The 57,671-nt window shown below is 60.4% G+C and carries 49 protein-coding genes (2 of these 49 cut by a window edge); 13 read left to right on the top strand and 36 right to left on the bottom strand.

Annotation, left to right across the window (positions count from 1 at the left end; translation table 11 throughout):
- The 4 genes in view from nagA to nagE are tightly spaced (at most 30 nt apart) and all read left to right on the top strand, a layout consistent with a single transcriptional unit that may run on beyond the window.
- A protein-coding gene (gene nagA, locus GIW79_RS00805) for an N-acetylglucosamine-6-phosphate deacetylase (RefSeq protein WP_054898909.1) crosses the window boundary here: on the top strand, positions 1-125 show its end. It extends 982 nt beyond the left edge of the window; only the last 125 of its 1,107 coding nucleotides appear in the window; its start codon lies off the left edge, out of view; it ends in the stop codon at positions 123-125.
- On the top strand, positions 106-1,128 hold the full coding sequence (locus tag GIW79_RS00800; protein ID WP_087149524.1) for an SIS domain-containing protein: 1,023 nt from the start codon (positions 106-108) through the stop codon (positions 1,126-1,128). The genes nagA and GIW79_RS00800 overlap by 20 nt, the downstream gene beginning before the upstream one ends.
- A gap of 30 nt (positions 1,129-1,158) precedes the next feature.
- Positions 1,159-3,672 carry a phosphoenolpyruvate--protein phosphotransferase gene (gene ptsP / locus GIW79_RS00795; protein ID WP_236452689.1) on the top strand — a complete coding sequence of 838 codons (2,514 nt, stop codon included), beginning with the start codon at positions 1,159-1,161 and terminating at the stop codon, positions 3,670-3,672.
- Between the two features lie 26 nt (positions 3,673-3,698).
- Positions 3,699-5,396, top strand: coding sequence for an N-acetylglucosamine-specific PTS transporter subunit IIBC (nagE, locus tag GIW79_RS00790; protein WP_054918304.1), 1,698 nt, complete (start codon positions 3,699-3,701; stop codon positions 5,394-5,396).
- Positions 5,397-5,701: 305 nt separating this feature from the next.
- Here the strand turns inward: nagE and GIW79_RS00785 are convergent, their stop codons facing one another.
- The 3 genes from GIW79_RS00785 to purL all read right to left on the bottom strand — a co-directional run bounded on the left by GIW79_RS00785 (position 5,702) and on the right by purL (position 10,517).
- Positions 5,702-5,995 carry a DUF6124 family protein gene (locus GIW79_RS00785; RefSeq protein ID WP_229999976.1) on the bottom strand — a complete coding sequence of 98 codons (294 nt, stop codon included), beginning with the start codon at positions 5,993-5,995 and terminating at the stop codon, positions 5,702-5,704.
- A gap of 309 nt (positions 5,996-6,304) precedes the next feature.
- Positions 6,305-6,616 carry a hypothetical protein gene (locus GIW79_RS00780; RefSeq protein ID WP_054897795.1) on the bottom strand — a complete coding sequence of 104 codons (312 nt, stop codon included), beginning with the start codon at positions 6,614-6,616 and terminating at the stop codon, positions 6,305-6,307.
- A gap of 4 nt (positions 6,617-6,620) precedes the next feature.
- Positions 6,621-10,517, bottom strand: coding sequence for a phosphoribosylformylglycinamidine synthase (purL, locus tag GIW79_RS00775; RefSeq protein WP_034128004.1), 3,897 nt, complete (start codon positions 10,515-10,517; stop codon positions 6,621-6,623).
- Between the two features lie 286 nt (positions 10,518-10,803).
- Here purL and mltF point away from each other — a divergent pair, with 286 nt between their 5' ends.
- On the top strand, positions 10,804-12,264 hold the full coding sequence (mltF, locus tag GIW79_RS00770; RefSeq protein ID WP_054897797.1) for a membrane-bound lytic murein transglycosylase MltF: 1,461 nt from the start codon (positions 10,804-10,806) through the stop codon (positions 12,262-12,264).
- A 136-nt stretch (positions 12,265-12,400) separates the two neighbouring features.
- Here mltF and GIW79_RS00765 read toward each other — a convergent pair whose 3' ends face one another.
- The 5 genes from GIW79_RS00765 to treP form a co-directional block, all read right to left on the bottom strand.
- The gene (locus GIW79_RS00765) at positions 12,401-12,679 is read right to left on the bottom strand and encodes a PTS transporter subunit EIIB (protein ID WP_057975070.1); all 279 of its coding nucleotides are present in this window, start codon (positions 12,677-12,679) and stop codon (positions 12,401-12,403) included.
- Between the two features lie 2 nt (positions 12,680-12,681).
- The gene (ptsP, locus tag GIW79_RS00760; protein WP_236453796.1) at positions 12,682-15,216 is read right to left on the bottom strand and encodes a phosphoenolpyruvate--protein phosphotransferase; all 2,535 of its coding nucleotides are present in this window, start codon (positions 15,214-15,216) and stop codon (positions 12,682-12,684) included.
- A gap of 209 nt (positions 15,217-15,425) precedes the next feature.
- Positions 15,426-16,646 (bottom strand): maltoporin, encoded by a 1,221-nt coding sequence (locus tag GIW79_RS00755; protein WP_054897800.1) that lies wholly within the window; start codon positions 16,644-16,646, stop codon positions 15,426-15,428.
- A gap of 166 nt (positions 16,647-16,812) precedes the next feature.
- Positions 16,813-18,459, bottom strand: a complete 1,647-nt coding sequence (gene treC, locus GIW79_RS00750) for an alpha,alpha-phosphotrehalase (RefSeq protein ID WP_054897801.1) — start codon at positions 18,457-18,459, stop codon at positions 16,813-16,815.
- A 122-nt stretch (positions 18,460-18,581) separates the two neighbouring features.
- Positions 18,582-20,024, bottom strand: a complete 1,443-nt coding sequence (treP, locus tag GIW79_RS00745) for a PTS system trehalose-specific EIIBC component (RefSeq protein WP_034128010.1) — start codon at positions 20,022-20,024, stop codon at positions 18,582-18,584.
- Between the two features lie 254 nt (positions 20,025-20,278).
- Between treP and treR the strand changes: the two genes are divergently transcribed.
- The gene (treR, locus tag GIW79_RS00740) at positions 20,279-20,983 is read left to right on the top strand and encodes a trehalose operon repressor (RefSeq protein ID WP_054918297.1); all 705 of its coding nucleotides are present in this window, start codon (positions 20,279-20,281) and stop codon (positions 20,981-20,983) included.
- A 129-nt stretch (positions 20,984-21,112) separates the two neighbouring features.
- Positions 21,113-21,424 carry a hypothetical protein gene (locus GIW79_RS00735; protein ID WP_054897803.1) on the top strand — a complete coding sequence of 104 codons (312 nt, stop codon included), beginning with the start codon at positions 21,113-21,115 and terminating at the stop codon, positions 21,422-21,424.
- Between the two features lie 141 nt (positions 21,425-21,565).
- Here GIW79_RS00735 and guaA read toward each other — a convergent pair whose 3' ends face one another.
- From guaA to GIW79_RS00715, 4 genes are all read right to left on the bottom strand, one after another.
- Positions 21,566-23,143, bottom strand: a complete 1,578-nt coding sequence (gene guaA, locus GIW79_RS00730) for a glutamine-hydrolyzing GMP synthase (protein WP_014719806.1) — start codon at positions 23,141-23,143, stop codon at positions 21,566-21,568.
- Between the two features lie 80 nt (positions 23,144-23,223).
- Positions 23,224-24,693, bottom strand: coding sequence for an IMP dehydrogenase (guaB, locus tag GIW79_RS00725; protein ID WP_034128014.1), 1,470 nt, complete (start codon positions 24,691-24,693; stop codon positions 23,224-23,226).
- 271 nt (positions 24,694-24,964) lie between these two features.
- A complete protein-coding gene (locus GIW79_RS00720; RefSeq protein WP_005791157.1) occupies positions 24,965-25,513 on the bottom strand; it encodes a hypothetical protein in 549 nt (182 codons plus the stop codon).
- A 137-nt stretch (positions 25,514-25,650) separates the two neighbouring features.
- Complete coding sequence (locus GIW79_RS00715) at positions 25,651-26,418, bottom strand: sulfite exporter TauE/SafE family protein (protein WP_236453793.1); 768 nt, start codon at positions 26,416-26,418, stop codon at positions 25,651-25,653.
- A 100-nt stretch (positions 26,419-26,518) separates the two neighbouring features.
- Between GIW79_RS00715 and GIW79_RS00710 the strand changes: the two genes are divergently transcribed.
- From GIW79_RS00710 to GIW79_RS00695, 4 genes are all read left to right on the top strand, one after another.
- Complete coding sequence (locus GIW79_RS00710; protein WP_054897805.1) at positions 26,519-27,409, top strand: LysR family transcriptional regulator; 891 nt, start codon at positions 26,519-26,521, stop codon at positions 27,407-27,409.
- Positions 27,410-27,419: 10 nt separating this feature from the next.
- The gene (gene xseA, locus GIW79_RS00705; RefSeq protein ID WP_127881008.1) at positions 27,420-28,799 is read left to right on the top strand and encodes an exodeoxyribonuclease VII large subunit; all 1,380 of its coding nucleotides are present in this window, start codon (positions 27,420-27,422) and stop codon (positions 28,797-28,799) included.
- A gap of 3 nt (positions 28,800-28,802) precedes the next feature.
- On the top strand, positions 28,803-29,624 hold the full coding sequence (locus tag GIW79_RS00700; protein WP_057975063.1) for a M23 family metallopeptidase: 822 nt from the start codon (positions 28,803-28,805) through the stop codon (positions 29,622-29,624).
- A gap of 471 nt (positions 29,625-30,095) precedes the next feature.
- Positions 30,096-33,968: a membrane-targeted effector domain-containing toxin gene (locus GIW79_RS00695; RefSeq protein ID WP_236477355.1), complete on the top strand. Its 3,873-nt coding sequence runs from the start codon at positions 30,096-30,098 to the stop codon at positions 33,966-33,968.
- 133 nt (positions 33,969-34,101) lie between these two features.
- On the opposite strand, the gene GIW79_RS00690 is transcribed toward GIW79_RS00695, so the two are convergent.
- On the bottom strand, positions 34,102-34,323 hold the full coding sequence (locus GIW79_RS00690; protein ID WP_229999534.1) for a hypothetical protein: 222 nt from the start codon (positions 34,321-34,323) through the stop codon (positions 34,102-34,104).
- Positions 34,324-34,366: 43 nt separating this feature from the next.
- Between GIW79_RS00690 and leuA the strand changes: the two genes are divergently transcribed.
- Positions 34,367-36,046 carry a 2-isopropylmalate synthase gene (gene leuA / locus GIW79_RS00685; protein WP_014719812.1) on the top strand — a complete coding sequence of 560 codons (1,680 nt, stop codon included), beginning with the start codon at positions 34,367-34,369 and terminating at the stop codon, positions 36,044-36,046.
- A gap of 167 nt (positions 36,047-36,213) precedes the next feature.
- Here the strand turns inward: leuA and GIW79_RS00680 are convergent, their stop codons facing one another.
- The 21 genes from GIW79_RS00680 to trmJ all read right to left on the bottom strand — a co-directional run bounded on the left by GIW79_RS00680 (position 36,214) and on the right by trmJ (position 55,160).
- Positions 36,214-37,005 (bottom strand): amidohydrolase, encoded by a 792-nt coding sequence (locus GIW79_RS00680; RefSeq protein ID WP_054922036.1) that lies wholly within the window; start codon positions 37,003-37,005, stop codon positions 36,214-36,216.
- Positions 36,993-38,141: a pyridoxal phosphate-dependent aminotransferase gene (locus GIW79_RS00675; protein ID WP_054897811.1), complete on the bottom strand. Its 1,149-nt coding sequence runs from the start codon at positions 38,139-38,141 to the stop codon at positions 36,993-36,995. The genes GIW79_RS00680 and GIW79_RS00675 overlap by 13 nt, the downstream gene beginning before the upstream one ends.
- Positions 38,142-38,276: 135 nt before the next feature.
- Positions 38,277-39,746 carry a ribosome biogenesis GTPase Der gene (der, locus tag GIW79_RS00670; RefSeq protein ID WP_016977675.1) on the bottom strand — a complete coding sequence of 490 codons (1,470 nt, stop codon included), beginning with the start codon at positions 39,744-39,746 and terminating at the stop codon, positions 38,277-38,279.
- A gap of 264 nt (positions 39,747-40,010) precedes the next feature.
- Complete coding sequence (bamB, locus tag GIW79_RS00665; protein ID WP_054897812.1) at positions 40,011-41,162, bottom strand: outer membrane protein assembly factor BamB; 1,152 nt, start codon at positions 41,160-41,162, stop codon at positions 40,011-40,013.
- A complete protein-coding gene (locus GIW79_RS00660) occupies positions 41,155-41,796 on the bottom strand; it encodes a YfgM family protein (protein WP_003194010.1) in 642 nt (213 codons plus the stop codon). Before GIW79_RS00660 ends, bamB begins: the two co-directional genes overlap by 8 nt.
- A 41-nt stretch (positions 41,797-41,837) precedes the next feature.
- The gene (hisS, locus tag GIW79_RS00655) at positions 41,838-43,127 is read right to left on the bottom strand and encodes a histidine--tRNA ligase (protein WP_034128022.1); all 1,290 of its coding nucleotides are present in this window, start codon (positions 43,125-43,127) and stop codon (positions 41,838-41,840) included.
- A gap of 23 nt (positions 43,128-43,150) precedes the next feature.
- Positions 43,151-44,260: a flavodoxin-dependent (E)-4-hydroxy-3-methylbut-2-enyl-diphosphate synthase gene (ispG, locus tag GIW79_RS00650; protein ID WP_003175952.1), complete on the bottom strand. Its 1,110-nt coding sequence runs from the start codon at positions 44,258-44,260 to the stop codon at positions 43,151-43,153.
- Between the two features lie 2 nt (positions 44,261-44,262).
- Positions 44,263-45,249, bottom strand: coding sequence for a RodZ domain-containing protein (locus GIW79_RS00645; RefSeq protein WP_236453787.1), 987 nt, complete (start codon positions 45,247-45,249; stop codon positions 44,263-44,265).
- Positions 45,249-46,007 (bottom strand): type IV pilus biogenesis/stability protein PilW, encoded by a 759-nt coding sequence (gene pilW, locus GIW79_RS00640; RefSeq protein WP_236453784.1) that lies wholly within the window; start codon positions 46,005-46,007, stop codon positions 45,249-45,251. The genes GIW79_RS00645 and pilW overlap by 1 nt, the downstream gene beginning before the upstream one ends.
- A gap of 12 nt (positions 46,008-46,019) precedes the next feature.
- Complete coding sequence (gene rlmN, locus GIW79_RS00635; RefSeq protein WP_003194014.1) at positions 46,020-47,168, bottom strand: 23S rRNA (adenine(2503)-C(2))-methyltransferase RlmN; 1,149 nt, start codon at positions 47,166-47,168, stop codon at positions 46,020-46,022.
- Between the two features lie 29 nt (positions 47,169-47,197).
- Positions 47,198-47,623, bottom strand: a complete 426-nt coding sequence (gene ndk, locus GIW79_RS00630) for a nucleoside-diphosphate kinase (protein WP_003175956.1) — start codon at positions 47,621-47,623, stop codon at positions 47,198-47,200.
- Between the two features lie 92 nt (positions 47,624-47,715).
- Complete coding sequence (gene iscX / locus GIW79_RS00625; protein WP_034128025.1) at positions 47,716-47,916, bottom strand: Fe-S cluster assembly protein IscX; 201 nt, start codon at positions 47,914-47,916, stop codon at positions 47,716-47,718.
- Positions 47,917-47,930: 14 nt separating this feature from the next.
- Positions 47,931-48,272: an ISC system 2Fe-2S type ferredoxin gene (gene fdx, locus GIW79_RS00620; RefSeq protein ID WP_200584136.1), complete on the bottom strand. Its 342-nt coding sequence runs from the start codon at positions 48,270-48,272 to the stop codon at positions 47,931-47,933.
- Between the two features lie 3 nt (positions 48,273-48,275).
- Complete coding sequence (hscA, locus tag GIW79_RS00615; protein ID WP_034128026.1) at positions 48,276-50,138, bottom strand: Fe-S protein assembly chaperone HscA; 1,863 nt, start codon at positions 50,136-50,138, stop codon at positions 48,276-48,278.
- Positions 50,139-50,189: 51 nt separating this feature from the next.
- Positions 50,190-50,711 carry a co-chaperone HscB gene (gene hscB / locus GIW79_RS00610; protein ID WP_034128027.1) on the bottom strand — a complete coding sequence of 174 codons (522 nt, stop codon included), beginning with the start codon at positions 50,709-50,711 and terminating at the stop codon, positions 50,190-50,192.
- Positions 50,712-50,719: 8 nt separating this feature from the next.
- Positions 50,720-51,043 carry an iron-sulfur cluster assembly protein IscA gene (gene iscA / locus GIW79_RS00605; protein ID WP_003209680.1) on the bottom strand — a complete coding sequence of 108 codons (324 nt, stop codon included), beginning with the start codon at positions 51,041-51,043 and terminating at the stop codon, positions 50,720-50,722.
- 28 nt (positions 51,044-51,071) lie between these two features.
- Entirely contained in the window at positions 51,072-51,458 is a 387-nt protein-coding gene (gene iscU / locus GIW79_RS00600) for a Fe-S cluster assembly scaffold IscU (RefSeq protein WP_003175965.1), read from the bottom strand.
- 99 nt (positions 51,459-51,557) lie between these two features.
- Entirely contained in the window at positions 51,558-52,772 is a 1,215-nt protein-coding gene (locus GIW79_RS00595) for an IscS subfamily cysteine desulfurase (RefSeq protein WP_003194019.1), read from the bottom strand.
- A 50-nt stretch (positions 52,773-52,822) separates the two neighbouring features.
- The gene (iscR, locus tag GIW79_RS00590; protein ID WP_003194020.1) at positions 52,823-53,314 is read right to left on the bottom strand and encodes a Fe-S cluster assembly transcriptional regulator IscR; all 492 of its coding nucleotides are present in this window, start codon (positions 53,312-53,314) and stop codon (positions 52,823-52,825) included.
- 287 nt (positions 53,315-53,601) lie between these two features.
- Entirely contained in the window at positions 53,602-54,387 is a 786-nt protein-coding gene (cysE, locus tag GIW79_RS00585) for a serine O-acetyltransferase (protein ID WP_236453781.1), read from the bottom strand.
- Positions 54,388-54,389: 2 nt separating this feature from the next.
- Positions 54,390-55,160, bottom strand: a complete 771-nt coding sequence (gene trmJ / locus GIW79_RS00580; protein ID WP_034128029.1) for a tRNA (cytosine(32)/uridine(32)-2'-O)-methyltransferase TrmJ — start codon at positions 55,158-55,160, stop codon at positions 54,390-54,392.
- A gap of 145 nt (positions 55,161-55,305) precedes the next feature.
- Here trmJ and suhB point away from each other — a divergent pair, with 145 nt between their 5' ends.
- Positions 55,306-56,121: a type III secretion system regulator SuhB gene (suhB, locus tag GIW79_RS00575; protein ID WP_005791195.1), complete on the top strand. Its 816-nt coding sequence runs from the start codon at positions 55,306-55,308 to the stop codon at positions 56,119-56,121.
- 206 nt (positions 56,122-56,327) lie between these two features.
- Here suhB and GIW79_RS00570 read toward each other — a convergent pair whose 3' ends face one another.
- Together GIW79_RS00570 and secF are read right to left on the bottom strand one after the other, a co-directional pair.
- On the bottom strand, positions 56,328-56,870 hold the full coding sequence (locus tag GIW79_RS00570) for a glycine zipper 2TM domain-containing protein (RefSeq protein ID WP_003194023.1): 543 nt from the start codon (positions 56,868-56,870) through the stop codon (positions 56,328-56,330).
- A gap of 123 nt (positions 56,871-56,993) precedes the next feature.
- A protein-coding gene (gene secF, locus GIW79_RS00565) for a protein translocase subunit SecF (RefSeq protein ID WP_003194024.1) crosses the window boundary here: on the bottom strand, positions 56,994-57,671 show its 3' portion. The gene runs 237 nt beyond the window's last position; only the last 678 of its 915 coding nucleotides appear in the window; its start codon lies off the right edge, out of view; its stop codon occupies positions 56,994-56,996.

The raw sequence follows: 57,671 nt of genomic DNA, 5'->3' as shown, positions 1-57,671 counted from the left end.
TGGGCCTGGAAGAACGCGGCCGCCTGCAACCGGGCAGCTTTGCCGACTGCGTGCGCCTGGACCGCTCCCTGACACTCACCGACGTAATGGTCGAAGGAGACACCATTGACTTCAAAAATGCTTGAAGAGGCCCTGGCCTCCTGCGACGCCGTCGCGGCCCAACTGCAGCGCCTGGACCCGATGCTGGAAGAAGTCGCCGGCCGCCTGCGCCGCCAGCCGCCGCAAGTGGCGATGACCATCGCCCGCGGCAGCTCCGACCACGCCGCCAGTTACTTCGCCTACCTGGCCATGCAACACGTGGGCATTCCGGTGGCGTCGCTGCCGATGTCGGTGGTGACCCTGTTGCAGGCGCCGATGAAAGTCAGCGGCCAGGTAGCGTTTGGTTTCTCCCAATCGGGGCAGAGCCCGGACCTGGTCAACAGTCTGCGCTTGTTGCGCAAGCGTGGTGCCTTGAGCATCTCCCTGGTCAATGCCGAAGACTCACCGCTGGAAGCCGCCTGTGAATTTCATGTGCCGCTGTGCGCCGGGCCGGAACTCAGCGTGGCCGCCACCAAGAGTTTTATCGCCACCCTGAGCGCCAGTGCACAGTTGATCGGCCACTGGAATCAAGAAGCCGACTTGCTGCAAGCCTGCCAGGCCCTGCCCGAGGGACTGCGTGACGCCGCCAGACAGGATTGGCGCCTGGCCGTCGACGCCCTCAAAGGCAGCCAGCGCTTGATGGTGATCGGCCGAGGCGCCGGGTTTGCCATCGCCCAGGAAGCCGCGCTCAAGCTCAAGGAAACCTCGGCGATCCAGGCCGAAGCCTTCAGCAGCGCCGAAGTGCGCCACGGGCCGATGGCCTTGATCGACGAGAACTACCCCCTACTGGTGTTCGCCCCCCGCGGCGCCGAGCAGGCCGGCCTGTTGAGCCTGGCCGCCGATATGCGCCAACGCGGCGCACGCGTGCTGCTGGCTGCGCCGGACGATATCGCCGAACGCGACCTGACGCTGAGCCGCGCCGAACACCCGAGCCTGGACCCGATCCTGGCTATCCAGAGCTTCTACGTGATGGCCGCAGGCCTTGCTGAGGCACGGGGCATGGACCCGGACCAGCCGCGCCACCTGAGCAAAGTCACCCGCACGCACTAAAGCGGCGTTTTCCTGATGAGTACCGTGCCCATGCCCAACAACAATAATCCATTGACCCTTAGCGCCCCCTTGAGTGGGCCGGTGCTGGCCCTGAACCGCGTCCCCGACGAAGTGTTCGCCAGCGGCGCCATGGGCGACGGTCTCGCTATCGACCCGTTGAACGACTGCCTGCACGCGCCCTGTGACGGCGTGATCATCCACGTCGCGCGCACCGGCCATGCGCTGACCATCCGCGCCGATAACGGTGCAGAAGTATTGATGCACGTGGGCATCGACACCGTGGAACTCAATGGCGAAGGCTTTGCCTTGCTGGTGAAGGACGGCGCACGGGTGAGCGAGGGTCAGCCGTTAGTGCAGTTTGATCTGGACCGCATCGCGCGCCAGTGCAAGAGCCTGGTGAGCCTGATCATCCTGACCAACAGTGACCGCTTTGAGCTGACGCCCGTGGCGCTGAAGACGGTCAAGATCGGTGAGCCGTTGTTGCAGATTGCTGCGCGCACCACCGCCACCGCCCAAGCAGCTGTGGATAACTCCAGCTTCGAGGCCAGCGCCAGCGTACGCATTACCCATCGAGGCGGTTTGCATGCACGCCCTGCCGCCCTGATCCGCAAGACCGCCCAGGGTTTCAGCAGCCAGTCGCACCTGCACTTCGCTGATAAATCGGCGTCGTGCGACAGCCTGATTGGCTTGATGGGCCTGGGCATCGGCGAAGGCGACGAAGTGCGGGTGAGTTGCCGTGGCCAAGACGCAGAGGCGGCGTTGCAAGGGCTGGTCGCGGCGCTATCCGTGGCGGTCAGCGAAGCCCATCACGCCCCGGTAGCCACTGCTGCGCCACGTCGCGCCAGTGTGGAAGCCGATGTGCTGCAAGGCGTGTGTGCAGCACCCGGCCTGGTGTGCGGGCCACTGTTCCGCCTGTCCGGCATCGAGCTGCCCGAAGACACCGGTAACCATAGCGCCGACGAACAACAGCAGCGCCTCGACACGGCACTGGAGCAGGTGCGTGACGAAATCCGCAGCACCCTCGAGCATGCCCGCCAACGCAAGAATGTCGAGGAAGAAGACATCTTCGCCGCTCACCTTGCACTGCTCGAAGACCCGGCGCTGCTGGAAGCGGCCACCGACGCCATCGCCCACGGCAGCGCTGCCACCCACGCCTGGCGTGATGCGATCCAGGCCCAGTGCGCCGTGCTGTTGGCGTTGGGCAAGCCGTTGTTTGCCGAGCGCGCCAACGATCTTCGCGACCTGCAACAACGCGTATTGCGGGCCTTGCTGGGTGAGGCCTGGCACTTTGAGTTACCCGCCGGATCGATTGTCAGCGCCCATGAACTGACCCCGTCAGACTTGCTGCAACTGAGTGAACAGCAGGCCGCCGGTATCTGCATGGCCGAAGGCGGCGCCACCTCCCACGTCGCGATACTTGCTCGGGGGAAAGGCTTACCCTGCGTGGTCGCCCTCGGTGCCGAGGTATTGGATGTGCCTCAGGGCCAGCGCGTGGTGCTGGACGCCATCAATGGCCGCCTGGAACTGGCCCCTACCGATGCGCGCCATGCTGAAGTGCACCAGATACGCGACGCGCAAAAACTGCGTCGCCAGCAGCAACAGGCCCAGGCGCAACAACCGGCACGCACCCGCGACGGTGTGAACATTGAAATCGCCGCCAATGTTGCCTCCAGCAGCGAGGCCCAAGTGGCGTTTGAAAACGGTGCCGATGGCGTCGGCCTTCTACGCACCGAATTCCTCTTCGTCGACCGCCGTACCGCGCCGGATGAGCAGGAACAGCGTCAGGCTTATCAGGCCGTATTGGATGCCATGGGCGACAAGTCGGTGATCATCCGCACCATCGACGTGGGCGGCGACAAGCAGCTCGACTATTTGCCGCTGCCGATCGAGGCCAACCCGGTGTTGGGCCTGCGCGGCATTCGCATGGCCCAAGTGCGTCCGGAATTGCTCGACCAGCAACTGCGTGCCCTGCTGCAAGTCTCGCCGCTGGCGCGTTGTCGCATCCTGTTGCCGATGGTCAGCGAGGTGGATGAACTGCTGCAGATTCGCCAGCGCCTGGATGAACTGTGCGCCGAGTTGGGTTTGAGCCAGCGCCCCGAACTGGGGGTGATGATCGAAGTGCCCGCCGCTGCGCTGATGGCTGAACAGCTGGCCGAACATGCGGACTTTTTGTCCATCGGCACCAATGACCTGTCCCAGTACACCCTGGCCATGGACCGCGACCACGCAGGCTTGGCCGCGCGCGTCGATGCGCTGCACCCGGCCTTGCTGCGACTGATCGCGCACACCTGCGCCGGTGCGGCGAAGCACGGGCGTTGGGTCGGCGTGTGCGGTGCGTTGGCTTCTGACCCGCTGGCCACGCCGGTACTGGTCGGCCTGGGCGTCACCGAGCTGTCGGTGAGCCCGCCGCAGGTCGGAGAGATCAAGGACCGCGTTCGCCATCTGGACGCGGCGCAATGCCGGCAGCTGAGCCAGGAACTGCTCAACCTGAGCAGCGCCCAGGCCGTTCGCCAAGCCTGTCAACACCACTGGCCGCTGAGCTGAAAACAACAAGAATAGGGAGACACGCCATGTACCAACACTTTATCGAAGGCCTGCAACGCCTGGGCCGCGCCCTAATGCTGCCGATTGCGATCCTGCCAATCGCCGGCTTGCTGCTGCGCCTGGGCGACACCGACTTGCTCAACATCGCGGTGATGCACGACGCCGGCCAGGCGATCTTCGCCAACCTGGCGCTGATCTTCGCCATCGGCATCGCCGTGGGTTTTGCCCGTGACAACAACGGCACTGCGGGCCTGGCCGGGGCGATTGGTTACCTGGTGATGATCTCCACGCTCAAGGTGATGGACACCACCATCAACATGGGCATGCTCGCCGGTATCGCCAGCGGCTTGATGGCCGGTGGGCTGTACAACCGCTTCAAGGACATCAAGTTGCCGGAATACCTGGCGTTCTTCGGTGGGCGGCGGTTTGTGCCGATTGTCACCGGGTTCAGCGCGGTGGGCCTGGGCGTGATTTTCGGCCTGATCTGGCCCCCGATCCAGCACGGCATCAACAGCTTCGGCGTGCTGTTGATGGAAAGCGGCAGCCTCGGTGCGTTCGTGTTTGGCGTGTTCAACCGCCTGCTGATCGTCACTGGCTTGCATCACATCCTCAACAATATGGCGTGGTTCGTGTTCGGCAGCTTCACCGACCCGGTAACCGGCGCGGTGGTCACGGGCGACCTGACCCGCTACTTTGCCGGCGACCCCAAAGGCGGCCAGTTCATGACCGGCATGTTCCCGGTGATGCTGTTCGGCTTGCCCGCGGCGTGTCTGGCGATGTACCGCAATGCTTTGCCTGAGCGGCGCAAAGTGATGGGCGGGATCTTCCTGTCGATGGCGCTGACCTCGTTCCTCACCGGGGTGACCGAGCCGATTGAATTTGCCTTCATGTTCCTGGCGCCCTTCCTGTACCTGATTCACGCGCTGCTCACCGGCCTGTCGATGGCGGTCACCGACCTGCTGAATATCCACCTGGGCTTTACCTTCTCCGGTGGGTTTATCGACATGGTGCTGGGCTGGGGCAAGTCCACCAATGGCTGGTTGGTGGTACCGGTAGGCCTGGCCTACTCGGTGATCTACTACACGGTGTTCAGCTACTGCATCCGCCGCTTCAACCTGAAGACGCCGGGCCGTGAAGACATCCAGGTGGTGCAGGCTGAAGCGATGAGCGATAACCAGCGTGCGACGGCTTATATCCAGGCGTTGGGAGGCGCCGAGAACTTGCTGAGTGTGGGTGCTTGTACCACGCGGCTGCGCTTGGACATGGTGGATCGCAACAAGGCGGTGGATGCAGAGTTGAAAGCGCTGGGTGCCATGGCTGTGGTGCGGCCGGGGAATGGTGGGAGTTTGCAGGTGGTGGTCGGGCCGATGGCCGATAGCATTGCTGATGAAATCCGCTTGGCGATGCCGGGGTTTGTTGCCGCAAAGCCTGCAGCGGTTGCGCCTGTGGATAAGCCGGTGACGGTGAATGTACACGAGGCCGAAAAGTGGCTGAATGCCCTGGGTGGCCGAGAGAATGTGCGCCAACTGGAAGCGGTAGCGATGACCCGGTTGCGGGTGGAGTTGGGGGATGATTCGGTGCTGTCTGAAGCGGACCTCACTGCGCTGGGTTGCAAGGGTGTGAGCCAGCTGGATAGCGGGGTTTGGCACTTGTTGATTGGTGACAAGGCTTTAGGTTTGGGTGAGGCTTTGGAGCGGTTGGTTACCCGCCCTATCAACGCCTGACCGATCGTTCCCACGCTCTGCGTGGGAATGCCGCCCCGGACGCTCTGCGTCCCGCCCTGCGCAAGGGTGACGCTGAGCGTCACAGGATGCGTTCCCACGCGGAGCGTGGGAACGATCAGTTATGGGTGACAAGGCGTCCGGGTTGGGTGAAGCGTTGGAGCGGTTGGTGACTCGCCCGATCAACGCCTGATTTCCCCTGTGGCGAGGGAGCTTGCTCCCGCTGGGCTGCGCAGCGGCCCCAAAAATCCTGGGAGCGCTTCGCACTCCAGCGGGAGCAAGCTCCCTCGCCACAGAGTGTGGTGTATTCAGTTACTGGTGGGTACTTCGTGTAGATCCAGTACTCGATCCACCATCAACTGAATACCCTCTACCATCCGATGAATCCCCAGCACCGCATCACGGTGCGGGCCGTCGATTTCAAAAGCCAGATTACCCGCCAGTGCCTGTACGGATGCCAGGTCTTGGGAGGCATTGGCGAGCAGGGTTTCGGTGTTCAGACTGGGTAGTACGGTGAAGATCTGGTCGGACGGTGAATCACCAGCTTGGCGGGACTCGGCTTGAGATGAGATTGAACCAGTTAGCAAGTTGTCGCTGATCATCATTAAACTCCATATGGAATAGGCTCCTAGTGACTTTTCAGGCTTGCAGTCCCGGTCACTGAATTGGCAGCGACTCGAGAAGGTTAGTTGTGCGAGTTCCGACGGACAACCTGAAAGGCTTGTGGGAAAGGTCTGAGGTGCCTGAACCGACGCCATCGCAGGCAAGCCAGCTCCCACATGGGATTGATGTACGGTCTGACAACGGGGTCAAATGTGGGAGCTGGCTTGCCTGCGATTGGCACTTAAAACCAACAAAAAACCCGCTGACCAAACGGGCCCAGCGGGTTTCTTGTTTATACAGCCCACGAATCAAAAATCCGCCAACTGCCACACCTCATACGCCGGAGTCTCATACGGGTGACTGAGTTTCAAAGCAGCCACAGCGGCCACGATCAATTCATCTGCCACCACCAACTCAACCTTCCACTCTTCAACCACTTCAACCTGGCCCACCTGCCCGATAAACGGCTGACTGCCGTCCAACGCGCGGAATTGGCCCTGGCCCAGCACTTGCCAGGCGCAGCTGTCGTAGTCGCCGATGCGCCCGCCGCCGGCTGCGAAGACGGCGGTTTTTACCGTCTCCACATGGCTGTCGGGCACGAAGAAGGCGAGCTTGTACACGGCCTTAGTTCACCCACACGCGAGCGTTGCGGAACATGCGCATCCAGGCGCCGTCTTCGCTCCACTCTTCCGGGCGCCACGAGTTTTGCACGGCGCGGAATACGCGTTCCGGGTGCGGCATCATGATGGTCACGCGACCGTCGCGGCTGGTAAGGCCGGTGATCCCGCGTGGCGAGCCGTTCGGGTTGGCCGGGTAGCTTTCGGTGACCTTGCCGTGGTTGTCGACGAAACGCAGGGCTACAGTGCCGGACAGGTCGGCTTCGAGCAGCGCTTCTTCGCTGCTGAATTCGGCGTGGCCCTCACCGTGGGCGATGGCGATTGGCATGCGCGAACCGGCCATGCCCTGCAGGAAGATCGAGTTGGACTCCTGCACCTGCACCATGGCGACACGGGCTTCGAACTGCTCGGAACGGTTACGCACAAAGTGCGGCCAGAACTCGCTGCCCGGGATCAGTTCGCTGAGGTTGGACATCATCTGGCAACCGTTGCACACACCCAGGGTGAAGCTGTCGTTGCGTTCGAAGAAGCCCTGGAACGCGTCGCGGGCACGGCTGTTGAACAGGGCCGACTTGGCCCAGCCTTCACCGGCACCCAGCACGTCGCCGTAGGAGAAACCACCGCAGGCAACCAGGCCTTTGAACTCGTTGAGGTCAACGCGACCGGCGAGGATGTCGCTCATGTGCACGTCGATCGCATTGAAGCCGGCGCGGTCGAACGCTGCTGCCATTTCCACCTGGCCGTTGACGCCCTGCTCACGCAGTACGGCAACCTGTGGGCGAATGCCCTTCTTGATGTAAGGCGCGGCGATGTCCTGGTTGACGTCGAAGCTGAGCATGGTGCTCAGGCCCGGGTTGTCTTCTTCCAGGATCACGTCGAACTCCTGCTCGGCGCAGTCGGCGTTGTCGCGCAGACGCTGGATCTGGTAGCTGGTCTCGGCCCACTGGCGTTGCAGCAAGCGGCGCTGACCGGTAAAGACCGTGTCGCCGTTGAAGGAGATATTGACTTCGCCGTTGTTGATCGGCTGGCCAATCACCGCCACGCACTCGGCCAGGCCAGCGGCGCTGAACTGCGCGAGCACGTCTGGGGTAGCGTCCTGACGCACCTGAATCACTGCACCCAACTCTTCGTTGAACAGGATGCCGTTGATTTCGGCAGCATCCTCGGCAACGCTGTCGAGCACGATGTTCAGGCCGCAGTGACCGGCGAAGGCCATTTCGACAACGCTGGTCAGCAAACCACCGTCGGAACGGTCGTGGTAAGCCAACAGGTGGCCGTCGGCGTTCAGGCCCTGGATCACGGCGAAGAAGGCTTTGAGGTCTTCGGCGTCATCGACGTCCGGGGCCTGCTTGCCCAGCTTGCCGTGGGTTTGCGCCAGGATCGAGGCGCCCATGCGGTTCTGGCCACGGCCCAGGTCGATCAGGATCAGGTCGGTGGTGCCCTTGTCCATGCGCAGTTGCGGGGTCAGGGTCTGGCGGATGTCAGTGACCGGCGCGAAACCGGTAACGATCAGCGACAGCGGCGAAGTCACGCTCTTGTCGGTGCCGTCTTCGTTCCAGCGGGTAGCCATGGACATGGAGTCCTTGCCCACCGGAATGGTGATACCCAGTTCCGGGCACAGCTCCATGCCGACGGCTTTGACCGTGTCGTACAGGCGCGCATCTTCACCCGGGTGGCCGGCAGCGGACATCCAGTTGGCCGACAGTTTGATGTCGGACAGCTTGCCGATACGCGAGGCCGCGATGTTGGTGAGGGTTTCACCAATGGCCATGCGGCCCGACGCCGGAGCGTCCAGCAGGGCCAGCGGTGTGCGCTCGCCCATGGCCATGGCTTCACCGGTGTACACGTCAAAGCTGGTGGCGGTGACGGCAACGTCAGCCACCGGTACTTGCCAAGGGCCGACCATTTGGTCACGAGCCACCAGGCCGGTGATGGTGCGGTCGCCGATGGTGATCAAAAAGCTTTTGCTCGCCACGGCCGGGTGGTGCAGCACGCGTTCGATGCTGTTGGCCAAGTCCAGCGTGCTTGGGTCGAAATCATCGCCCAGTTCAGCTTCACGGTTGGCCGAACGGTGCATACGCGGGGCTTTGCCCAGCAGCACTTCCAACGGCATGTCCACCGGGCTGTTACCGAAGTGGCTATCTGTAACCGTCAGCTGCGGCTCGGCAGTGGCTTCGCCGACCACGGCAAACGGGCAACGCTCGCGTTCGCAGATGGCCTGGAAGCGTGCGAAGTCTTCAGGGCCAACGGCCAGTACGTAGCGTTCCTGGGATTCGTTGCTCCAGATTTCGTGCGGGGCCATGCCCGGCTCGTCGTTTGGAATGTTGCGCAGTTCGAAACGGCCACCACGGTCGCCATCGTTGACCAGTTCCGGGAAGGCGTTGGACAAACCACCGGCGCCGACGTCGTGGATGAAGCTGATCGGGTTCTTGTCACCCAACTGCCAGCAACGGTCGATGACTTCCTGGCAGCGGCGCTCCATCTCAGGGTTTTCGCGCTGTACGGAAGCGAAGTCCAGGTCGGCCGAGCTGGTGCCGGTGGCCATGGAAGAGGCCGCACCGCCGCCCAGGCCGATCAGCATCGCCGGGCCGCCGAGCACGATCAGCTTGGAGCCGACCAGAATCTCGCCTTTCTTGACGTGTTCTTCACGGATGTTGCCCATACCGCCAGCCAACATGATCGGCTTGTGGTAGCCGCGCACTTCATCGCCACGCGGGGTGGTGATGGACTGCTCGAAGGTCCGGAAGTAACCGGTGAGCGCCGGGCGCCCGAATTCGTTGTTGAACGCGGCGCCGCCCAGCGGGCCTTCGATCATGATGTCCAGCGCGGTGACGATGCGCTCAGGCTTGCCGTACGGCACTTCCCACGGCTGTTCGAAGCCCGGGATCTGCAGGTTGGACACGGTGAAACCGGTGAGGCCCGCCTTGGGCTTGGCACCACGGCCGGTGGCGCCTTCGTCACGGATTTCGCCGCCCGAACCGGTGGCTGCGCCCGGGAACGGGGCAATCGCGGTCGGGTGGTTGTGGGTTTCAACCTTCATCAGGATGTGCACCGGCTCCTGCACCGCGCCGTACTGGCGGGTTTCCGGGTCCGGGAAGAAGCGACCGGCGACGGAGCCGACGATCACCGAGGCGTTGTCCTTATAAGCCGACAAAACGCCTTCGCTGTGCATCACGTAGGTGTTCTTGATCATGCCGAACAGGCTTTTTTCCTGGCTTTGGCCGTCGATGTCCCAACTGGCGTTGAAGATCTTGTGACGGCAGTGCTCGGAGTTGGCCTGGGCGAACATCATCAGTTCGATGTCGTGGGGGTTGCGCTTCAAGCCGGTGAAGGCGTTGACCAGATAGTCGATCTCGTCTTCGGCCAGGGCCAGGCCCAGCTCGGTGTTGGCCTTCTCGAGGGCGGCGCGGCCACCGCCCAGCACGTCAATCGCGGTGAGCGGCTTGGGTTCGGCGTGGCTGAACAGGCCGGCAGCCTGTTCCAGCTGGCTGACGATGATCTGGGTCATGCGGTCGTGCAGGCTGCTGGCGATCAGCTCGGCCTCGGCGTCGCTGAACTGCCCGGCGACGTAGAAGGCGATCCCACGCTCCAGGCGCTGGATTTTATCCAGGCCGCAGTTGCGGGCGATGTCGCTGGCCTTGCTCGACCAGGGCGAGATGGTGCCGAACCGTGGCAGAACCAGGAACAAGCGGCCAGTCGGCTCTTGAACGGGAACGCTTGGGCCGTACTTCAGAAGGCGTGCCAGCACTTGCTGTTCGTCGGCGGTCAAGACGCCGGTTACGTCGGCGAAGTGAGCAAATTCAGCGTACAGGCCTGTAACAGCTGGAACCTTCTGGCTCAGTTGCTCAAGGAGTTTGCTGTGGCGAAAGGCAGAAAGGGCAGGAGCGCCGCGCAGGATCAACATCTTCGGGACAGCCTCGGGAAGGGGTGTGCTTTGAGGCCGTGCATTCTAGCGTAAACCTTCGCCAACGGCACCCGAAACGCTACCGGTGGCCGCCGCCGAACGTCAGTTGGCACGCTTTGCCTGCAGTTACGGCGTTATCCAGGGTATTGGGCGCAGTTATTTTAACCGTCACAATCGCTCGCCAAGCCCCGTTTCTGCGGGCTGCAGCACAGTTTTACGCTGGCTAGCAGACAAGTGCGCCGCTGTCGAGATATGGCGCCGTGAGCCGTTTGCGTATACTGCGCAGATGTTCTTCCCAACTGTTTCGCGCCTGCGATGCGCCAAATGGCTCATCGCCACCTTGCTCTTCCTGATGCTCAGTGCCTGTGTTGATAAACCCAGCACACTGGAGCGAATCAAGGAGGATGGCGTATTGCGGGTGGTCACTCGCAACAGTCCCGCTACGTATTTCCAGGATCGCAACGGTGAAACCGGCTTCGAATACGAACTGGTCAAGCGCTTTGCCGACGACCTGGGGGTGAAGCTGGAAATCGAGACGGCCGACAACCTCGACGACCTGTTCAGCCGGCTGGGCAAACCCAACGGCCCGGTACTCGCCGCCGCCGGCCTGGTGAGCAGCGACCAGCGCCAGCAGCAGGTGCGCTTCTCTCACCCGTACCTTGAAGTCACCCCACAGATTATCTACCGCAACGGCCAATCGCGCCCCACCAACGCCGCCGACCTGGTGGGCAAGAAGATCATGGTGCTCAAGGGCAGCACCCACGCCGAGCAACTGGCGGCGCTGAAAAAACAGAACCCGGCCATCGAGTACGAAGAATCCGACGCCGTTGAAGTGGTGGATTTGCTGCGCATGGTCGACGAAGGGCAAATCGACCTGACCCTGGTGGACTCCAACGAAGTGGCCATGAACCAGGTGTACTTCCCCAACGTGCGCGTGGCCTTCGACCTCGGCAATGCCAGCAATCAAAGCTGGGCCGTGGCAGCAGGCGACGACAACAGCCTGCTAAACGAGATCAACAGTTACCTGGACAAGGTCGAGAAGAATGGCACCTTGCAACGCCTGAAGGACCGCTACTACGGGCACGTCGATGTCCTCGGCTATGTCGGCGCCTACACCTTTGCCCAGCACTTGCAACAACGCCTGCCCAAGTACGAGAAACACTTTCGCGCCTATGCCAAGGCCGAGAAAGTCGATTGGCGTTTACTGGCAGCCATTGGTTATCAGGAATCGCTGTGGCAACCCACGGTCACGTCCAAGACCGGCGTGCGCGGCCTGATGATGCTGACCCAGAACACCGCGCAAGCCATGGGCGTGTCCAACCGCCTTGACCCCAAGCAGAGCATCATGGGCGGCGCCAAGTACCTGGCCCGGATCAAGGATGAGCTGGACGACAAGATCGCCGAACCCGACCGCACCTGGTTCGCCCTCGCCGCCTACAACGTAGGCACCGGCCACCTGGACGACGCGCGCCTCCTGGCGAAGAAAGAAGGCCTGAACCCGAACAAGTGGCTGGACGTGAAGAAGATGCTGCCACGCCTGTCGCAGAAGCAGTGGTACAGCAAGACCCGCTACGGCTACGCCCGCGGCGGCGAGCCGGTGCATTTTGTGGCGAACATTCGACGTTACTACGACATTCTTACCTGGGTGACCCAGCCGCAGCTGGAGGGCAACCAGGTGGTGGAAGGCAACCTGCATGTGCCGGGCGTGGACAAGACCAAGCCGCCACAAGACACCCCACAACTCTGATCACGGCAGCCCGCACACTGCAAATCCCTGTGGGAGCCGGGCTTGCCCGCGATAGCGGCCTGACAGTCAAGGTAGTCGGCGCCTGACACACCGCTATCGCGGGCAAGCCCGGCTCCCACATGTGATCATCGTCGCCTTATAGGCCGGTGAGCAGATGGACTACCCCACCCGTCAACACCATCACTGCCGGTATACCCGCTGCCTTTAACGCCGACTCATCCAAACGCCCCGCCTCCCGCAACTGCACCCGCACCCGCGTGAGTGCCACGCGCTGCTGTGACGTGACGTTCCCCTCCCCGCCCAATGCACCCAGTACATCGGCCGACAACAGGCTCGGCGTCGTCGGTGCGACCGTCTCGGCCACCAAATCAGGCGTCAGGGCTTTCCAGAACGCCCGCTGCAATTTCTCGAACATGCTCAGTGCTCCACGACAGGTGAGGTTTCAACGGTGGCCGCGTGGTACAGGCGCAGGGCCTCGCGCACTTGGTCGGCTTCTTCCAGGCCCAGCACTTGGCGGGCAATGATCTGGCAGTCGTGCAGGTCCAGTTCGCGCACGGTGGCCTTGATGGTGGGGATCAGCGGCACGCTGACCGACAGCTCATCCACACCCAGGCCGATCAACGCCGGCACAGCAAGGGTTTCGGACGCCAGCGCACCACATACGCCCACCCACTTGCCATGGGCATGGGCCGCCTTGACGGTGATGTCGATCAGGCGCAGGACGGCCGGGTGAAAACTGTCGGCCTGGCTGGCCAGGCGCGGATGGTCGCGGTCCATGGCCAGGGTGTACTGGGTCAGGTCGTTGGTGCCGATGGAGAAGAAATCCACATGGGGCGCAAACACATCCGCCATCAGCGCTGCGCTGGGGACTTCGATCATGATGCCCAGCTTTGGTAACTCGGCCAGCCCGAGGGCCAGCGCCTCTTCTTCGAGCATCTTGCGCGCCAGATGCAGCTCCGACAGCAGGCTGACCATCGGCAACATGATATGCAGCCGCGCCAAGCCTGCACTGGCAAGAATCGCACGCAACTGTTCACGCAGCAGTTCGGGGCGTTCCAGGCACAGGCGGATACCGCGCAGGCCAAGGAATGGGTTGGTCTCGCTTTCCATCGGCACATAGGCCAAGGGTTTATCGCCGCCCACATCCAGGGTACGTACCACCAGATTACGCTCGGGGCCGAGGGCGCGGGCGATGGCGCTGTAGGTGTCGGCCTGCTCCTCTGCGCTCGGGGCACGGTTGCGTTCCAGGTAGAGGAACTCCGAACGCAGCAGACCCACGCCTTCAGCGCCCAGGGTCAGTGACTGTTCCACTTCCTGCAATGAGGCGACGTTGGCTGTGACCTCGACGTGGTGACCGTCGCGGGTGACCGCCGCCTGTGAGGCCTGTGCCACTTCACGCTGCAGCCGTAGCTTTTGCTGTTGACGAACCGCCTGCAGTTGCTCGATTTCAGCCAGGTTCGGCTCCAGCTGCAGCTCGCCTTTGTCGGCGTTGAGCAGTACCCGCTTGCCGTTGGCCAAGGCCAATACTTGACTGGGTACGCCGCAAAGGGATGGCAGGCCGAGGGCCCGGGCGAGGATGGCCACGTGGCTGGTAGCGCCACCGGCGACCGTGACGAAGCCCAGCACTTTGCTGGTATCCAGGCCGGCGGTTTGTGAGGGGGTCAATTGTTCGGCGACCAGAATGGCGCACTCCGGCAGCTCCATGGAACGCTCCGGCACCCCCAGGATCAACTTGAGCACGCGCTGGCCGACGTCGGCCAAATCCGCCGCACGCTCAGCCAGCAGCGTTTTACCCAAGCCTTCGAAGAGCCTGGCGGTCGCCACCGTGGCCGTATTCCAGGCAAAGGCCGCGCTCTTGCCTTCGGCCAGCAGGCTATGGGCTTGTTCAAGCAGGGTCGGGTCTTCGAGCAGTTCCTGGTGGGCGCGGAAGATCTCGGCCTGGGCACTGCCGGCCGCCTTGGCCTGCAACGCTTGCAGCGCCTCGTTTGCCGCCCGCAGACCACGGGCCAATGCGGTACGTTCGAAGGTTTCTCCGGCACCGGCTTCGGGAATCTCAAGCGCCGGTTCAGCCACTTGGACAACCTGGCCGAACGCCGAGCCCGGCGACGCACAGACGCCTCGCAACACGGACGCCGAAGACGCAGGCGTAGCGGGCTCGTTGATCGCCTCGACCGTTACCGGCAGCGTCTCGCCACAGCCGTCGAGCAACAACGCCACCAGCGCCTGGATCGCCGCCTCGGCATCTTCCCCCGCCGCGCTCACTTGCACGCTGTCGCCCTGGGAGGTCTGCAGCGCCATGATCGCCACAAGCGACTTGGCATTGGCGCTCAGGGTTTGCTTGTGCAGGAAAATGCTGGAACTGAACCCCTTCGCCGCCTGGGCAAACACCGCCGCAGGGCGGGCGTGCAGGCCGCTGGCATTGGGCAGTGTCACTGGCTTGGAAAACAGCGCATTGCCCTCTTCCTCGTCCACCTCAGCGGGCATCGGCCCCGGTGAGACCTGCACCAGAGGCTGGCCGGACTCGACCAGCGCTTGACCGGCCACCAATGGCACAAACGGCTCGCCGCTCACAATGAGCATCAAGGTCAGCAGGCTGCGTGCATTGAGCGCCACATAATCGGCATCGAACTCGATCAGCGGCTGCCCGGCCTCCACCCGCTGGCTTTCCTCGACCAGCCGGGTGAAGCCCTGGCCTGCCAGGTTCACGGTGTCCAGGCCAATATGCAGCAGCACCTGCACTCCGTTATCGGCGGTGACACTGACGGCGTGTCCGCTGTCCTGAATATTGCTGATCACCCCGGCCAACGGCGCGCAGAGGGTCTGCGAGGTGGGGTCGATGCACAGGCCATCGCCAATCACGCGGCCGGAAAATACCGGGTCGGGGACCTGATCCAGCGCCAGCAAAACCCCGGACAAGGGTGCCAGCAGTTCCAGGGGTTGAGATGTGGTCATGACTTCACCTGTTTGTGTTGTTCTTTAAAAATCATTGAGTCGATGCAAGGATGAGGATGGCGAAGATCAAAGGTGGGAGCGGGCTTGCTGTGGCGAGCAAGCTTGCTTGCGCTGGGGTGCGAAGCGCCCCCAAAAGCCTGCGACTGCTGCGCAGTCGAGCGGGAGCAAGCTCCCTCGCCACAGCAAGCCCGCTCCCACACGAGCCCGGCTTACTTCCACCAATATTCGACCTGCACACCGACGTTCGACCCATGCCGCGCCGTGCCATAGGCGCCGGTGTCGGACAACGCCGAGCCCGCCGCCAGCTCATTGGCCGCACGCTTGGCCGCTTTGTTCCAGGACGCATAGGTGTAATACAACCGCACTTCCGGCCGCGCCCAGAACTCAGGACCTTTGGGCGACCAGGTCGGGGCGAAGGTAAATTTGCTCAATTTGCGCGTACCGCCGGTGGCCTCGACCTGATCGTGCCCCAGCTCAGTGACCAGTTTGAATTGCTCGCTGAGCGCATACGCAGGACGCACACCGAGCGACATCCAGTTCTGGTCCTGACGCCCTGGGCGCACATCTTTCTGGTACACCGCCTCGACTTGCCCGCCGAAACGCGGGGTCACTTGCCAATCAAAGAACTCCACGGCGCGGTAACTTTTGCTGCTTTTGTCCAACGTGGTATTGCCGGTGTAACCCAGACCGGTGCCGGGGCCTTCGCCGTACTGCAGGGCAAACTTGTTCTTGCCACCCAGGAAGGCCGCTTGTACATGCTGCGCCGTCAGCGCCCAGCCACTGTTGGTGTCACGCCCACCGGCCTTGGCGATGTAGCTCAAGCCAAGTTCCAGTTCGCCACCGGGGTTGGTCTTGAAACCTGCGACGTTGAAGTCGTGACGGGTGGCGTACTCCTTCTGGTACAGGTTGTCCTTGCGCGACAGGGCGTAGCTGTATTTCAAGCCGCCGATCAACACGTCCTCGATCCCGCCACCGGTGGCGCTCTGGTTCCAGTAGTAGAAGTCGGAAATATGGATGTCGTTACGTTTGTAGTAACGCCGCCCGGCCCACAGCGAACCGCCATTGAGACTGGGCAGGTTGGACCATTGCGCATACATCTGCGGCATGCGCGCCGAGCCATTGTTTTCACCCTGGAACTTCAGGGCACGGTCGTACTTGTTATAGAGGGAAGCCATGGCATCGACGCTGAACACCGAACCGTCATCGAGGGTCAGCAAATCCTGACGCAGTTCCAGCTCGGCGTACTGCTCGCATTCGTTGCCCAAGCGGTACTTGGTTTGCGCACCCGGCAGTTGGAAACATTGCTGCTTGCCGCTGCCCGTTGACGTGCCCGCGCCGCTGCGCAAATACCCGGCAAATTCCAGGGCTTGGGCGCCGAAAGGCACCGTGAGGCAGGAAGCAATAAGGCCCAGTTTTATTGTTGTTTTCATGAAGTGCTCCTTTTATTTTTATTGTTTTTTCTTGCTGTCTTGCGTGACGCGATCACCTGTAGGAGCGAGCTTGCTCGCGAAGAATTTGCAACCTCCACGCAACACCTGGAGGGGCGCGTTAGCGTTGGCGATCTTCGCGAGCAAGCTCGCTCCTACAGGGGGCATTTCAACCAGTCAGGTGCAGCACGAAGGATTCATAAGGGCGTAGCACCATCGTGCTCGTGCGCAGCGGGCAATCGGGGTAGTTGCTGATCAGAAGGCGTTGCTCGTTTGCGGCGTTGATCACGCCTTCGGGCAGTTGGATCTCGCACGACGATCCATAGAAGTTGTTGAGTACCAACAGGCGCTCGCCATGACCTTCACGCAGGTACGCCCAGACCTGGAGATGGTCTTGCAGCAACGCACGGTAAACGCCTTGCTGTATCAGCGGCTCGCGACGGCGCAGGTCGATCAGCCTGCGGTAGTGATGCAGCACCGAATCCGGGTCATCCATCTGGCTGTTGACATTGATCTGCGCAGCATTCGCGGGAATGCCGATCCAGGGTTCACCGCGGCTGAACCCGGCGTTCGCTTCGGTGCTCCACTGCATGGGCGTACGCCCGTTATCGCGGGACTTCTGCATGATCGCCGCCATGCTCGAAGCTTCGGACTCTCCCGCGTCGCGCTTGAGGCGGAAGATGTTCAGGGTTTCCACATCGCGGTATTGCGAAATGCTGTCGAAGCCGGGGTTGGTCATGCCCAGCTCTTCGCCCTGATACACATATGGCGTGCCCTGCAGAAAGTGCAGCGCCGTGGCGAGCATCTTGGCCGAGACCACGCGGTATTCGCCGTCGTCACCAAAGCGCGAGACCACCCGTGGCTGGTCGTGGTTACACCAGAACAACGCGTTCCAGCCGCCACCGGCCTGCATGCCCACCTGCCAGTCGGAGAAAATCTGCTTGAGTTGCAGGAAATCGAAATCGGCCTTCACCCACTTCTGCAGGTTCGGATAATCGACTTTCAGGTGATGGAAATTGAAGGTCATCGACAGCTCTTTCGACGCTGGATTCGAGTAGCGAATGCAGTGTTCCAGGCGGGTGGATGACATCTCGCCCACGTTGATCAGGTCATGGCCTTCAAAGACCTCGCGGTGCATTTGCTGCAGGTATTGGTGCACGTTCGGGCCGTCGGTGTAGAAACGGCGACCGTCGCTGTTGTCTTCGGGGAAATCGGCGGGCTTGGAGATCAGGTTGATCACATCCAGGCGGAAGCCGCCCACGCCTTTGTCGCGCCAGAAACGCATCATCTTGAACACTTCGGCGCGTACCTTGGGGTTATCCCAATTGAGGTCGGCCTGGGTATGGTCGAACAGATGCAGGTAGTACTGGCCAGTCTGCGCTTCGTATTCCCAGGCCGAGCCGCCGAACTTGGATTCCCAGTTGTTCGGCTGGTCACGCCAGATGTAGAAGTCACGATAGGGATTGTCGAGGCTGCTGCGCGCCTGCTGGAACCATTCGTGTTCGATGGAGGTGTGGTTGACCACGATGTCGAGCATCAGCTTGATACCACGCTTGGCGGCTTCGCTGATCAGCAGGTCGCAGTCGGCCATAGTGCCGTAGCTGGGGTCGATGGCGTAGTAGTCGCTGATGTCGTAGCCGTTGTCGCGCTGGGGCGAGCGCAGGAACGGAGTAACCCACAGGCAGTCCACGCCCAGCCACTTGAGGTAGTCGAGTTTGTCCACGATGCCCAGCAGGTCACCGGTGGCGTTACCCGCGTGGCTGTGGAAGCTTTTGGGGTAGATCTGGTAGATCACCGAGTGTTGCCAGGTTTGCATGGTGGATTCCTTCAGTAGAGTTGGGTGTTGGCCCTTCCGGCCTCATCGCAGGCAAGCCAGCTCCCACATTTGAATGTGTTCACACATCACTGTGGGAGCTGGCTTGCCTGCGATAGCGATCTTCAGGCGACCCGGTAACCAGGCCGAACGATCTTCATGCTCAACATGCACGTCAGCGCAAACGGCACGACCATCGCCACGACCATGCCAATCACGAACATCGGAATGGCGCTCGGTACGATCGAGATAAACCCGGGTAGCCCACCGACGCCGATGGCCGAGGCCTGCACCTTGTTCAACGACAGGAAAATGCTGCCCAGCGCCGAGCCCAGCAGAGCGGCATAGAACGGGAATTTGAAACGCAGGTTCACCCCGAACATCGCCGGCTCAGTGATGCCGAAGTAAGCTGAAATGGCCGAGGTCGAGGCCATGCTTTTGTCCCGCGCATTGCGAGTCATGTAGAACACCCCGAGCGCGGCGCTGCCCTGGGCCAGGTTGGACATGACGATCATCGGCCAGATAAAGGTGCCGCCCTGGGTGGAAATAAGCTGCAGGTCGACGGCCAGGAACATGTGGTGCATACCGGTGATCACCAGCGGCGCATAGAGCAGGCCGAAAATCGCGCCGCCGATCATAGGTGCGATTTCAAACAGGGTGACCAGGCCTTCGGTAATCAGGATGCCGAGGTGACGCGTCACCGGGCCGATGATTGCCAGGGCCAGCACACCAGTGACCACGATGGTGGTGATCGGCACCACCAGCAGTTGAATGGCATTCGGCACCCGCGCCCTCAGCCACTTCTCGATCACGCTCATGACAAAGGCCGCCATCAGGATTGGCAGGATCTGCCCCTGGTAACCCACCTTCTCGATCTGGAACCAGCCGAAGATATCGAAGTACGGCAGGCTCTGGCCGTCGAGGCCGGCTACCGCCTTGCCGTAGTTCCAGGCGTTGAGCAGGTCCGGGTGCACCAGCATCAGGCCCAGCACGATGCCGAGGATTTCACTACCGCCGAACCGCTTGGCCGCCGACCAGCCCACCAGTGCCGGCAGGAACACGAAGGAGGTGTTGGCCATCAGGTTGATCAGGCTCCACAGGCCATCCAGATTCGGGTAGGCCTCCAGCAGCGTCTGGCCTTCGATGAACATGCCCTTGGCGCCCATCAGGTTGTTCACGCCCATCAACAGGCCGGCAATGATCAGCGCGGGCAGGATCGGCATGAACACATCGGAGAACACCCGCACCAGGCGCTGCATGGGGTTGGCCTTGTCGCCGCCGGCTTTCTTGACGTCGGCAATGGTCGAAGCGGCAAGGCCGGTCAGTTCGCGCAGGGCGGCGTAGACCTTCTCCACTTCGCCGGGACCGATCACCACCTGGAACAGGCCGCCGGTAAAGAACGAACCCTTGACCAGATCGACCTGGTTCAGGGCACTGCTGTTGACCAGGCTGGGGTCCTTGAGCGCCAGGCGCAGGCGGGTCACGCAATGGGCAGCCTGCTCAAGGTTTTCGCGGCCTCCGAGGTTGTCGAGGATCTCGCGGGCAATCGTTGAATAGTCGTGGCTCATGCTCGTTTTCCACTGTGATTGTTTTTATGGGTGGCAGTCGTTGGCAGCACGCCGAGGAGGGAAAAGTACTCGTCTGTACGAGTTAAATCAACAACTCGTCTGTACGAGTTACACTTTTGTTTATTCATACGATCTTTCCGTCAGGTTTTTCACCTACGGGCACGGGTGTCCAATGGACAAACCCAACCTCTGCCACTAAGGTTCCTGCCTTGAACGCGCAGTCCACCTTCATAACGCCGGGCAAGAGCCATCCCATGAGCAAATACAACCAGATCTATACGGATCTGCTTGCCAGCATCACCACCGAGCGCCTGCAACGCGGTACGCGCCTTCCCTCCGAAACCGAACTGATGGACGCCTACCAGGCCAGCCGTGGCACCGTGCGGCGCGCCATCGAGCAGTTGCAGGAACGTGGCTTTGCGCAAAAGATCCACGGCAAGGGCACCTTTGTGTTGTCGCCCAACCCGATCGAGTTCCAACTGGGCGGCATCGTCAGCTTCCACGAGACCCACGCAGACCTGGGCGATGACGTACGTACCGACGTGGTCGAGTTCACCCAGATCCCGTTGGAAGGCTCACTGCTGCAGCACATCGAGGCCGAACCCGGCACCCTGATCACGCGCATCAAACGGGTGCGCCGCATCGGCGGCAAACGCGTGATTCTGGACATCAACCACTTCATCAGCGACCTGATTCCCGGCCTGGACCGCGACATCGCCGAGCAGTCGATCTACGCGTTTATCGAGCAAACGCTGCAGTTGCAGATCAGCTACGCGCAACGCACCATCGAAGCCCTGCCACGCAGCAAGGACGACCAGGCGCATCTGGATCTGGAGGGGCAAAGCCATGTGATTGTGGTGAGTAACCAGACGTTTTTGCAGGATGGAAGGCAGTTCGAGTACACCGAGTCGCGGCATACGTTGGATAAGTTTTACTTTTCGGATATAGCGCGGCGGTAAGCGTAAGCCGTGAAACCCACTGACACCACGAAAAATACCCTTCACGAAAAACCTTCTTCGTAGTGACTGCATTAACTGTTGCGCAGACGCCGTACACATTATCCGAGTCAAACCAAGGGAGAGAATACGATGTTCAGGAAGAGCCTGGTGTCGAGTATGTACGCGTTGCTATTGATCGGCTGCACCGGCAGAGGCTTTCAACCACCGCCGCCGGAATTTACCAATTGGAAGAAGATCGGGGTGTCTGAAGAGGGCGTCAAACACGCCATGACCGCATGCGGCTATACCAACCTGATAGGGACGGGCGACAGAACCCCGATTGACCAGGTGCTCACGCGGTTTTATTGCATGAAAGACGCAGGTTTCAAGCGCACAGATAACATTGACCTTTGCAAGGAAGGCCGCATCGGCGAATCACCCGTTTGCGAAGGCCGCCGGTAATCCGTCAGCGAAAAGACACAAGGTGCTTGGCGATGCACAAAGCTGCCAGAATTTGCCAGACCCAAAAAGCCAAAAGCCCGCAATTACGCGGGCTCCAGGGCATTTCTTGCTAGATCGTGCCGGACAATGCCGGACGTCCCATCATTCCCACTCAATCGTCGCCGGCGGCTTGCTCGACACGTCATACGTCACGCGCGAGATACCTTCGATCTCGTTGATAATCCGGCCGCTGACCGTCTCCAGCAGTTCGTAAGGCAGGTGTGCCCAACGCGCTGTCATGAAGTCGATCGTCTCTACGGCACGCAACGCAACAACCCATGCGTAACGACGACCATCGCCTACAACGCCAACCGATTTCACCGGCTGGAATACCACGAACGCCTGGCTGACCTTGTGGTACCAGTCGGCCTTGCGCAGTTCTTCGATGAAGATGTGGTCGGCGCGACGCAGCAGGTCGGCGTATTCCTTCTTCACTTCACCCAGGATACGCACGCCCAGGCCCGGGCCTGGGAATGGGTGGCGGTAGACCATGTCGTACGGCAGGCCCAGTTCCAGGCCCAGACGGCGGACTTCGTCCTTGAACAGTTCGCGCAGCGGTTCTACCAGCTTGAGGTTCATCTCCTCAGGCAGGCCACCCACGTTGTGGTGGGACTTGATCACGTGGGCCTTGCCGCTCTTGGCGCCGGCCGACTCGATCACGTCGGGGTAGATGGTGCCCTGGGCGAGGTACTTGATGTTGTCCAGTTTGTTGGACTCGGCATCGAACACGTCGATGAAGGTGCGGCCGATGATCTTGCGCTTCTTCTCCGGGTCGGACTCGCCGGCCAGGTTGTTGAGGAACTGGTCCTCAGCGTTGGCGCGGATCACCTTGACGCCCATGTTCTCGGCGAACATGGCCATCACTTGCTCACCTTCGTGCAGGCGCAGCAGGCCGTTGTCGACGAATACGCAGGTCAGCTGGTCGCCAATGGCCTTGTGCAGCAAGGCGGCCACAACCGAGGAGTCAACGCCGCCGGACAGGCCAAGCAATACGTTGTCAGTGCCGACCTGGGCGCGCACTTGGGCGATGGCGTCTTCAGCAATTTTCGACGGGGTCCACAGGGCTTCACACTCGCAGATGTCGAGGATGAAACGCGACAGGATGCGCCCGCCTTGCTTGGTGTGGGTCACTTCCGGGTGGAACTGCACCCCGTAGTAGCGACGCTCATCGCTGAACATGCCGGCAATCGGGCAGCTCGGGGTGCTGGCCAGGATGTGGAAGTCTTCCGGCATTTTGGTGACCTTGTCACCGTGGCTCATCCAGACGTCGAGGCCGAACAGGCCGTCGGCGTCGATGTGGTCTTCGATGCCGTCCAGCAGGCGGCTCTTGCCGACCACGTCCACACGGGCATAACCGAATTCACGCAGCTCGGAGCCTTCTACCTTGCCGCCCAGTTGCTCGGCCATGGTCTGCATGCCGTAGCAGATGCCGAATACCGGCACACCCAGGTCGAATACCGCTTGCGGGCAGCGCGGACTATTGGCTTCGTGAACGGACTCGGGGCCACCGGCGAGAATGACGCCTTTGGGTGCGAATTCGCGGATCGCTTCATCGTCCATGTCGAACGGATGCAGTTCGCAGTACACGCCGATTTCACGCACGCGGCGGGCGATCAGTTGGGTGTACTGGGAACCGAAGTCGAGGATCAGGATGCGGTGGGCGTGAATGTCGAGGGCCATGAAGTCAGTCTCGTCTAATGAATCAGAAACAACTCGGGGCTGAAGAACAGCCCCGGTTACTTAACGTTTTGCTGGAAGCCTCAACCTACACGGTAGTTTGGCGCTTCCTTGGTGATCTGCACGTCGTGGACATGGGATTCAGCCATGCCGGCGCCGGTGATCCGTACGAACTCTGGCTTGGTGCGCATTTCTTCGATGTTGGCGCTGCCGGTGTAGCCCATCGAGGAACGCAGGCCGCCCATCAGTTGATGGATGATCGCGCTCAGGGTGCCTTTGTACGGCACACGGCCTTCGATGCCTTCCGGTACGAGCTTCTCGGCGCCTGCCGAAGAGTCCTGGAAATAACGGTCGGAAGAGCCTTGCGCCTGGGACATGGCGCCCAGCGAACCCATGCCACGGTAAGCCTTGTACGAACGGCCCTGGAACAGTTCGATCTCGCCCGGTGCTTCTTCGGTACCGGCGAACATCGAGCCCATCATCACGCAGGAGGCACCGGCTACGATGGCCTTGGACAGGTCACCGGAGAAACGGATGCCACCGTCGGCGATCAAGGGTACGCCAGTGCCTTCAAGGGCAGCGGCGACGTTGGCGATGGCGCTGATCTGCGGCACGCCCACACCGGCGACGATACGCGTGGTGCAGATGGAGCCTGGGCCGATACCGACCTTGACTGCGTCGGCGCCAGCTTCGGCCAGGGCCTTGGCGGCAGCGCCGGTAGCGATGTTGCCGCCGATCACCTGCACTTCAGGGAAGTTCTGCTTGACCCAACGCACGCGGTCGATCACGCCTTTGGAGTGGCCGTGGGCGGTGTCGACCACTACCACGTCAACACCGGCAGCGACCAGCGCCGAGACGCGATCACCGGTGTCTTTACCGGTACCGACCGCAGCGCCAACGCGCAGACGACCTTGGTCATCCTTGCTGGCCAGCGGGTAAGCCTTGGCTTTTTCGATGTCGTTGACGGTCATCATGCCTTTGAGGGCGAATTTGTCGTCGACGATCAGCACGCGCTCGATGCGGTGCTTGTGCAGCAGTTCGCGCACATCGTTCTTGTCGGCGCCTTCCTTGACGGTGACGAGGCGCTCTTTAGGCGTCATCACTTCGCGGACGGTGACTTCAAGGCGGTTCTCGAAACGCACGTCACGGGAAGTGACGATGCCGACCAGGTCGCCATCGTGCAGCACCGGGACGCCGGAGATGTTGTGCATACGCGTGAGTTCGAACAGGTCACGCACGGTGGCGTCAGCTTCGATGGTGATCGGATCTTTCACCACACCGGCTTCGTAACGCTTGACCTTGCGCACTTCGGCAGCTTGCTGCTCGATGGTCATGTTCTTGTGGATGATGCCGATGCCGCCTTCCTGAGCCATGGCAATGGCCAGACGGGCTTCGGTGACGGTGTCCATGGCAGCGGAAACCAGGGGAATATTCAGCTCGATGCCACGGGTTAGGCGGGTCTTGAGACTGACTTCGTTAGGAAGCACCTCGGAATAACCGGGCACTAGGAGAATGTCGTCGAATGTCAGAGCTTCTTGGCTGATACGCAGCATCGCGGGGGCTCCCGAGCGGGAAAATGGAAGCGCGCCATTATATACATGCACCCTGCCGGGCTCAATGTAAAACTCTGACAAACTTGGTAATACTGATAGATGGGTAATTTCATCGCCCCGATCATTCCCATGCTCCGCGTGGGAATGCCTCTGGTGACGCTCCGCGTCGCCTTGGGGCAGGATTCAAAATCTCCGACAACAACGGGACGCGGAGCGTCCCATGCGGCGTTGCCCACGCGGGAGCGTGGGAACGATCGTGTTCGGCAAAAAGTTACAGTTCGACTTTGACCCAGCTCATTTTTTGATCGAGCCAATCGGCAAACTCGTCGATAAAGCTCTGTTTGAAGCCCGCCTCCGCCCAGTTGTTGAAAATGAATCCCAGGTTGGAAAACCCGCATTCCTGCAGGAACAGAAAGCCATTGATGTCGTCTTCATGCCCACATAGCGGGCAGGTGAAGTTATCGGTGTGGCCAGGCATCCAGTCTTCCAGGCTTTCAAACAGCGCCTCGCCGACTTCCTTTAGGCACTCCGGGCAGCCAGCTTCTTCGAGGAACCCCTTGGCCGGCGTGTAGATGCAACGCTTGTAGATGATCTCCAGGCCATTGACCGGCTCGTTGAACGGCAGCGCTTCGGGGTGCAGCACCACCGCGCGGGCACCATCGGCCAGGGCGTAGCCCATGCGGTTGCCGGTACGCCCGCAAGTGGTGAGCTCTTCCTTGATGATGTTCTTGCGCACCAGCCAGCGCACAATCGCCCGGGCGCGGGGTTCGTGGACCGGCAAGGTGGAGATTTTCGGGACAAGGATGCTTTGGGAGTTCATGGGAGTCCTGCGGTGTGGCTATTGGCGCCATCGCGGGCAAGCCCGGCTCCCACAGGTGATCGCATTCCAATGTGGGAGCCGGGCTTGCCCGCGATGACGCCCGGGAGGACGGCAGCTTAATCCCTGAAAAAATCAGGTCAAGTACTCAAATACCGTCCGATCAACGCAATACCGCTGGCCAATACCAGCCAGGTCACCAACCGCACGAACGCCTCACGGGACAGCCGCATCGTCAGCCTGCGCCCACACCACAACCCCAGGGCCATCGCCGGCAACAGGCAAACCGCCAACATCAATAACGGCAAATCTGCATACACCCCGGCAATCAGGAACAGACTCAAACGCACGACCGTGCTGCAACTGATCAGCGCGCTTTGCGTAGCCCGCGCAGCGTCCTTGGGCAAACGGCTGTTCAGGTAAATCGCATATAAGAAGCCGCCACTGCCGAATAGCGCCCCAAACAGGCCGCCAACGGTGCCCATGGGAATCGACCAGCCCGCCGCCAGCTGAGTCGGCCTTGCTTTCACCGCCAGGCTGTAAATCGCGTAGACGCTGATAAACAGCCCCATCAATAACAGCAACAGGTCCGAATGCAGGTTGAGCAAAAACACCACGCCCAGGGTGCAGCCGATGGCCATGCAGGGCAGCAACCGCAACAGTTCCGGCTTGTTCACATCGCGCCGTGTTCGCAGCAGGCCGCCAAACGCAGCGACAAAGTCCAGAAGCACCAGCAACGGGATGATCTTCGACAGCGGCATGAATAAAATCAGGATCGGCCCCGCCACCAGCGCCGTGCCGAACCCGGCAATGCCGAACACGATATAAGCCACCGTCACGCCCAGGCCGATCACCAGCCAATCAATACCGCCGAAAGTCCACTGGCTCATCAGCTCAACCGGGCTCATGACTTATTCCTTCTATTGAGATGCCGTTCACTTTAGCCATCGGCAAGGGTTGCGACTAATATCTTCCAGGCTCACTACTCATCTCAAAAAGGCATGACTCTTGATCTCCACCCGGCAACTGCGTTATTTCGTCGAAATCGCCGACAGCGGTAGCTTCAGTGCTGCCGCCGAGCGCCTGTTCGTGGCGCAATCAGCCTTGAGCCGGCAGATCAAGGAGCTTGAATCTCAACTGCAAACCCCACTGTTCGAACGCACTGCACGCCAGCCAAGGCTGACGGCCGCCGGCGAAGCCTTCTACCCACGGGCGCGCAACCTGCTGAGTGAGTTGCTCAAGGCCAGCGACCTGGCGACACAAGTGGGCCAGGGCCAACTCGGCACCTTGCGCCTGAGCCATTCGAGCACCGTGCCGATGAGCGGCGCGTTACTGCAAGGCATCAGCACGTGGCTGGAGCGCTGCCCGGGTGTGTCGATGGATATCGTCAAACTCTCCTCCGAAGCCCAACTGGAGGAAATCGTCGAGGGCCGCCTGGACGTCGGCCTGCTGCGGTTGCCGGTGTTGCGCCAGCGCGAAGGCGTGCGCGTGGTGCCTTGGTACACCGAGCCGTTGGCGCTGGCAGTGCCTGCGGGTCATCCCTTGGCACGCGGCAACGCAGCGGTCGAGTTAATGCAACTCAAGGATGAGGCGTTTATTTCAATCCCCCACCCTCAGCGCGGCGGGCTGAGCTATCTGTCGGCTGAATTGTGCATGCGTGCAGGTTTTTTCCCCAAGGCGGCGCGGGTAATGTCGCGCAAGACCACGCAGTTGCAATTGATCCAGGCCGGTTTCGGGATTGCCCTGTTACCAAAATCCATGCAGGACATCGCCCCGCCCAACGTGCAATTTTTGCCCTTGGCCGACCCTGACTGCGACAGCACCGTAGCCCTGGCCTGCGCGCAAGCGCCGAACGCGCTGGTGGAGCAATTCTGTCAAACCCTGCACGAATGCCTATAAACTGCCGCCCATGATTAAAGATCCTTTTGCCCGCTTGGGCCTGGACCGCGAAGTCCTGACTGTCAGCCAACTCAACGGCCGCGCGCGGGTGTTGCTGGAAGACGTGTTCACCAATATCTGGGTGGAAGGCGAGATCTCCAACCTCGCCCGCCCGGCCTCCGGCCATGTGTATTTCACGCTCAAGGACAGTGGCGCCCAGGTGCGTTGCGCGCTGTTTCGCAATAACGCGGCGCGGGTACGTCAGGCGTTGAAGGATGGCCTGGCGGTGAAGGTGCGCGGCAAGGTCTCGTTGTTCGAGGGCCGCGGCGATTACCAACTGATCCTCGATACCGTGGAGCCGGCCGGTGATGGTGCGCTACGCCTGGCCTTCGACGCACTGAAGGAAAAGCTGAGCGCCGAAGGCCTGTTCAGTGCCGAACGCAAAGTGGCGCTGCCGGCGCATCCTCGGCGCATCGGTATTATCAGCTCGCCCACCGGCGCGGTAATTCGCGACATCATCAGCGTATTCCGCCGCCGCGCGCCGAACGTTGAACTGACCCTGATCCCTACTGCCGTGCAAGGCCGCGAAGCAATCCCGCAGATCGTGCGGGCGCTGAAACTCGCCGACGCCCGGGGTTTCGACGCGCTGATCCTGGCCCGTGGCGGTGGCTCCCTGGAAGACTTGTGGTGCTTCAACGAAGAGGTGGTGGCCCGCGCAATTGATGCCTGCGTTACCCCTATCGTCAGTGCCGTTGGTCATGAAACCGATGTGTCCATCAGCGACTTCGTGGCGGACGTCCGCGCCCCTACTCCCTCCGCCGCCGCCGAGTTGCTGGCTCCCGACGCCAGCCACCTGGTGCGTCAAGTGGAAAACCTGCAGCGCCGCCTGGTGATGCTGATGCGCAACCGCCTGAGCCACAGCCGCCTGCGCCTGGAAGGCATGGCCCGGCGCCTGCGTCACCCGGGCGAGCGCTTGCGCCAGCAGGCCCAGCGCCTGGATGACCTGGACATGCGCTTGCGCCGCGCCTTTGAGCGTAGCCTCAATACCCGTCGCGAGCGCTTGATCCGCCTGGAAACCCGCCTCGCCGGCCAGCACCCCGGCCGTCAACTGGCACTCTTGCGCCAACGCCTGGACAGCCTCGCCGAACGCCTGCCCCGCGCCATGCGTGAAGGTCTCAAGGCTCGGCGTCTGCAACTGCAGAGCCAAGTGCAGACATTGCAGGTGGTCAGCCCGCTGGCGACCCTGGGCCGCGGCTACAGCATCCTGTTGGACGAGCGCGGCCAGGCGATTCGCAATGCCGCACAAACCCACACCGGCCAGCGCCTCACCGCGCGCCTGGGTGAAGGCCAATTGCAAGTGCGGGTGGAAGACAACCACCTGACACCCGTCACCCTTTCATTATTGGATTGATCGATGCCACGCCTACTGAGCCTGTTGATGCTGTTGTGCCTCACATTTAACGCCCACGCCGACAGTTACATCACGCGAACCCTGAACAAACCGGTGCCAGGCGGCGTGGCCGTCGTCGAACTGGGCCCTTCGGCCACGGCGCCGAAAGCCACCTACCAGGGCAAGCCGGTGCTGGTGGTCAAGGAGCAGGACAACTGGCTGGCGATTGTCGGTATCCCGTTAACGGTCAAGCCTGGCAACGAGCGCATCAGCAGCGGGGGGCGCAACCTGCCGTTTATCGTCGGTTACAAGAAGTATCCGGAACAGCGCATTACTTTGAAGAACAAGAGCCAGGTCAACCCTGACCCGGCTCAGCTCAAGCGCATCGAAGGCGAACTGGCAGTGCAGCTCAAGGCTTACCGCAGCTTCAGCCCGAACCTGCCTAGCAACCTGGTGCTGGATAAACCGGTGAACGGGCCGCTTTCGAGCAAATTCGGGGTGCGCCGCTTCTTCAACGGTGAGGAACGCAACCCGCATTCGGGCCTGGATTTCGCCGTACCGGCCGGCACACCGATCAAGACACCCGCCAATGGCAAGGTGATTCTGGTCGGCAATTACTTCTTCAACGGCAATACCGTGTTTGTCGACCATGGCCAGGGCTTTATCAGCATGTTCTGCCATATGTCGAAGATCGATGTGAAGGTGGGTCAGCCACTGGTGCGCGGTGCGGTAGTCGGCAAAGTCGGCTCGACAGGCCGGGCCACCGGGCCGCATATGCACTGGAACGTCAGCCTGAATGATGCACGGGTAGATCCGGCGATTTTTATCGGCGCGTTTCAACCCTGAATACCGTGGCCGTGAGGGGCGTCAGTGATTTCCTGCGCTGGCGCCTGATCTGCCGGAGGTTCGCTGCAATGCATTGTGATCTTCTTACACTTTTGCGATGAACCATCCGACACCCGAGACTCACTCAACCAGCGATTTACACGGACGTAATGAGCAGGACCTGAGCATTGGAGATCCAATTCCCATGAGACTCTTTCCATGTCACTTACCCCAGCACTGTCAGAGCGACATTCGCAAAACCTCTTGCCCTCATCTCACGCCTCACCCGGTACCCCCCCGACCAGCCCGCCTACACCACCCGCAACTCTGCAACAACCTGCATCAGTCCCCTTGACCGCCGCCGCCAATTACGCCCCCGATGACCCACCTACTCCCGCCTCGTCAGGTATAACCCCGGCGAAAATGCGATACCCGCAGTTGGTGAAGCATTTCAAACCCAGCAGTGAAACACAGTTCACCGCTGAACACGCGTTGCTGACCGAAGACAAGCAACGCCTGCATAGCCAGCAACCCGGCTTCAAGGCCTTTGTACAGTCGCAACTTGAGGAAGCCTTCCCCGCGATCAGGCCGCTGAATCCGGACATGCTCAGTTTCAATCGCTACAGAGTGGGCGATGGACGCGAATCACTGGCCTCTTCAGAGCCCCTGATGGCTGCACTGGCCAGGATGATCCGCGACATCCAGGCCAACCCGAATGCGTTGATGCGCCCGGAGCGAGGCATAAGCACTGAATTCACTTATCGACGAACCATTGCCGACATGGCGGTACCGGCCTTTACCGAAGGCACGCTGCAATCCATTGCTCGCAGCATTGCCACGCAATACCCGCAGGCGCTTGAAGAATACTGGAGCACACCGCGGCCGGTGGAAAATCAGCCGACGCTCCAGATGCCGCCGCAAGAGCAACTGTTGTTCCTGCACAAAAAACAGCTGTCGATCCTCGCCTCACTGCGCCTGAGCGATGGCACCCTGAGCGCGACCGGCAAAGGCCTGATCGACTCCGCGTTGCGCTACCCCACCCTGCAAGACCGGGAAAAACGCTTCACCGACGGTGATCGCTTAGGGGTGTACCCCGTTACTGTGGATGACCAAACGGAACATGGCGCGATGCTGCCAGGGGCCTTTCTCATCACCCGAAAAGACGGCTCCTATGCTACGCCGCCCACCTGGCCGAATGGGCGCGCACTTGCGCTCAACGATGACAATGGCCCCGTCGTGATGTACACGCCCAGCGAAGGTTTCGAGGAATTCGCAACCCCGGCCCAGGCACGCCAGGCTTTGGCCAACCGCCTGGACCAGGGCGGTGTCGAGGCCAAGTTGCTCCTGCAAGGCCTGCCCCCGGCTCTGCAAAACAGGCCCGACCCTATTACCGGAAAAGATCTGATGTCCAGTGTCGAGCCATCGGCCGGGGATGTGTTGGCGCAATCCATTCCCTGGATGCTCAAACGCCAGCGGGCAGACATTAATACCCACCTGAGCACAGCATTGGCGCCAGGCAAAACCGTCAACCCCCTTCTCGACAGTGCCACATTGGAAGGTATCGATAATGCGGCCGACTGGTCGTACCTCACCGATGGCACCAACGCCATGCTGGCCCGGGACGCCAAACTGACCGACAAACTCCAACCCGAATGGTTGAAGAATCTAAGCCCCTTTCAAGAAGCCTTGTTTTTGCACTTGGACAAGGCGCAGGAACGGAGCCTGGATGCGCTGACGCCCCTGCTTGAAAAAATCCCGGCGCTGAACACCTTCGCCCGTGACCGCCTGAATGCAGCCATAAAACAGCGATACCCGGCAGCAGAAATCGATGCGGATCAACTCATGGTGCAGGTCCACACCCGCACCGCCATCCACGGCGGCAGAGGGACTGGCCAACCCCTCTATTCGAAACAAGACGCGGTGTCCCTGACCGACTTGGCGCTGAAGAATCCCAGTGGCTTCCCTGCCGTCGAAAGAGGTGTATACACCGATGAGAAAATGACCTTGCCTCTGCGCGACAAGCACGGCAAGCCTGTGCGAGACCTGAGCGGCAAGCCGGTTACCCTGGATACCGACGATCTCAAGGCACTGGTCAATACCGCCGATGTCGGGGGCGAATACACCAAACTACTCAAACAGGAAATGGCCCCAGATGCCCAATCGGGGAGTGCTGTGCACTTGCGCACAGCGTGGAAAGCTCATCTGGCAGACGCGATGGACAAAGAGGCGTTTCTGGCAGAACTCAGCCCCGACGCCTATACGGAACTGGCCAGCGACAACATCCATAAACGCGCGGCGCAGTGGGCGGATGCGGTACTGACTCACCCCGACCCGGCCACCCGCCCTCAAGTCGATGGGAAAACCATCGTCGCCAACAGCCTGCTGCACAGGGGGCTAGCGGTGCAGGGCGTGATGGTGATCGGCAACCAGACAGATCCATCGCTGGTGCTGTACACCCCCAAGGCTCCCGACGGCATTACTTATCGCGAAGTCGCGGACCACAAGGCCCTCGACACCCTCCTGGAGAAAAAAGAGTGGGCAACCTATATCGCGCAAAGAAAATCACCCGTCAGTAAAGATGAGGTCGATCAGTTCAAGGGAGCGCTTAAAGAAGCTGCGTACAGCCCAACGAAATTGATGTCACCCGAGCTGGCGGTCTCGTCGATCAAGCTGCTGGGAGGCGCCACTCGCCTTGAGCCCATAAAAGGTGATTTCCAAGACCATCTGTACAAGCAACACGTACAGATGGCGATCGACCGAGCGGACCACCAGTCCGTAAGCAGTGCGGAGGTCGCACGGCAATCGCTCAAGAACAAAATCGAGTTCGGCATTGAAGTGGCATTGATCTTTACCGACCTGATACCGGTGGCTGGCAAAGGCGTGTCTGCGGGTTTTCGTCTGGGCAAAGCCGGCATCAGCGCACTGCGCGCCAACAGCAGAGTGTTGCCGCACCTGATCAAAAGACCCGGCCTGGGACGGGCGATCTACAGTGATTTCACCCTGTCTGCCGCGGGTATCTCCAATGTTCGCGCGGCCCCCCTACGCCCGGTATTCAAGTCGTCGACGGCGACAGGCGCGATTACCCCGCGCCCAGGGCCAAGAGCACTGCCTGCGCCCGTCAGCCCAGTGCCGGCACGACCTTTAGCCAGCACCGGCAACACTATCGCCGGCTCACGCACGCCCAACGACGCCGTCATTCCCGAGCGCGACTTGAGTGCGTACGCCAGGCCTGGCGATATGATCAACGGCCGGACGCTAAGGAGTGACGGTACCTATAACGTTGGCGACGAGTGGTTCATCCGATTTACCGACAGTACCCGCGTGAGCAGGGTTTATCAGATCGATTCAGCCTTTCACGCTCGCAGTGGCTGGGTCAATATCATCGACCCGAACGTCCCAGCAACTGCGCCCAAAAGCAGCAGAATCGTCGCCTCTGTACAACATGCGGGCAACGGTGAATGGCGCCTGAATCAACTGCCCGGTGGAGCCCCCACGCCGACACCGGGAGCTTCGACGAGAGGCGCCGAGGCCCCTGCCCGACCTGCGTTACCAGACGCCGAGTATTTCAGCCTCAACAGAGGGCGGCTGGTCGAAGCCGACTTCACCGCTAAAACCTTGCCTGTGGCCAGGTATTGGTTCAGGCGGGATTTGTACAACTTCTACAAGAACATGCTCACTCAAGGCCAGATGCCGCCGCGCCCGCCCCGGCTGGAGCTCGCACCCGGCACCTCGCCGGCCGACCTGTTGCGTAAGGCCTACGAAATCACTGATGTGGTGGTACTGGGCGAGCGCCATAACGAAATCGCCAGTTTCCAGATGCTCAAAGAGAATATGCAGGCCCTCAAAGAGTCTGGGGTTACCACACTTTATCTTGAGAATGTCGAAACCAATGCCGCGGGCCAGCTCATGGATGTGGGCATGGGGGCCCACCGTCCTCAAGGCGCGTCTCCCACGCTCTCGGAACTGGTTCAACTTGCCAATGACAATGGAATCACCGTCAAATCCCTCGAGCACCACTACTTGACCCGCCGATCGGATATGCCCGATTTCTATAAGTACGTTGGGGACAACGACGAAGGTATTACTCGCCTGCAAGAATTCAATTACTTCGCGACCCGTATCTTGGAAACACGCAAGCCGGGCGAAAAAGTACTCGCCTTGGTAGGCCGGGCCCATATGAACACAGCCCGAAACGTTCCAGGTCTGGCGGAACTCACTGGAGGGGTGGGCATAGGCGTTTACCCGGACAAAGCATTCAACAAGAGTGTTGCCATCAGCGGCCCGTCAATACCAAGGGATCCCGGGGCCAACGTCACGGATAGCTTTACGGCAGGGGATTATCAGATCTTCCATAAAGTGATTTGAGTAATCACCGTCGTGCGTTGTTTGCGCGATGGTGAGCCCTTCACTGCCGCATACGGCGCCACGGGAAAACCTCATCACCAAAATTGCGCCACCACCTACAGCAGCGCAACAATGTGAAGAAAACAAGACACTGTTAGCAATAAATATTCATAAAGCTTGTTTTATACAGAAAATCTATCAATTTTTCCTGACCACCTTGCCATCTCACTTGGCCACGGTTAGGGTTGGGCTTATGAAAACCTCTCACACCCTCATTCAGCTCCGCCAGCACCGCAGCCTGTGCCTTGTCAGCGCACGACTGCCAGGCTGAATCGATCTGCCTCGCCCTCAGTTTTATCCCCAATAACAGTTCCACGGCAGGCCGCCTTTTCTCGGCCCCTACAACCAAGGATTTCCCGATGAGCATGCTCAAAGACCCGTCTTCGAAGTACCGCGCGTTCCCCACCATCGACATTCCGGACCGTACCTGGCCGTCGAAAACCATCACCCAAGCGCCTATCTGGTGCAGCTCCGACCTGCGTGATGGCAACCAGTCGCTGATCGAGCCGATGGACGCGGTGAAAAAGCTGCGCTTCTGGAAGACCCTGGTGGCCGTTGGCGTGAAGGAAATCGAAGCCTCGTTCCCGGCCGCGTCGCAAACCGACTTCGACTTCGTGCGCACCCTGATCGAAGACAACCACATCCCCGAGGACACCACCATCCAGGTGCTGACCCAGGGCCGTGAAGACTTGATCGCACGCACCTTCGAATCCCTGCGCGGCGCCAAGAAAGCCATTGTGCACTTGTACAATGCCACCTCGCCGTCGTTCCGCCGCATCGTATTCAACCAGGACAAGGACGGCATCAAGGCCATCGCGGTCAACGCCGCCAAGCTGTTCGTCAAATACGCCGCCCAGCAGCCGGAAACCCAGTGGACCTTCGAATATTCCCCAGAGACCTTCAGCGCCACTGAGCTGGAGTTCGCCAAGGAAGTCTGCGACGCGGTGATCGAGGTGTGGAACCCGACGCCTGAGCACAAGATGATCCTCAACCTGCCAGCCACCGTCGAGTGCGCCACGCCGAATATCTATGCCGACCAGATCGAGTGGTTCGGTCGCCATATCAACCGTCGCGACAGCGTGATCATCAGCCTGCACACCCACAACGACCGTGGCACTGGCGTGGCGGCCACCGAGCTGGGCCTGATGGCCGGCGCGGACCGTGTGGAAGGCTGCCTGTTCGGCAACGGCGAGCGCACCGGTAACGTCGACTTGGTCACCGTGGCACTGAACATGTACACCCAGGGCCTGGACCCGCAGTTGGACTTCTCGGACATTGACGGCGTGCGCAAAGTGGTCGAGGAATGCAACCAGATCCAGGTGCACCCACGTCACCCGTATGTCGGCGACCTGGTGCATACCGCATTCTCCGGTTCCCACCAGGACGCGATCCGCAAAGGTTTCTCCCAGCAGAAAGACGATGCGCTGTGGGAAGTGCCGTACTTGCCGATCGACCCGGCCGATATTGGCCGCAGCTACGAGGCGGTGATCCGCGTGAACAGCCAGTCGGGCAAAGGCGGTATCGCCTACCTGCTGGAGCAGGAATACGACATCAGCTTGCCGCGTCGCATGCAGATCGAGTTCAGCCAGGTGGTGCAGGCCGAAACCGACCGCGTGGGCCTGGAGATGACCGCGCCACAGATCTACGCCTTGCTGCAGCGTGAATACCTGCAAGCCAACACGCCGTATGCGTTGGTCAGCCACCGCCTGCAGGAAGAGAACGGCAACAGCTTTGTCGAGGTGGAAGTCTCCGGCAAAGGCCAGGGCGAAACCAACCTGCATTGGAAGGGCAAAGGCAACGGTGCGTTGGAAGCGCTGGTAGCGGGCCTGCCGATTGGCGTGGAGATCATGGACTACAACGAGCACGCGATTGGTGCGGGTACCAATGCCAAGGCGGCGGCCTATATTGAACTGCGCGTGAACGGCGAACGCCCGGTGCATGGTGTGGGGATCGATGAAAACATCACTACCGCCAGCTTCAAAGCGCTGTTCAGTGCGCTGAACCGTTCGTTGAGCCAGTTGGAAGCCAAAGCGGCGTAAGCATTGCCGTAATGCAAAAGGCCCCTGGGTGAGAATCCAGGGGCCTGATCGTTCCCACGCTCTGCGTGGGAATGCAGCCCTGGACGCTCTGCGTCCGCCCTTAGAAGCGGTACGCAGAGCGTCCCAAGAGGCGTTCCCACGCAGAGCGTGGGAACAATCTAAGAGCCTTAGACTAACTGAAAGCTATCGGCATCCAGATTCGCCGGGAACCGTGTACGGTAAGCCGCCAGCTCCGCCGCATCCAGGATCACCTGGAACACCCCATCCGCCTCCCCTGCACTCAGCAAAGTCTCACCCTGGAAATCCAACACCTGGCTATCGCCGGTGTAGGCAAACCCCTTGCCGTCGGTGCCCACCCGGTTCACCGCCGCCACGTAACACAGGTTCTCAATGGCCCGCGCCGGCAACAGCCGATTCCAATGCTGACGCCGAGCGCCCGGCCAGTTGGCGGTGTACAGCAGCAGGTCCGTATCCTGGGCATCGCGGCTCCACACCGGGAAGCGCAGGTCATAGCAGATCAGCGGGCGAATGCGCCACCCCTTCAACTCGAACTGCACCTGACGTTCACCTGGGGTGTAATGGTCATGTTCACCGGCCATGCGGAACAGGTGGCGCTTGTCGTAATGCAACACCTCACCATCCGGCCGCGCCCACAGCAGACGGTTGCGGTGGCTGCCATCGGCGGCCTGGATGATCACACTGCCGGTAATCACGGCCTGATACTTTGCCGCCTGGGCCTGGAGCCAATGATGGGTGGGGCCGTTTTCCGGCTCGGCGAGGGTTTCTGATTCCATCGAAAAACCGGTGGTGAACATCTCTGGCAGCACGATCAAGTCGGCGCCTTTGGCCTGCTCCAGCAGCAACTCGAAGTGTTCGAAATTGGCATGCCGGTCATGCCAGGCCAGGCTCGTCTGCACCAGGGCAATGTTCAGATTGGGCAGTACACTCAGATCACGCATAGTTTTTCCGCCGCTTGTCGCAACGTCTCCTCGCGTTTGGCAAAGCACAGGCGCACCAGGCGCTGGCCTTGGGGTGGGTGCTGGTAGAACACCGAAACCGGAATGGTCGCCACGCCATGTTCGCGGGTCATCCACAGGGACATGGCGACGTCATCCAGGTCTGGGCGTATCTGCGAGTAATCCACCAGTTGGAAGTAAGTGCCGGTCACCCGGGTAAAGCTCAAGCGCGATGGCGCCAACAGGTCGCAGAAAAGGTCCCGCTTGGCCTGATAGAAGGCCGGCAGTTCTTCGACATGTTCCGGGTGTTCGGCCATGAAGTCCGCCAAAGCGTACTGCAAAGGGGTGACGCCGCAGAAGTTGACATATTGATGCACCTTGCGCAGTTCGGCGCTGAGGGCCGGTGGCGCGACCACGTAGCCGGTCTTCCAGCCTGTGACGTGATAGGTCTTGCCGAATGAGCTGACCACGAATGCGCGCTGATACAGTTCCTGATGGGCCAATACGCTGACGTGGGGCACACCGTCGAATACCAGGTGCTCGTAGACCTCATCGCTGACCAGGTAGATATCGCGGTCGCGGATCAGTTCGGCCAACTGGTCCAGCTCGACACGGCTGATCAATGCACCGGTGGGGTTGTGCGGGCTATTGAGGATGATCATGCGCGTACGCGGTGAAAGCGCAGCCTTGAGTTTCTCGAAGTCCAGGGCGAAGCCTTGCAGGCTCAGTTGCACATGCACGCAGCGGCCACCGGCCAGTTCAACCGAAGGCTCGTAGCTGTCATAGCTGGGGTCGAACACGATGACTTCATCACCGCTGCGAATCACCGCCTGAATGGCGCAAAAAATCGCCTCGGTGGCGCCTGGCGTGATGGTCACTTCAGTGTCGGCATTCACCGTGACGCCATAGCTGCGGGCGATCTTGGCCGCCACTTGCTGACGCAGCACCGGCAGGCCTGTCATGGGGGCGTACTGGTTATGACCAAGGGCGATGTGCTTACCCACTGCATCGAGCAAACCCTGCGGACCATTGAAATCGGGAAAACCCTGGGACAGATTGAGCGCGCCGGTTTCGGCGGCGAGTTGCGACATGGTGGTGAAAATGGTCGTGCCGACGTTTGGCAGCTTACTGGTGATCATGGGAGCCCCCTTCGGGTGAGCTGCAAGTTTTAAGCTGCAAGCTGCGAGCAGGTCAAGGGGCAAACCGCCAGGCACAAAAAAGGGCTCCAAAGGAGCCCTCTCTTGCAGCTTGTAGCTTACAACTCGAAACTGCCGTTATTTTTTATCACGGCGCTTCTTGTCGGCCTTCTTGTGGTGAGTCATCAAACGACGCTTCTTGTTCACCTGACGGTCAGTCAGTGTGTTCTTGTTGCCTTCGTATGGGTTCTCGCCACCCTTGAACTCGATACGGATCGGCGTACCGACCAGTTTCAAGACACGGCGGTAGGTGTTTTCCAGGTAACGCACATAGGACTTGGGCACCTTCTCGATCTGGTTACCGTGGATCACGATAATCGGCGGGTTGGCACCACCCAAGTGGGCGTAACGCAGTTTGATCCGGCGGTTGTTGACCATCGGCGGCGCGTGCTCGCCGACCGCATCTTCCAGGATCTGGGTCAGGCGGTTGGTCGGCCAGCGGGTAACCGCGGACTTGAACGAGTTCTGTACGGACGCGTAGAGGTTGCCCACGCCAGTGCCGTGCAATGCCGAGATAAAGTGGATATCGGCGAACTCGACGAAGAACAGCCGACGTTGCAGCTCAATCTTGACGAAATCGCGCTCGCTCGGCGTCATGCCGTCCCACTTGTTGATCGCGATGACCAGGGCACGACCGGCTTCCAGGGCAAAGCCCAGCAAGTTGAGGTCGTGGTCCACCACGCCTTCGCGGGCGTCCATCACGAAGATCACCACGTTGGCGTCTTTGATCGCCTGCAGTGTTTTGACCACGGAGAACTTTTCAACTTCTTCGTGGATCTTGCCGCGCTTGCGCACACCGGCGGTGTCGATCAGCGTGTACTTTTCCTCGTTGCGTTCGAACGGGATGTAGATGCTGTCGCGGGTGGTACCGGGTTGGTCGTAGACGATAACGCGGTCTTCACCGAGCATACGGTTGACCAGAGTCGACTTGCCGACGTTCGGGCGGCCGATGATAGCGATCTTGATACCGTCTTTTTCGCTCGGGCCAGGAATGCGCTTGGCTTCCTCGCCTTCAGCGACGATCTCTTCCTCGCCCTCTTCTTCCTCGACATCATCCTTTGGGAAGTCGCGCAGGGCGATTTCCAGCATCTGGGTGATGCCGCGGCCGTGAGCACCGGCGACCGGAATCGCATCGCCCAGGCCCATCGGGCTGAATTCAGCACGGGCGGCCTCAGGATCGATGTTGTCGATCTTGTTGGCGACCAGATAGGAACGCTTGTTGCGCTTGCGCAGGTGCTCGCCAATCATCTGGTCAGCGGCGGTATAGCCCGCACGGGCGTCCACCAGGAACAGCACCACATCGGCTTCTTCGATAGCGAGCAACGACTGCTCGGCCATCTTTTCGTCCATGCCATGCTCGTCACCGGAGATACCACCGGTGTCGACAATAATGTAGGAGCGCCCTTGCCACTTTGCCTCACCGTATTGGCGATCACGGGTCAGACCGGACAAGTCGCCGACAATGGCGTCGCGAGTCCTGGTCAGGCGGTTGAACAAGGTGGACTTGCCGACGTTAGGTCGGCCCACCAGGGCGATTACGGGAACCATGCGGCTCTCCACTTCGTTATTTCAGAAAATACAAAAGCCGCTGCAGGGCAGCGGCTGGTGCTCGGGGCAGCATTTAAAATGCCACATGCCCTGCTTCTGCCCCCGCCACTGTAGGAGCGAGCTTGCTCGCGAAAAACCCGAGAACAACGCGTTTATCCAGAAAACCCGCGTTATCGTTGACGTCCTTCGCGAGCAAGCTCGCTCCTACAGCAACCGGTATTGAAGCAGGGCCGCCTGGGGGTTACCCCAAGCATAGTCAAACCTTTACTTGATGGTCAGGGCTTCCAGCTTGCCGCCGTTGCCATACACATAAAGCATGTTACCCACCACCAGCGGACGCGCACGCAGGCCGTCGCTGTCGATACGCTGGCGACCGACAAAACGACCATCCACCTGGCTCAGCAGGTGCAGGTAGCCTTCAAAGTCACCGACCGCGACGTAGCTGGAGAAGACTTCCGGTGCCGACAGTTGACGGCGAGCCAGGGAGTCATTGCTCCACAGTGCAGTGGTGGAACGCTCATCCACACTTTCAACGGTGCCGGATGCCAGGCTCACGTAGACGCTGCCAAACCCTTGGGCGACACCCGCATAGCTGGAGGCATCACGCTGCCAGTTGATGCGACCGCTTTGCAGGTCCAGCGCGGCAACACGCCCCTGGTAGGTGGCGACGTAGAGGGTTTCACCCGACAGCAGCAAGCCGCCGTCGATGTCTACCACGCGATCCAGTTCGGAGCGACCTTGCGGGATGGCCACACGAGTTTCCCAGGCCGGCACGCCGTTCTGGGTATTCAAGGCAACCACTTTACCGGTCGACAGGCCAGCAACGGCAAGGTTGCTGGTCACAATCGGACCACTGGTACCGCGCAGGGTCAACACCGCAGGGGTGCTGTCGTACAACCAGCGTTGGTCCCCGGTGGAGGCATCCAGGCCGATCACGCGGTCGTCCTGGGTTTGCACCACGACGATATCGCCGTTGGTAGCCGGCGCCGAGAGCACTTCACTGGTCACGCGAGCGCGCCACTTCTCTTCACCGGTGCTGGAGTCCAGCGCGACCACGTCACCCTTGAGGGTACCGATCAGCACCATGCCGTAGCCGACGCCCACACCGCCGGAAACCGGCAGTTCGAGGTCTTTCTTCCACTTGACATCGCCGTTCATGCGATCCATGGCAACCACAACGCCAGTGGAATCAGTAGCCACGATGTTGTCGCCGTCAATCGCCGGCTGCAACAGGTTGTAGAGGTCGCCCTGCCCATCACCAATGGATTGGCTCCATTGTTTTTGCAGGACCACTTCTTCCTTGAAGCTGGTCAGCTCGGCAGGAGGCAGTTCTTTTTTGCTGTTGCTGCTGCAACCCGCGGCCAAAACGGCCAGAGCCAGCAATGCTGCATGTTTCCAACGGATCACGTCACGCATCCCCTTTGGCCAAGTCGTCGAGCTTGATTTGTAAGCCACCGACCGCCGCTTCATCAGACAGCGCCGCCTTGGCTTTTTGGTACGCAGCATGGGCTTCGTCGGTACGACCCAATTGGACCAACAGGTCGCCCTTGAGCTCTTCGCGAGTGGCCACGAATGCCTTGTCAGCATCGCCGTCGAGCAGTTTGAGTGCTTCGTCAGCCTTGTTCTGCGCCGCCAATACCTGTGCCAGGCGCTGACGTGCGATTTCACCCAGGGTCGGGTTGGTCGGCTTGTCGGCAATGGCCTTCAGCTCGGTGGCGGCGTCATCCAGCTTGCCGGTATCGACCGCGACTTTAGCGACGAACAGGCTGCCGTATTGGGCGTAGGTGCTACCGCCGAATTCGTTTTTCAGCTTGCCGGCCAGGTCTGCCACCTGCGCAGGGTCAGGCTTGCCGTCCGGCGTCAGGGTAGTTTCCAGCAATTGCTGATAAACGATCGAAGCGCCCTGGGATTGGTTGGCCTGATACTTGGTCCAGGCTTGCCAGCCGAACACCACCACTAAAGCCAGCAGGCCGCCAGTGACCAGGGGCTTGCCGTTACGCTGCCACCAGTCCTTGAACTCGGCCAGTTGCTCATCATCAGTACTCGACACCCCAATACTCCTTAATCGCTAAATTCGGCTGTTCGACAGCTTCAACCCTGCACGACGCAGGTGGCCAAGTGCGCAGCGAGCGCATCAAAGGCAATGTTCTGTTGTTCACCCTGGCCACGCAGGGGTTTGAAACCTACCACTTGCTGGGCCAGCTCGTCATCGCCGAGGATCAGTGCGTAAAGCGCACCGCTCTTGTCGGCCTTCTTGAACTGGCTCTTGAAGCTACCAGCGCCGGCATTGATCTGCAGGCGCAGGTTGGGCAGTTGGTCACGTACTTTTTCGCTCAAGGCCAGGGCCGCCAGTTCGGCAGCCTCGCCGAAGGCGCACAGGTACACGTCCACCTGACGGGAAATTTCTTCCGGGACCTGCTCCAGGGTTTCCAGCAGCAGGATCAGCCGCTCGATGCCCATGGCAAAGCCTACGCCCGTGGTCGGCTTGCCGCCCATTTGCTCGACCAGGCCGTCGTAGCGACCACCGGCACACACGGTGCCCTGGGCGCCGAGCTTGTCGGTGACCCACTCGAACACGGTCTTGCTGTAGTAGTCGAGGCCACGCACCAGCTTGGGGTTGATCACGTAGGGAATACCGGCTGCATCCAGACGCGCCTTGAGGCCCTCGAAATGCACCCGGGACTCGTCGTCCAGGTAATCAGCCATTTTCGGCGCATCGACCAGCACGGCCTGGGTGTCGGCGTTCTTGGTATCCAGGACGCGCAACGGGTTGGTTTTCAGACGGCGTTGGCTGTCTTCGTCCAGCTTGTCCAGGTGGGCCGACAGGTACTCGACCAGGGCTTCGCGATAGCGACCCCGGGACTCGCTGGTGCCCAGGCTGTTGAGTTCAAGCTTGACCGCATCGCGGATGCCCAGTTGGCCCCACAGGCGCCAGGTCAGCACGATCAGCTCGGCGTCGATGTCCGGGCCGTCCAGGTTGAACACTTCGCAACCGATCTGGTGGAACTGGCGGTAACGGCCTTTCTGCGGGCGCTCGTGGCGGAACATCGGGCCGATGTACCACAGCTTCTGGGTCTGGCCACCACCGGTGATGCCATGTTCCAGTACGGCGCGAACGCACGCGGCAGTGCCTTCCGGGCGCAGGGTCAGGGAGTCGCCGTTACGGTCTTCAAAGGTGTACATCTCTTTTTCGACGATGTCGGTCACTTCACCGATGGAGCGCTTGAACAGCTCGGTGAACTCGACGATCGGCATGCGGATCTGCTTGTAACCGTAGTTATCCAGCAGGCGCGCGACAGTGCTTTCGAAGTAGCGCCACAGTGGCGTCTGCTCCGGCAGGATGTCGTTCATGCCACGAATGGCTTGCAGAGACTTGCTCACATCAGATCCTTAAATTCGTTCAATCAGCCGCGAGCGATCAGCGCTGCGTCAGCGGCGACCTTCTCGGCCGCTTTCTCGCGGATCAGCTTTTCCAGCTCATCCACCAGATTGTCATTCGTTAGCTTCTGCGACGGTTTGCCGTCGATGTAAATCAGGTTCGGTGTGCCACCCGTCAGGCCCACGTGGGCCTCTTTGGCCTCACCCGGCCCGTTGACCACACAACCGATCACTGCGACATCCAGCGGCACCAGCAGGTCTTCCAGGCGCAACTCCAGGTCGTTCATGGTTTTCACCACGTCGAAGTTCTGCCGCGAGCAGCTCGGGCAGGCGATGAAGTTGATACCACGGGAACGCAAACGCAGGGACTTGAGAATGTCGTAGCCGACCTTCACTTCCTCTACGGGGTCTGCCGCCAGGGAGATGCGGATAGTATCGCCAATCCCTTCGGCGAGCAGCATACCGAGACCCACAGCAGATTTCACTGTGCCTGATCGCAAACCGCCCGCTTCAGTGATACCCAGGTGCAGCGGTTGCACGATTTCCTTGGCCAGCAGGCGATAGGCTTCTACGGCCATGAACACGTCCGAGGCCTTTACGCTGACCTTGAAGTCCTGGAAGTTCAGGCGTTCAAGGTGTTCAACGTGGCGCAGTGCCGACTCAACCAGCGCCGCCGGAGTGGGCTCGCCGTATTTCTTTTGCAGGTCTTTTTCCAGGGAGCCGGCGTTGACGCCGATGCGGATCGGAATACCGCGATCACGGGCAGCGTCCACCACGGCACGCACGCGGTCTTCACGCCCGATGTTGCCGGGGTTGATACGCAGGCAGTCCACACCCAGTTCGGCCACGCGCAATGCGATCTTGTAGTCGAAGTGAATATCGGCAACCAGTGGGACCTTGACCAACTGCTTGATACGACCAAAGGCCTCGGCTGCGTCCATGTCCGGAACGGACACCCGTACGATATCCACGCCAGCCGCTTCCAGACGATTGATCTGGGCAACGGTGGCAGCCACATCGTTGGTGTCACTGTTGGTCATGCTCTGCACTGCAATGGGGGCGTCGCCACCCACCGGCACCGAGCCGACCCAGATCTTGCGCGATACGCGACGTTTGATTGGAGATTCGCCGTGCATGACTATTGTCCCAACTTGAGGCGAGCAGTCTCGCCACTGGTGAACGGCGCCACGTCTACAGGCTGGCCGTTATAGGCCACTTGCGCGCCACGGGCAAAGCCCAGACGCAGCGTCAAAGGAGGCTTGCCGCCCTGGTCAAGCGTATCTCCCTTACGCTTCAAACCGCTGAACAGCACTTTGCCGTTGCCATCGGTGACCTGCGTCCAGCAGTCAGCGATGAAGGTAATTTGTACGCGCCCATCACCGGCGATCAATGCCGGGGTGGTGGGAGGCGACATCGCCGGCGCTGCGGGTGCGGCTGGCGCAGGGGTCGCAGGTGCAGGCGTCGGAACCGCCGGAGCCTGGGCCACGGGAGCGGCCGGAGCGGTCGGAACAGCCGGAGCCGGTACCGCAGCAGGGGCCGTACCGGCGTCTGGCGCGGGTTGTTCGGCAGTGGCCGGCGCTTGCGGCGTAGCTTGCCCCTCTACCACGGCCTGGTCTTCCGGCTCGTCCAGGGGGTGAATCTGGGTGGTGCCGTCGGCGCTTTCGACTTCGACATGTTCCATGGCGTTGCTGGTCAGGTCTTTGTTGCGCTGGGAGGTCTGGTCTTGCCACCAGACAAAACCGCCGCCGACCACGGCAATCAGCAACAACAGGCTGACAATCCGCAAAATGGTATGGGAAACGCGCGTAGGCTCTTCGATGCGCCCCAACCCATGGACATTACTGCCCTGGGCATCGGTGCCGGTGAACTGGTCGAACTCCTGGACCAGCACGGCCTGGTCGATACCCAGCAATTTTGCATAAGCGCGGATATAGCCGCGGGCAAAAGTGTGCCCAGGCAGCTTGTCGAACGCGCCGGCTTCCAGATTGGCCAACGAGGTACTGGTCAAATTGAGCTTGAGGGCCACTTCAGCCAGCGACCAACCATTGCTTTCGCGGGCCTGGCGCAAGGTTTCGCCTGGGTTGACGCGATTAGCTGCTACATCTTCCGGGTGCGCGGCTTTCATCATTGCTCCGACAGGTATTGCTGATATTCCGGCGTACCGGGATAGAGTCGTTCGAGTTGCTGGCCAAAACGTGCGGCCGTGTCGTGTTCTTCATGAACCGTCGCCAGGCGCACACCGAGCAATAGACTACGTGCATTTTGCCCGCTGAGCAGGCTAAAACGCTCGTAATAGTCACGTGCTGGCACATAATGCCTGTCTTCGTAAGACAACTCAGCCATTTCGAGCAATGCCCGTGGCTGGCGACTGTTCAGGTGCAGGGCTTTTTCCAACTGCTGGCGAGCGCTGTCGCGCTGACCGAGGCGCATCGAGGTCACACCGAGGTTCTCGAACACCCGCGAACGCTGCGGGTAGAGGGTATCGGCGGCGGCTTGCTGAAAATAACGTGACGCCAGGTCGTACCGTTGCTGCTCGAACAGGAAACTGCCGTAGTTGTTCAGCAGCCGCGGATCGGCAGGGCGGGAGGCCAGGGCCTTGTGGAAATAGCGGTCGGCCAGCTCGGGCTCGGCCTGAGCCTGAAACACCAAAGCCAGCGCGGCGTTGGCATCGGCATCATCGGCGTCCAGCTCAAGGGCCTTTTTCAACGGCACCTTGGCCTGCTCGCCCATGCCTTGGCGCAGATACCCCAAACCCAGTTGCACATAGGCAACTCGCGCCTCATCACGGCCTTTATCAGTGCGCAACGGGCTGTGATGGCCCGATGAAACGCAACCGGCCACGAGGCCGGTAAACAGTAAAAGCAGCGCAAGGCGCAAGGGCATAGAGATCCTCTCTCAGATTCGATTTACAGCGATTTGCGGCAAATCTTCAGCGGCGTTAAGTTCGCGCACGGCGATATAACGTTCACTGCGGCGGGTGCGGTCCATCACCTGCCCTACCAATTGGCCACACGCGGCATCGATGTCTTCACCACGAGTGGTTCGCACAGTGACGTTATAGCCGGCCTGGTGCAGTTGATCCTGAAAACGACGGATGGCGTTGTTGCTCGGCCGCTCGTAGCCAGAATGAGGAAACGGGTTGAACGGGATCAAGTTGATCTTGCACGGGGTGTCCTTGAGCAATTCGATCATCTCGACCGCGTGCTCCAGCTTGTCGTTGACGTCCTTGAGCATGGTGTACTCAATGGTCAGCACACGCTTCTCACCCAGGGTCGCCATATAACGCTGGCACGATTCGAGCAGCATCTTAAGCGGATATTTCTTGTTGATCGGCACCAATTGGTTACGCAATGCGTCATTAGGTGCGTGCAGCGACAACGCGAGGGAGACGTCGATGTGCTTGGCCAGCTCATCGATCATCGGTACCACGCCGGAGGTCGACAGGGTCACACGGCGCTTGGAGATGCCGTAGCCCAGGTCGTCCATCATAAGGTGCATGGCCGCAATCACGTTGTCGAAGTTCAGCAGCGGCTCCCCCATGCCCATCATCACCACGTTGGTGATGGCACGGTCGACGGTCGCCGGGACGCTGCCAAAGGATTTGTTGGCAATCCACACCTGGCCGATGACTTCGGCGGCGGTGAGGTTGCTATTGAAGCCTTGCTTGCCGGTGGAGCAGAAACTGCAGTCCAGGGCACAGCCTGCCTGGGACGAAACGCACAAAGTGCCACGTTTGCCCTGGGGAATGTACACGGTCTCGACGCAGCTACCGGACGCCACGCGCACCACCCATTTACGGGTGCCGTCGCTGGAAATGTCCTCGCTGACAACCTCGGGACCCCGCACCTCGGCAATGGCCTTGAGCTTGTCGCGCAGGGCCTTGCTGACGTTCGTCATGGCGTCGAAATCGTCGACGCCAAAGTGGTGAATCCACTTCATTACCTGACCGGCACGGAAACGCTTCTCCCCGATTGAGTCGAAGAATTTCTCCATTTCCGGCTGAGTCAGACCCAGCAGGTTGGTTTTAACAGTCGATGTAGTCATGGATTCACCCTCACTCTTTAAGCCGATGCTTAGCGAGCGGTTACTTCAGTAGCAGCGAAAAAGTACGAGATTTCGCGAGCAGCAGCAGCTTCGGAGTCCGAGCCGTGAACAGCGTTGGCGTCGATGGATTCAGCGAAGTCAGCACGGATGGTGCCAGCAGCAGCTTCTTTAGGGTTGGTAGCGCCCATCAGCTCACGGTTCAGAGCGATAGCGTTTTCGCCTTCCAGAACCTGGACAACAACAGGACCGGAGATCATGAAGGCAACCAGGTCGCCGAAGAAGCCACGAGCGCTGTGCTCAGCGTAGAAGCCTTCAGCTTCAGCCTTGGACAGTTGCTTGAGTTTCGAAGCTACAACCTTCAGGCCGGCTTTTTCGAAACGAGTGGTGATCTCGCCGATGACGTTTTTTGCAACAGCGTCAGGCTTGATGATGGAGAAAGTACGTTGAACAGCCATGGTGTAACTCCAGAAACGGTAATTTACGAAAAATTAAACCCGCGAATTATACGCGGGTTATTGGGTATTGCCTAACTGCGTAAAAAGGCGGCTCAGTCTGCTTCTTCGATCCACAGGCCTTGAATCGCCTCAAGGACCTTTTCGCCACCCCGGTCAGGGATGTCGTCAAAATCCGGCAGTGCCATTACGAGGTCGCGCAGCTTGACGAAGTTCACGGTAAGAGGATTGACCTCAGGATGAGCTTCAGCAAGTTGTATAGCGATTTCTTGTACATCAACCCATTTCAGGCTCATGACATTTCCTTGAATCAATGCGGCGCTTCGGCTGCATGGTTGAGCGAATATTTCGGGATTTCGACGGTGAGGTCTTCAGCCCCCACTTTCGCCTGACAACTCAGGCGCGACGTCGGCTCCAGGCCCCACGCCCGATCAAGATAGTCTTCTTCCAGGTCGTCAGCCTCATTTAGGCTGTCGAAACCTTTACGAATGATGCAGTGACAGGTGGTGCAGGCATTGACGCCGCCACAGGCACTTTCGATCTCGATGTGGTTGTCATGGGCGACGTCGAGCAGGGACTTGCCGGTCTCAGCCTCCACGACCATGCCCTCAGGGCAATGTTCGGCGTGCGGTAGAAAAGTGACCTGCGGCATCAGTTATTCCTCAATTTCATTCAGGTTGCGGCCCGCCAGCGCGGCTTTAACCGTCTGATCCATACGGCGGGCGGCAAAGGCATCAGTCACTTGCGACAGGCGCTTGGTCTGTTGCTCGATGGCGTAACCATCGTTGCCTTTCATCAGTTCGGCCAGTTCCTGCATCTGCAGGTCAATGACCATGCGTTCTTCGGCATCCAGCAGGCGCTCGCCGTCGGCTTCAAGGGCGCCCTGCACCGCTTCGAGCAGGCGCTGGGCATCCACTTGTTGCTCGCGCAATACGCGGGCGACCTTGTCGTCACCGGCATACTGGAACGAGTCCTTGAGCATCTTGGCGATTTCGCCATCGGTGAGGCCGTAGGACGGCTTGACCTGGATGCTGGCTTCAACGCCAGACGCCAGTTCGCGCGCAGCGACACTGAGCAGGCCATCGGCATCGACCTGGAAGGTCACGCGAATTTTCGCCGCGCCCGCCACCATCGCCGGAATGCCACGCAACTCAAAACGCGCCAGGGAACGGCAGTCGCTGATCAGCTCGCGCTCGCCTTGCAGCACATGAATCATCATGGCTGTCTGGCCGTCTTTGTAGGTGGTGAAATCTTGGGCACGTGCGACGGGGATGGTGGTGTTGCGCGGGATCACCTTCTCCATCAGGCCGCCCATGGTTTCCAGGCCCAGGGACAACGGGATCACGTCGAGCAAAAGCAATTCGCCGCCATCACGTTTGTTACCAGCCAGGGTATCGGCCTGGATGGCAGCGCCGATGGCGACGACTTGATCCGGGTCGATTTCGGTCAGTGGTTGGCGCCCAAAGGCTTCGGCTACCGCTTCACGCACGCGCGGCACGCGGGTGGAACCGCCTACCATGACCACTGCGCCAACGTCTTCCAACTCGATACCGGAATCACGCACAGCACGACGGCAGGCTTTGAGGCTGCGGGCAACCATCGGCTCGATCAGCGTATCAAAGGCTTCGCGAGTCAGTGGCGCCGACCAGTTACCGTAGCAAACGTCAACAGAAGCAGCGTCAGTCAGCGCCTCTTTGGCCGCACAGGCAGTTTGCAGCAGGTTGCGCTGCGCGCCTGGGTCCAGGTCGGCCGACAAGCCGGCACTGCTGATGATCCAGCCAGCAATGGCGTGATCGAAATCATCGCCACCCAGAGCGCTGTCGCCGCCGGTCGCGAGCACTTCAAACACACCGCCGGTCAGGCGCAGGATCGAAATATCGAAGGTACCGCCGCCCAGATCATAAATAGCGACCAGGCCTTCAGCGTGCTGATCGAGGCCGTAGGCCACAGCCGCCGCAGTCGGCTCGTTGAGCAAGCGCAGCACGTTCAAGCCGGCAAGTTTCGCCGCGTCCTTGGTGGCTTGACGCTGGGCGTCATCGAAATACGCCGGAACGGTGATAACCGCCCCTACCAGCTCACCACCCAAGGTGTTTTCCGCACGCTGGCGCAGCACCTTGAGGATATCGGCCGACACTTCCACCGGGCTCTTGGGCCCTTGGACAGTGTCGATGAACGGCATATGGGACTCGCCGCCGACAAAGCGGTACGGCAATTGGTCACCCAATTGCTTGACGTCGGACAACCCACGACCCATCAAGCGCTTGACCGACAACACCGTGTTCAAGGGGTCTGCGGACGCGGCGAGCTTGGCCGATTCGCCCACTTCAGTGCGGTCGGCGTGATAACGCACGGCAGACGGCAGGATCACCTGCCCATCGGCGTCGGGCAGCGGTTCGGACAGGCCGCTGCGCAAGGCAGCAACCAGGGAATTGGTGGTGCCCAGGTCAATCCCGACCGCCAGGCGACGCTGGTGCGGTTGAGGGCTTTGGCCGGGTTCGGCGATTTGCAGTAGAGCCATGGTAATCAGGTCTTATCTGTCTATCAGGCGTGCATCACGGGCAGCACTGGGTTAATCGTCGAGGCGCTCTTCTAGCTGGCGCACTTCGTAGGTGAGCTTGTCGAGAAACTGCATGCGCCGCATCAGGCGTTCGGCCTGTTCGCGTTGCGCCGCATCATCCCAACAGGCTGCGAAGCTTTCGTTGAGCTCATCCTGGGCGGTTTTCAGACGACGCTTGAAGACCGCAACACCGGCTATATCGGCTTCGTCCTGCAAGTCTTCGAGCTCTTCGCGCCACTGCATCTGCTGCATGAGGAAGTCCGGATCGTGCACCGTAACTTCCAACGGCAACTCGCCACCGTTCAGGGCGAGCAGGTAACGCGCGCGTTTCGCGGGGCTTTTGAGCGTCTGATAGGCTTCGTTGAGGCTGGCCGATTGCTCAAGGGCCAAGCGCTGCTCACGCTCGGAAGCGTCAGCGAAGCGGTCCGGATGCACCCCACGCGCCAATTCACGGTAGCGCGTGGCGAGCTGCTCAAGGTCCAGCCGAAAGCTCGGCTGCAGCTCGAATAAAGCGAAATGACAAGGAGTACCCACGAGTAGCCTCAGATGTTGAAGCTTTCGCCGCAGCCACATTCACCGCGCACGTTAGGGTTGTTGAACTTGAAGCCTTCGTTCAACCCCTCCTTGACGAAATCGAGTTCGGTGCCGTCCAGGTAGGTCAGGCTCTTGGGGTCGATGATCACTTTCTCGCCGTGACTTTCGAACACCTGATCCTCTTCAACCACCTCGTCGACAAACTCCAGCACGTAGGCAAGGCCGGAACAGCCCGTGGTGCGTACACCCAGACGAATCCCCTCACCTTTACCGCGCCCATTCAGGGAGCGGCGAATGTGCTGCGCAGCCGCTTCTGTCATGCTGATAGCCATCGTTGACTCCTTACTCGTCGCCAAATGCTTAGATCAAGCCTTTCTTCTGCTTGTAGTCGCGAACGGCTGCCTTGATGGCATCTTCAGCGAGTACGGAGCAGTGGATTTTCACCGGCGGCAACGCCAGTTCTTCGGCCAGCTGGGTGTTGCTGATAGTGACAGCCTCATCCAGGGTCTTGCCTTTCATCCATTCGGTCGCCAGGGAGCTGGATGCGATGGCCGAACCGCAGCCGTAAGTCTTGAATTTGGCGTCTTCAATAACGCCAGCATCGTTGACCTTGATCTGCAGGCGCATCACATCGCCGCACGCCGGGGCGCCGACCATGCCGGTGCCGACATCTGGATCTTCCGCGTTCATCTTGCCGACGTTGCGCGGGTTTTCGTAGTGGTCGATGACCTTTTCGCTGTAAGCCATGGTACTGAATCCTCACTCATCAGGGCCGCTCTGGAACCCTGTAGAAACGCCTGCGTTTTCCGCCACGTTCCTACAGAGCTTGGGTGGCGGCTTCTATAGTTAGTGTGCCGCCCACTCGATCTTGGAAATATCGACACCGTCTTTGTACATGTCCCACAGTGGCGACAGAACGCGTAGCTTGTTGACGGCTTCGCAGACCTTCTGCGCGGCGTAGTCGACTTGCTCTTCAGTGGTGAAGCGGCCGAACGTAAAGCGGATAGAGCTGTGAGCCAGTTCGTCGTTGCGGCCCAGGGCGCGCAGTACGTACGAAGGCTCAAGGGACGCCGAGGTGCAGGCCGAACCGGACGATACCGCCAGGTCCTTGAGCGCCATGATCAGCGACTCGCCTTCAACGTAGTTGAAGCTCAAATTCAGGTTGTGCGGTACACGGGCGGTCATGCTGCCGTTGATGTACAACTCTTCAAGGTTTTCGACCTGCTTGTAGAAGCGATCGCTCAGGGCCTTGATGCGCACGTTTTCGGCAGCCATGTCTTCCTTGGCTACACGGAAAGCTTCGCCCATACCGACGATCTGGTGGGTCGCCAGGGTGCCCGAACGCATGCCGCGCTCGTGACCGCCGCCGTGCATGGTGGCTTCGATGCGCACGCGAGGCTTGCGGCTCACGTACAGCGCGCCGATGCCTTTGGGGCCGTAAGTCTTGTGGGCCGAGAACGACATCAGGTCGACTTTCAGCTTGGACAGGTCGATATCGACCTTGCCGGTGGACTGAGCAGCGTCGACGTGCAGCAACACACCCTTGGAGCGGGTTAGCTCGCCGATGGCGGCGATGTCGTTGATCGTGCCGATTTCGTTGTTCACGTGGATCACCGAAACCAGGATGGTGTCTTCACGCATCGCAGCTTCGATCATGGCCGGGGTGACGATACCGTCGGTGGTTGGCTCAAGGTAGGTGACCTCGAAACCTTCACGCTCCAGTTGGCGCATGGTGTCCAGGACAGCCTTATGCTCAATCTTGGTGGTGATCAGGTGTTTGCCTTTGGTCGCGTAGAAATGCGCCGCGCCCTTGATAGCCAGGTTGTCGGACTCGGTGGCACCGGAGGTCCAGACGATTTCGCGCGGGTCGGCATTGACCAGGTCAGCGACCTGGCGACGAGCGTTCTCGACCGCTTCCTCGGCTTTCCAGCCGAATACGTGGGAACGGGAGGCCGGGTTGCCGAAGTTTCCGTCGACCAGCAGGCATTCGCTCATTTTTTGCGCGACACGCGGATCAACCGGGGTGGTCGCTGAGTAATCAAGGTAAATCGGCAATTTCATGGACTTTCTCCTAAATCAGGCTGGCTGGCGTGCCGTTAGCTCTTCGGCTGTCACTCGACGGCGGACGCTTCGATCTTGTCCAGACGCGGCGCCTTGGTGTTGCAACGGCGCTGGTCCTGACGCTGGGCTACTTCTTGCACCTCACGGCGAGTCACAAGATCAGCCAAGCTGATACCACTCAAAAATTCATGGATCTGCAGGCTCAAGTCACACCACAAGTGGTGTGTCAGGCAGGTGTCGCCGGCATGGCAGTCACCCAAACCCTGGCATTTGGTGGCATCGACGGATTCGTTGACCGCGTCGATCACCTGGGCCACCTGAATACCCTGCATGTCGCGGGACAGCTGATAGCCGCCACCCGGACCGCGAACGCTGGAAACCAGATTGCTACGGCGCAATTTGGCGAACAACTGCTCGAGATAGGACAGGGAAATGCCTTGGCGCTCGGAGATATCGGCCAGGGACACCGGCCCAGTTTGCGCGTGCAAGGCCAAGTCGAGCATGGCGGTCACCGCGTATCGGCCTTTTGTAGTCAGTCTCATGGACAAGTACCAAGGTGTTTCAGAATGGGAGCAAGTATGCGATTCCCGAGTATTTAAGTCAACTATAAGACCTAGTACTTTAGTCAGGATTACCCGTAAAAAGGGCGCGCGAATCATAGCAGGATGGGGTGGGATCGAACAGCGCAACCAGGCCTGCTGCAAGACCACCGAGCCAATGGAGATCAAATGTGGGGGCTGGCTTGCCTGCGATTGCGGTGGGTCAGCAATCTATAAGCAAGCTGATAGACAGCTATCGCAGGCAAGCCAGCTCCCACAAGAGGCCGCGTTCAGCCTGCCTTGGTGGTAGCGGCTTCGTCCTTGATTTCAGCAAAATCTTCCTCACGCAGTTCAGGCAAGTCTTTGGCACAGTACGGGCTGCCCAACTCCTTCAGCGCCCCGCACATACCCTCCAGCTTGCCGTCCACCGCCTGCAAATGATCAAGCAATTGACCAATCGCACGAGCCACCGGGTCGGGCATATCTTCACTGACGCCATAGGCATCGAAACCAATCTTCTCGGCCATCGCCTTGCGCTTGGCCTCTTGCTCATCACCGACTTGCGGCTTGACGATGATGCGGCCTGGAATGCCCACAACCGTAGCACCCGGCGGCACAGCCTTGGTCACTACCGCGTTGGAGCCAACCTTGGCGCCGGCACCCACCGTAAACGGCCCGAGCACCTTGGCGCCCGCCCCTACTACCACGCCATCGCCCAGCGTTGGGTGGCGCTTACCCTTGTTCCAGGTGGTGCCGCCCAGGGTGACGCCTTGATAGAGGGTGACGTCATCGCCGATCTCGGCCGTCTCGCCAATCACGATACCCATGCCGTGGTCGATAAAGAACCGACGACCTACCTTGGCACCCGGATGGATCTCGATACCGGTCAACCAACGCCCAAAGCTCGATACCAGCCGCGCCAGCCACTTCCAGCCCATGCCCCACAGGGCGCCGGACAAGCGGTGGATCCAGATCGCGTGCATGCCCGGGTAGCAGGTCAGCACTTCAAAGGCGTTGCGCGCCGCCGGGTCACGGTGGAAAACACTTTGGATATCTTCTCGCAAACGCTCGAACATTTTTAATCCTTCCGCTCAAGAAGCTCACCACGGGCCGCTTTCTGGGTTTCCGTGAGGATGCCACGCAATATGTTCATTTCAGCCCGGCTCACCGAGCTGCGGCCGTATAAGCGACGCAGGCGCGCCATCAAGTGCCGTGGCTTTTCAGGGTCGAGGAATTCGATGGCGACCAGGGTTTGCTCCAGGTGCTCATAGAACCGTTCCAGCTCGTCCATGGTGGCCAACTCGCCACTTTTGGTCGAGGCAACCTCTTCCTTTTCCATTTTGCTCGGTTGACCAGCAGCGGCCAGCCAGGCCATGCGCACTTCATAAGTCAGCACCTGCACCGCAGCCCCGAGGTTCAGCGAGCTGAACTCAGGGTCTGAGGGAATATGCACGTGGTAATGACATCGCTGCAGCTCTTCGTTGGTCAGGCCGGAGTCTTCACGGCCGAATACCAAGGCGATTTCAGCACCGCCAGCAGCCTCTTCCACCACTTTGGTGCCGCATTCACGCGGATCCAGCAGCGGCCAAGGGATACGACGATCACGGGCGCTGGTGCCGAGCACCAGATTGCAGCCGACCAAGGCATCCTCCAAGGTGGCGACCACTTGGGCATTTTCAAGCAAGTCATTGGCGCCGGACGCACGGGCATCAGCCTCGTGGTGCGGGAATACCCGCGGTTCGACCAGCACCAGGCGCGTCAGCCCCATGTTTTTCATGGCTCGCGCCACCCCGCCGATGTTGCCGGGATGACTGGTATTGACCAAGACGACACGAATGTTTTGCAGCAAGGGAGGCGCTCGCGGACACAGGAAAGGGGAGCAAATCTTACAGAACCGCCTAAGGTTATGCCATGAAAGCGAACGTCGTCCTTCACCTGAGGAAAGTTTCTGCTAGAATGCTCGGCTTTCTTTAACAACCTTAGGTGACCTATCCATGCAGCCCATGCTGAATATCGCGCTGCGCGCCGCCCGCAGCGCCAGTGAATTGATCTTCCGCTCCATCGAGCGCCTGGATACCATCAAGGTCGACGAAAAAGACGCCAAGGATTATGTATCCGAGGTGGATCGCGCCGCCGAACAGAAAATCATCGACGCCCTGCGCAAGGCCTACCCTACCCACGGCATCCTCGGTGAAGAAACCGGCCTGCACAAAGGCAGTGGCGAAGGCGAAGACTACCTGTGGATCATCGACCCACTGGATGGCACCACCAACTTCCTGCGCGGCATCCCGCACTTTGCCGTGAGCATCGCCTGCAAATACCGTGGCCGCCTGGAACACGCCGTTGTGCTGGACCCGGTTCGCCAGGAAGAATTCACCGCCAGCCGTGGCCGTGGCGCCCAACTGAACGGCCGCCGCCTGCGTGTCAGCGGCCGCACCAGCCTGGAAGGCGCCCTGCTGGGTACCGGCTTCCCGTTCCGTGACGACCAGATGGACAACCTGGAGAACTACCTGGGCATGTTCCGCGCCCTGGTTGGCCAGACCGCCGGCATCCGCCGTGCCGGTGCAGCCAGCCTGGACCTGGCGTATGTAGCCGCCGGTCGCTTTGATGCGTTCTGGGAGTCGGGCCTGTCCGAGTGGGACATGGCAGCAGGCGCCCTGCTGATTCAGGAAGCAGGCGGCCTGGTGAGCGACTTCACCGGTGGTCATGACTTCCTGGAGAAAGGCCACGTCGTGGCTGGCAACACCAAATGCTTCAAGGCAGTACTGACGGCGATCCAGCCGCACCTGCCGGCTTCGCTGAAGCGCTAAGCGAGCGAGCACAAAAAAGCACCCCGCGGGGTGCTTTTTTTATGCGTGGGATTTAGCAAAAAACCAATTCCAACTGACTCAATACAATCCAATGTGGGAGCGGGCTTGCCTGCGATGGCGGGCTGCCAGCCAACTGATTAGTTACTGACCCACCGCTATCGCAGACAAGCCAGCTCCCACACTTGGATCGAAACCAGACCTGGGGATTACTGCTGGTTCTGACCGAGGATCAGACGACCTTCCTTATCCACCGGGATCTGGCTGCCAGGGTCGCGCTCCATACGCACGGTACCTTCCTTGCCGTCCAGGTTGTAACGCACGTCATAACCGACCACCTTGTCACTGATGTCGTTAACGGTGTTACAGCGAGTTTGCGTAGTGGTGTAGGTATCGCGGTTCTGCATACCTTCCTGAACCTTGTTACCGGCGTAGCCACCACCGACCGCACCGGCCACGGTAGCCAGCTTCTTACCGTTACCGCCACCAATCTGGTTGCCCAGCAGGCCACCCGCAAGGGCACCCACCACGGTACCGGCGATTTGATGTTGGTCCTGCACCGGACGTTGCCGGGTCACGGTGACGTCCTTGCAGACCTCACGCGGGGTTTTGATCTGGGTTTTAACCGGCTGCACTGCCAGTACTTGCGCATACTCAGGGCCGCTTTTTACCAGGCTGTAGGTGGCAACAGCGCCTCCGGCAGTCACACCGACAGCACCCAATACCGCACCAACCAGCAACGACTTGTTCACATGAACCTCCTGACCATCACAAGCGGACCGAAAGATCCGCGCTATACCCAGCCTTGGAGCAAAAAAAAAGGCGCGAGTTCAATACTCGCGCCTTTCTTGTAACAGCGGATCAACAAACGCCCATCAAGGACGGTCGTCGACCTCCTTGTCGGTAGCGGCAGGAGGGATCAAGTCTTCGCTGTTGAGGTTCAGCCAGATCAGCACCACGTTGGCGATGTAGATCGACGAGTAGGTACCCGCCAGAACGCCGATAAACAGCGCCAGGGAGAAGCCCCACAGGTTGTCGCCCCCGAAGATCATCAGCGCAGCAATCGCCAGCAAGGTAGAGATCGACGTCGCCATGGTCCGCAGCAGGGTCTGGGTGGTGGAAATGTTGATGTTCTCGATCAACGTCGCCTTGCGCAGTACGCGGAAGTTCTCACGAACCCGGTCGAATACCACGATGGTGTCGTTGAGCGAGTAACCAATGATCGCCAGCACGGCCGCCAATACGGTCAAGTCGAAGGTGATCTGGAAGTAGGCCAGGATACCCACGGTCACGACCACGTCGTGGATCAGCGACACAATGGCGCCGACACCGAACTTCCACTGAAAGCGGAAAGCCAGGTAGATCATGATGCCGACCAGCGCCATCAGCATGCCGAGGCCGCCCTGGTCGCGCAGCTCTTCACCCACTTGCGGGCCGACGAACTCGACGCGCTTGACCGATGCCGGGTTGTCGCCACCCACCTTTTGCAAGGCCTCGGCTACCTGGTGACCCAGTTGCGGGTCTTCGCCAGGCATGCGCACCAGCAGGTCTGT

This window comes from Pseudomonas sp. PA-7-1E (assembly GCF_021605325.1).
Lineage (GTDB): Bacteria > Pseudomonadota > Gammaproteobacteria > Pseudomonadales > Pseudomonadaceae > Aquipseudomonas > Aquipseudomonas fluorescens_BV.
Note: the sequence above shows the minus strand (reverse complement) of the source record. Positions and strands in the feature narration are given on the sequence as shown.

What these genes read in the sequence shown, in the direction of transcription:
- ptsP (WP_236452689.1), top strand. Translation starts at nt 1,159, where the DNA reads ATGCCCAACAACAATAATCCATTGACCCTTAGCGCCCCCTTGAGTGGG.
- nagE (WP_054918304.1), top strand. Translation starts at nt 3,699, where the DNA reads ATGTACCAACACTTTATCGAAGGCCTGCAACGCCTGGGCCGCGCCCTA.
- GIW79_RS00785 (WP_229999976.1), bottom strand. Translation starts at nt 5,995, where the DNA reads ATGATCAGCGACAACTTGCTAACTGGTTCAATCTCATCTCAAGCCGAG.
- purL (WP_034128004.1), bottom strand. Translation starts at nt 10,517, where the DNA reads ATGTTGATCCTGCGCGGCGCTCCTGCCCTTTCTGCCTTTCGCCACAGC.
- mltF (WP_054897797.1), top strand. Translation starts at nt 10,804, where the DNA reads ATGTTCTTCCCAACTGTTTCGCGCCTGCGATGCGCCAAATGGCTCATC.
- GIW79_RS00765 (WP_057975070.1), bottom strand. Translation starts at nt 12,679, where the DNA reads ATGTTCGAGAAATTGCAGCGGGCGTTCTGGAAAGCCCTGACGCCTGAT.
- ptsP (WP_236453796.1), bottom strand. Translation starts at nt 15,216, where the DNA reads ATGACCACATCTCAACCCCTGGAACTGCTGGCACCCTTGTCCGGGGTT.
- GIW79_RS00755 (WP_054897800.1), bottom strand. Translation starts at nt 16,646, where the DNA reads ATGAAAACAACAATAAAACTGGGCCTTATTGCTTCCTGCCTCACGGTG.
- treC (WP_054897801.1), bottom strand. Translation starts at nt 18,459, where the DNA reads ATGCAAACCTGGCAACACTCGGTGATCTACCAGATCTACCCCAAAAGC.
- treP (WP_034128010.1), bottom strand. Translation starts at nt 20,024, where the DNA reads ATGAGCCACGACTATTCAACGATTGCCCGCGAGATCCTCGACAACCTC.
- treR (WP_054918297.1), top strand. Translation starts at nt 20,279, where the DNA reads ATGAGCAAATACAACCAGATCTATACGGATCTGCTTGCCAGCATCACC.
- GIW79_RS00735 (WP_054897803.1), top strand. Translation starts at nt 21,113, where the DNA reads ATGTTCAGGAAGAGCCTGGTGTCGAGTATGTACGCGTTGCTATTGATC.
- guaA (WP_014719806.1), bottom strand. Translation starts at nt 23,143, where the DNA reads ATGGCCCTCGACATTCACGCCCACCGCATCCTGATCCTCGACTTCGGT.
- guaB (WP_034128014.1), bottom strand. Translation starts at nt 24,693, where the DNA reads ATGCTGCGTATCAGCCAAGAAGCTCTGACATTCGACGACATTCTCCTA.
- GIW79_RS00720 (WP_005791157.1), bottom strand. Translation starts at nt 25,513, where the DNA reads ATGAACTCCCAAAGCATCCTTGTCCCGAAAATCTCCACCTTGCCGGTC.
- GIW79_RS00715 (WP_236453793.1), bottom strand. Translation starts at nt 26,418, where the DNA reads ATGAGCCCGGTTGAGCTGATGAGCCAGTGGACTTTCGGCGGTATTGAT.
- xseA (WP_127881008.1), top strand. Translation starts at nt 27,420, where the DNA reads ATGATTAAAGATCCTTTTGCCCGCTTGGGCCTGGACCGCGAAGTCCTG.
- GIW79_RS00700 (WP_057975063.1), top strand. Translation starts at nt 28,803, where the DNA reads ATGCCACGCCTACTGAGCCTGTTGATGCTGTTGTGCCTCACATTTAAC.
- leuA (WP_014719812.1), top strand. Translation starts at nt 34,367, where the DNA reads ATGAGCATGCTCAAAGACCCGTCTTCGAAGTACCGCGCGTTCCCCACC.
- GIW79_RS00680 (WP_054922036.1), bottom strand. Translation starts at nt 37,005, where the DNA reads ATGCGTGATCTGAGTGTACTGCCCAATCTGAACATTGCCCTGGTGCAG.
- GIW79_RS00675 (WP_054897811.1), bottom strand. Translation starts at nt 38,141, where the DNA reads ATGATCACCAGTAAGCTGCCAAACGTCGGCACGACCATTTTCACCACC.
- der (WP_016977675.1), bottom strand. Translation starts at nt 39,746, where the DNA reads ATGGTTCCCGTAATCGCCCTGGTGGGCCGACCTAACGTCGGCAAGTCC.
- bamB (WP_054897812.1), bottom strand. Translation starts at nt 41,162, where the DNA reads ATGCGTGACGTGATCCGTTGGAAACATGCAGCATTGCTGGCTCTGGCC.
- ispG (WP_003175952.1), bottom strand. Translation starts at nt 44,260, where the DNA reads ATGCACGGCGAATCTCCAATCAAACGTCGCGTATCGCGCAAGATCTGG.
- GIW79_RS00645 (WP_236453787.1), bottom strand. Translation starts at nt 45,249, where the DNA reads ATGAAAGCCGCGCACCCGGAAGATGTAGCAGCTAATCGCGTCAACCCA.
- pilW (WP_236453784.1), bottom strand. Translation starts at nt 46,007, where the DNA reads ATGCCCTTGCGCCTTGCGCTGCTTTTACTGTTTACCGGCCTCGTGGCC.
- rlmN (WP_003194014.1), bottom strand. Translation starts at nt 47,168, where the DNA reads ATGACTACATCGACTGTTAAAACCAACCTGCTGGGTCTGACTCAGCCG.
- ndk (WP_003175956.1), bottom strand. Translation starts at nt 47,623, where the DNA reads ATGGCTGTTCAACGTACTTTCTCCATCATCAAGCCTGACGCTGTTGCA.
- iscX (WP_034128025.1), bottom strand. Translation starts at nt 47,916, where the DNA reads ATGAGCCTGAAATGGGTTGATGTACAAGAAATCGCTATACAACTTGCT.
- fdx (WP_200584136.1), bottom strand. Translation starts at nt 48,272, where the DNA reads ATGCCGCAGGTCACTTTTCTACCGCACGCCGAACATTGCCCTGAGGGC.
- hscA (WP_034128026.1), bottom strand. Translation starts at nt 50,138, where the DNA reads ATGGCTCTACTGCAAATCGCCGAACCCGGCCAAAGCCCTCAACCGCAC.
- iscA (WP_003209680.1), bottom strand. Translation starts at nt 51,043, where the DNA reads ATGGCTATCAGCATGACAGAAGCGGCTGCGCAGCACATTCGCCGCTCC.
- iscU (WP_003175965.1), bottom strand. Translation starts at nt 51,458, where the DNA reads ATGGCTTACAGCGAAAAGGTCATCGACCACTACGAAAACCCGCGCAAC.
- GIW79_RS00595 (WP_003194019.1), bottom strand. Translation starts at nt 52,772, where the DNA reads ATGAAATTGCCGATTTACCTTGATTACTCAGCGACCACCCCGGTTGAT.
- iscR (WP_003194020.1), bottom strand. Translation starts at nt 53,314, where the DNA reads ATGAGACTGACTACAAAAGGCCGATACGCGGTGACCGCCATGCTCGAC.
- cysE (WP_236453781.1), bottom strand. Translation starts at nt 54,387, where the DNA reads ATGTTCGAGCGTTTGCGAGAAGATATCCAAAGTGTTTTCCACCGTGAC.
- suhB (WP_005791195.1), top strand. Translation starts at nt 55,306, where the DNA reads ATGCAGCCCATGCTGAATATCGCGCTGCGCGCCGCCCGCAGCGCCAGT.